Genomic DNA, 55,439 nt, shown 5'->3' on the forward strand with positions numbered 1-55,439 from the left:
CGACGGAGCCGTCGACGCGGTGGTCGGATGGACCAGCGCGGGAGTCGACCCCGCGACGGCCCTCGCCTCCCGGTTCGGTTGCGTCGACGAGCCGGCCGACAGCAGCGGCGACGGCGTCGAGATACCGCGGAATCTGTCCGGCCTGTGTGTTCCGGAACTGCAACCGACGATCGACAGGGCACTGGTGAGCGGTCTCGAGTCCTCCGTGGCCAGAAACGACGTCGAGCCGAGGCTGTGGTCGCTGGCGTCGACGCTGCCGATCATGCAGGACGCGTCCGTGGTGGCCGCCGTACCCGGCATCACCGGCGTCTCGCTGACCGGCCCGGTCGAGGTCGGGATCTTCGCCGACGCTCCGCAGTGGATGCGGACGCCCCGGTGACTCGCATCGATCGCCCCGCCGTCATCGTGTTCGACGTGAACGAGACGTTGTCCGACATGTCCACGATGCCGTCACGGTTCGCCGACGTGGGCGCTCCGCCGCACTTGTTCGCGACGTGGTTCGCGGGCCTGCTCCGGGACGGCTTCGCGTTGGCAGCAGCGGATGCTGCCCAGCCCTTCGCCGTCATCGGTTCCGGTTCGCTTCGTACGTTGCTGTTCGACACCGCCTCGAACCCGGATCTGGACGCCGCGGTGGACCACATCATGGGTGGTTTCGCGGAGCTCGACGTTCATTCCGATGTCGTCGAGGGAGTGACCGCCCTGGCAGCACTCGGCATCCGGCTGATCACTCTGAGCAACGGTTCGGTCCAGGTGGCACAGACCCTGCTGGACAAGGCCGGAGTGCGCGAGAATTTCGAGTCGTTGCTGTCGGTGGAAGCCGCCGGTCGATGGAAGCCGCACGCGGACTCCTACCGCTACGCACTCGAGCAGTGCGGCGCGAAGCCGGAGGACGCCATGCTCGTCGCGGTTCATCCCTGGGACATCGACGGCGCGCACCGTGCAGGCTTGGCGACCGCCTGGATCCATCGCGACGGCGGGCCCTACCCGGATTACCTTGCTGCGCCCGACGTGACGGCACGATCGCTGCCGCATCTGGCGCAGCTGCTCGGCCGATGACAGCAGTGATGCCGATGCCGGCAGTGATACGGACGACAGAAAGAACGGCGAGTAACCAGCGATGACAGGGCAGGCAATGACGGATCAGGCGATGACGGAGCCACAGCGGTTGCTCCTGGTGCACGCGCATCCGGACGACGAAACCATCACCACCGGCGGCACCATCGCGCATTACGTCCGCGCCGGGGCCGAGGTCACGGTGCTCACCTGCTCGCTCGGCGAGGAGGGAGAAGTGATCGGTGAGACGTGGGCCGATCTGGTGGTCGATCGCGCTGATCAGCTCGGCGGCTACCGGATCCTGGAATTGCACCGCGCGCTCGCTGCCCTGGGCTGCAACCCGCCGCGCTTTCTCGGTGGAGCCGGACGCTGGCGGGATTCCGGGATGGCGGGGACGTCGGCGGCTCGCAAACCGCGCGCGTTCGTCAACGCGGACCGTGACGAGGCCCTGGGAGCGCTCGTTTCGGTCATGCGTGAGCTCCGGCCGCAGGTCGTCGTCGGATACGACCCCGAGGGCGGGTACGGCCACCCCGATCACCAGCAGGTGCACTCGCTGGTGACCGAGGCCGTCGAGATCTGCGGAACCGAGGTCTACCCCGATGCCGGAGCGCCGTGGGAGGTGTCGAAGTTCTACTGGACCGTCACCGGACACGATCAACTGCAGTCGGGTCTCGCCGCGATCGACGAGCTTCCGGCCGGATGGAGACTGCCGGTCGACGGTGAGCTGCCCAGCGTCCCGGAAAGCACGATCACCACCAGCATCGACATTCGGGGCGTGCTCGACGCCAAGCGGGAAGCACTGCGCGCACATGCGACTCAGGTGACCGTCGCGCCGTCGGGCAACGAGTACGCACTGTCCAACGACATCGCCCAGCCGATATTGCTCGACGAGCAGTACGTGCTCGTTCGGGGCGAGCCCGGCGGCGATGCGACGGGCAGGGAGACGGACCTTTTCGCAGGCGTACTAGGCTGTGCTTCGCATCACTGAATGACCACAGGGTCGATCTCACCACAGCAGGGGCGGAACACACATGTACAACTGGGTAGTGCAGGACGCCATCGTCGCGTTCGTCGATTCTCTCAAGCCGCAGTTCGGCGCACAGGCAGATCTGTACCAGTACGTTCTGGGTCAGATCGCCATGGGCGCGAGCAATCTGCTCACCTCGCTCGGGTACCCGCCGGTTTCCTGAGTGCCGGCGCACTGAAACAACCAGGGTCAAGGCAGTATTGGGCGCATGATCTCGAAAGCTGCATCCAATACTGTCGCCCTGGTGTCCTGGGCGACGGTCGCAGTGCTGGTGTTCGACGGCTTTCTGTCCGGAATTCTGTCGGTCTTCTTTCTCCCGACCTACCTCGGTTCGGTGCAGTTCCCCGTCAGTGCACTGCTCGGCGGAGTTGCCAACGTCGCGTTGATCCTGGCGGCGCGCAAGGTCGCCGAGCGGCCGCTCTGGGTGGCGTCACCCTTGATCGGATGGTTCGCCGCGGTTCTGCTGTGCATGTTCGGCGGGCCCGGCGGCGACGTTCTCCTGCTCGCCGATTGGCGCACCATGCTGCTGATCGTTGCCGGAGCGGGCCCCGCAGGAGTGCTGCTGTTCATGTTCCGGATGAAGGCGATCACAGCAAGCGTGCATGCCGACCCGCATCCCGCAGTACGTCCTCGATCATCGTCGGAGTCAACAATCCGGTGAAGGTGTTTCGCTGGCTGACGTGATAGCTGGCGAACACGGTGATCGACCCCAGATCGAGCTTGGCTCCATGGCCGAACTTCGGTGCAGGCCTTGGTATCTCCCATCCGTTGGCCGCCAGTATGGGCAACAGGGACTGCCAGCCGAAGGCGCCGAGAACGAGCACCGACCGTAGCGTCGGGCGCAGCAACCGCAATTCGTCGTCCAGCCAGGGCCTGCATGCGTCTCGCTCGGCGGGAGTCGGCTTGTTCTGCGGCGGAGCGCAGTGCACCGGTGCCGCAATGCGAACTCCGTTGAGCGCCAACCCGTCTCCGATATGCGTCGCGGTGGGTTGGTTGGCCAAACCGACCGCATGCATCGCGCGATAGAGAACGTCCCCGCTTCGGTCTCCGGTGAACATCCGGCCGGTGCGGTTGCCACCGTGCGCTGCCGGGGCGAGCCCGACGATCAGCATGGCCGCGTCGGCGGGTCCGAAACTGGGAACCGCTCTACCCCAATATGTTTCGTTCGCAAAAGCGGCTCGCTTCTCGAGCGCGACCTGCTCGCGCCACTGCACCAGACGCGGGCAGGCGCGGCATTCCGACACTGCGAGGTCGAGCTCCTCGATGCTCTGCGGCCGCGTCATGTCAGGTTCGGTGCAGCCAGATGTCTCCGGCACCAGGGGTGACGGCGTCGATCATCGCCCACGCGTTCTCGATGGGGATGTCGATCACCTCGTAGTGACCTACGCCGGCCGGAGTAGCGGCGACGATGGTGGCCACCCCGGCGCGACGCTGGAAGAACGTCTGCCGCACCGTCCAGCCGATGATGCCTGCGGCCTCGAGGCTGTGCCGACTCCTGTCGAGCGAGCCGTGTCGGGTGATGAGCCAACCGGGCAGTACCGCGTGGCCGAGGCCACGGAAGCGATCGTGCGCGAGCCCGAAGGCGGCGACGAACAATACCCCGAGCGCGATCCAAGCGAGTATCGGGATGGGCGCGCCGAAGTACTGCGCGATTCCCAGGCCGGCCGCGATGACCAACACCGGCAGCACCGCCCGGGTGTAGCGGCGACGCCGCGCCGCGGGTCCGTGCTGCAGCAGGGGGCGGTCGGCACCGCCGTGCAAACCGGCGTCGCCGAGGACCGTGGTCATCATGCGGAGTGCTTCGGCGCGCGGGGCCTGGGGGAGCAGCAGGGACGATTCCTTCTTCTCGGCGCTGACGCCGGTCATGATGGCGTCGAGCCTGGCGCCTTTCACCGCGCGCAGCAGCAGTGGTTCGGACAGTGACGTGCCGCGCAGCCGCTTGCGATCGAGTGTCGACTGGCGGGTTCGCAGCAGTCCATGACTGACGTGGAGCGTGCGCCCCTGATCGGTGACCGTCAGATTGGCGTAGGTCAACAGGTAACGAATGCACGCGAAGATGCTCGACACGACCAGCAGCGCAATCAGAGCCACGACCACGAACAACGCGATTCCCAGTTGCTCTGCGGAATCGATGCTGTTGGAGACCACCGAAGACTCGGCCAATGTTCGCCCGAGTCCGTACTGGAACAGCACACCGACGGCCGCGGCGATGGTGACGATGCCGGTGATGGAGAACGGTGCGAACCGCACCCACGAGAACTGCCAGTGAGCGATCTCCACTTCGGGTTCCGGTGCCGCCGTTGGCATCCCGTCGGACGTCGGTATCTGTCCCGAGACCCGCTGCAGCAGATCCCCACGAAGCGCAGGCACCAGCGACGTGTCGAGTGCGTTGAGCTCGAAGGCCTCGCCGTTGCCTGCTTGTCGGCCGGTGCCGATACGCAGGATGGACAGCCCCAGCACCCGGTGCAGAACGTTGGCCTCCACATCGACCGACCGAATCCTGTTGCGCGGAATGGACAGAACTTTCTTCTGCAGCACCCCGCTGCGCAGTTGCACGTGCACCGGACCGATCCGGTAACTGGTGGTGAACCACCGCAGGATCGCGAACACCACGACGACCACGAGAATGCCGAGACTCCAGTAGTGGTTGCCGCTCTGGCTGCCGACGAAGAACGAGATCAGCAATACGGGCAGGAGCTTGATGCCCTCGTTCACCGGATGTACCAACAACATTCGCTTGTCCAGGCGCAGCCACGGCTGCTCCTCCTCGACGGCCAGCAGTTCTGCCTGATCCTGCGGGTCACCGACGGTCACGTTGCGTCTCCGACGGTACGGCCGGCGATGTCGGTGAGTCGCGCGACCGTCTTGTCCGCGACTTCCTGGTCGAGCGCCGTGATCTTCACCGCGCCGGCAGAGGACGCCGTCGTGACCGTGACCGTGGCCAACCCCAGCAGGCGATCGAGAGGTCCGCGCTCGGTGTCGACGGTCTGTACCCGCGAGATCGGTGCGATGCGTCGCTCCTGGCTCAGCCAGCCGGTGCGGGTGTAGACCGCGGTGTCGCTGATCTCCCAGCGATGCACGCGATACCGCCACTGGGGCACGATCGCGATGTGCAGCACAGCGAGCACCACCGAGGCGACGAGGACGGCCACATGCGGCCAGGTCGTCCAATTGGAGTCGACGATTGCCCACACGATCTGGGCGACGAAGATCGGTACCCACAGCAGACCGGCACTCAGAGCCCAGAGCAGACGTGCGCGCGGAGACGGTTGCCACTGTGGATCGGTCATCGTTGTCACGGTTGCAAACCTAGCCGTCTGTTCGTGCCGCGGTCGTGACGACGCGGTGCACGAACCGCAACTTCTCGTGCACGGGTTGCGCAATGGTGAATGGATAGAGGTCGCCCTTGCCCATCGACCTGTTGACCCTGTTGAACACTCCCGACAGGATCTGCCAGTCCTCGAGGATGTCGTCGATGTCCGCGTCGTGATAGCTCGTTCGAGGAGCGACATCGTCTCGCATTGCCCAGGCCGCCAGGTCGGCGCGCAACACCACTCCGGACTCGGCGGCTGTGGCCAGTGTGTCGGTGATGTGCAGGTAGTGCGCAAAGCATTCCGCGAAGTCCTCCCACGGATGCATCGTGGCGTACTCCGAGATGAAACTCTGCTGCCAGTCCTCGGGTGCACCGAACTTGTAATGACGTGCGATCGCATCCGAGTAACTTGCGCGTTCATCGCCGAACAGCACTCGACAGTCGTCGATGAGCGGGCCGTTCTCGACGAGGATGTTCTCGTAGTAGTGGCCGACCTCGTGCCGCAGATGACCCAGCATGGTCCGATACGGTTCACGAAGCCGCACCCTCAGGGCCTCGCGATGTGCGTCGAGTGACTCCGCCAGGTCGATGGTGATGACACCGTTGGCATGACCGATGGTGATCTGCTGACCGGAGGTCCGGGAAGACAGTAGGTCGAAAGCGAGCCCGCCGTCACGTTGTCGGTACGAATCGACGGGTAGGCCCAGATCCAGCAACTGGAAGAGAAGCTGACGCAGGGAAGCGGATGCGTCGGCCAGCTTTTCCAGTGCGATCGTGTCGTCGCTCTCGGGCCTGCGGCGAATGAGGCGGCCCGCCGCACACTGCCCGCTGCCGGAGTCCTCGGAAACCAGCCAGTTGCAGTGCCACGACCAATTGACGCAACGGTGCCAGCGAACTCCGTCGACGACGATCTCGTCGCCCGGGATCGCGACCAAGGTTCTGGACGGGAGATGAAGGCCGAGCAGGATCGAGCACGATGGGCAGCTTTGCGACTCGAAAGGGGCGAGTCGGCCGCAGGCCGGGCAGGCGAAAGCGCGCATGAACAGGAGCTTCCCACGATGGCGTGCGCTTTCCTGCCCGTACGAACTGGGGCATCCCGAGTCGTTACCGAATGGCGACGTTCGGATCGGCGAAGGACTACCGACCCCTGCGGTGGCACGTGCGTACCAGGAAGGCGCATGATCGACTGGTGACTTCGTTGCCTGACACCGCTCCAGCTGCTTCTGCCATGCGCCGCGTTCTGCGTCGTGCCCGGGACGGAGTCTCGTTGAACGTCGACGAGGCGACGGTTCTGCTGCACGCGCGTGGGGACGATCTGGTTGATCTGATGGCGTCGGCTGCGCGGGTTCGTGATGCGGGTCTCGAGTCGGCCGGGCGTCCGAAGACCGTGTCGTATTCGCGAAAGGTGTTCGTACCCATCACCCGGTTGTGCCGCGACAAGTGCCACTACTGCACATTCGTCACGGTCCCGGGCAAGCTCAATGCTTCCGGGCACGGGATGTTCATGGACCCCGACGAGATCATCGACGTCGCGCGCAAGGGTGCCGCGCTGGGCTGCAAGGAAGCTCTGTTCACTCTCGGTGACCGGCCGGAGGAGCGGTGGCCCGAGGCCAAGGCGTGGCTCGACTCGCGCGGCTACGACTCGACGCTGGATTACGTGCGTGCCATGTCGATCAGGGTGCTCGAGGAGACCGGTTTGCTGCCGCACCTCAATCCCGGTGTGATGTCGTGGCAGGAACTCTCGCGCCTCAAGCCGGTCGCCCCGTCGATGGGGATGATGCTCGAGACCACCTCGCGTCGGTTGTTCGAGGAGAAGGGGCAGGCGCACTACGGCAGTCCGGACAAGGATCCCGAGGTTCGCCTGCGCACGCTGACCGACGCGGGACGGCTCAACATTCCGTTCACGACGGGCATCCTGGTGGGAATCGGCGAGACGCTCCGTGATCGCGCCGAGTCGATCATGGCAATTCGCAAGGTGCACAAGTCTTTCGGGCACGTGCAGGAAATCATCGTGCAGAACTTCCTGGCCAAGTCCGATACCGCTATGCGGTCCGTACCCGACGCCGGTCTCGAAGAATTCCTGGCGACGATCGCGGTGACGCGCATGGTGGTCGGCCCTTCGATGCGAATCCAGGCTCCGCCGAACCTGGTGGCAGCGGAGGAGACCGCAGCGTTGCTGGGCGCAGGCGTCGACGATTGGGGCGGGGTCTCGCCGCTGACCCCCGATCACGTCAATCCCGAGCGCCCGTGGCCGAACCTCGACACCCTGGCGGAACTGTCCGACAAGGCGGGCTACCGCTTGGTGGAACGTGTTGCAGCGCAGCCGCAGTACGTCCTCGCCGGTGCTCCGTGGATCGATCCGCGGATCTCGGCGCACGTGCGGGCGCTGGCCGATCCGGAGACCGGCATGGCGCGCGAGAACGTGAACCCGACGGGTCTGCCGTGGCAGGAACCGGACGAGGAGTGGGAGTCCTCGGGCCGCGTCGACCTGAACACCGAGATCGACACCCAGGGACGTAACACCGAGACGCGTTCGGATCTGGCGAATGCGTTCGGCGACTGGGATTCGATCCGCGAACAGGTACGCGATCTAGCCGGCCTCGAACGGGTGGACCGGGACCTGGTCTCGGCGTTGACGGCTGCGGAGAAGGACCCGGCCGGGTTGTCCGACGAGCAGTACCTCGCACTCGCGACCGCCGAGGGCGCGGGCATGGACGCCGTCGCTGCCCTCGCCGACGATCTGCGCAAGCAGGTCAACGGAGACACCGTCACCTACGTGGTGAACCGGAACATCAACTTCACCAACATCTGCTACACCGGCTGCCGCTTCTGCGCGTTCGCTCAGCGCAAGGGCGACGCCGACGCATTCACGCTGTCCACCACCGAGGTCGCCGATCGGGCGTGGGAAGCTCACGTCGTCGGGGCCACCGAGGTGTGCATGCAGGGCGGGATCGACCCCGAACTGCCGGTGACGGGTTACGCCGATCTGGTTCGCGCGGTCAAGGCCAAGGTGCCGTCGATGCACGTGCACGCCTTCTCTCCGATGGAGATCGTCAACGGGGCATCGCGGGGCGGTCAGTCGATCCGTGAGTGGCTGACCGAGCTCCGGGCCGCCGGGCTGGACTCGATCCCGGGAACGGCCGCGGAAATTCTCGACGACGAGGTCCGCTGGGTACTCACCAAGGGCAAGCTGCCCGCGGCCGAGTGGATCGAAGTGATCACCACCGCGCACGAGGTGGGCCTGCGGTCGAGCTCGACGATGATGTACGGCCACGTCGACAATCCGTCGCACTGGGTCGGCCACCTGAACGTGCTCAAGAAGATCCAGGACAAGACCGGTGGGTTCACCGAGTTCGTGCCGCTGCCGTTCGTGCACCAGTCCTCGCCGCTGTATCTCGCCGGGGCTTCGCGACCCGGCCCGACCAACCGGGACAACCGCGCCGTGCATGCTCTGGCCCGCATCATGCTGCACGGCCGGATCGACAATATTCAGACATCATGGGTGAAATTGGGAATCACGGGTACACAGGCGATGCTGAACGGGGGCGCGAACGATCTGGGCGGGACCCTGATGGAGGAGACGATCTCACGCATGGCGGGTTCGCAGAACGGTTCGGAGAAGACCGTTGCGGAACTGCACGAGATCGCCGACGGCATCGGACGACCGGTTCGTCAGCGCACCACCACGTACGGCCCGGCTCCGGCGGTGTCCGTTGCCGGCCTGATCTGACCCTCGGGGTCACTCTCGAAATGGAGCTTGTCTGACATGGACGACCGTCGTGTCGCCGCGGTGCTGAGCAGTGCCGTCGCCATCATTCATCCCGTGCTCGACATCCTCGCGACACGCGACCCGATAGGCCTCAAGGGCAGGACGTTCCGCGAGTCCTCCGCGGATGATTCGACCCTCGACAACGTCATCGATTTCCTCGCGAAGGCCTTCGACACCACCGACTTCCCGGGCACCGCAGGGTGGGAGAAGCTCGGCAGTGACGCTCGGTCGCAGTGGTGGGTCAATCGCATCGGAGCTCTCAACACCGTTGCCGTCGCGTTTCCCGGTGTGTTCGGCATCCTGGTCAACCGCCTGCCGATCCAGGATCTGCTCGGGTTCGCCAACCAGGCGATGGTGCTCGTCGCCGTGGCCCGCGAATCAGGGGTGACCGACCGCGAGACGCATGTGGCGCTACTCGGCTCGGTGTTGTGCAAGCGCGACCTGACGTCCCTGGCCGACAGTGCTCCCGCGAAGAAGGAAGAGTCCCCCAAGTCGGGTCCGTTCGCGCTGCTGCGCGGCATGTGGCAGATCGCCAACGTGCTGCGCGACGTCGCAGGCGAGTTGGAGAAGCGTCCGCATCCTCGCGGCATCTACCGCGTGCTCGGTGCCATCCCGGTCGTCGGTGGCGTCGCCGGATACTTCGGCGAGCGTGGCGCGCTCTCTCGTGCCGCCAAGCAGGGCCGCAAGTGGCTTGCGGCCCACAAGAAGGCCTCGAACCTCGGGGTCGACTCGCCCGCGAAGCAGGTGCGGCGATAGCCGATCGAGCCAGGTGAGGTCACCCTGGTCGGTTTGCTCCAGGTTCGGACCGCGATACTAGGATGCTCAGGGCGCGCGAGCGCCCACGATCGATACAGGAGGGGAGAGCAGCAGTGACCTACTCGATTGCAGAACCGTGCGTAGATGTACTGGACAAAGCGTGCATCGAAGAGTGCCCGGTGGATTGCATCTACGAGGGTAACCGAATGCTGTACATCCACCCCGACGAATGCGTCGACTGCGGAGCCTGCGAGCCCGTGTGCCCCGTCGAGGCCATTTTTTACGAGGACGACGTGCCCGAGCAGTGGAGCGCATACGTCGGTGCCAACGTCGACTTCTTCGACGACCTGGGATCTCCCGGCGGCGCTGCGAAGCTCGGCAAGACCGACTACGACCCGCCGTTCATCAAGGCTCTGCCTCCCATGGGCGAGAACTGACGCCTTGGCACGTAGAGCGGTGGCAGCGGCGCTGCCCGATTTTCCATGGGACTCGTTGACCGCTGCCAAGGAGAAGGCGTCGGCGCACCCGGGCGGCATCGTCAACCTGTCGGTGGGTACACCGGTGGATCCGGTTGCGCAGGTGATCCGCACGGCCTTGAATTCCGTTGCGGGCGAGCCCGGTTACCCCACCACGGTCGGTACCGCCGCATTGCGCGAGGCCGCGGTGGCCGCGCTCGAGCGTCGGTATTCGATCACCGGTCTCTCGCCCGACGCGGTGCTCCCGGCCATCGGCACCAAGGAAATGATCGCCTGGCTGCCGACGCTGCTCGGCCTGGGAGCCGACGACCTGGTTGTCATCCCCGAATTGGCTTACCCCACTTACGAAGTGGGGGCACTGCTGGCGGGTGCGCGAATTCTGCGGGCCGACGGGTTGTCGCGTTTGGGCCCCGAGCGGGCGTCGCTGATCTTCGTCAATTCACCGTCCAACCCGTCCGGCAAGGTGCTCGGAGTCGAGCATCTCCGCAAAGTCGTCGACTGGGCCCGCGAGCGTGACGCCATCGTCGTCTCGGACGAGTGCTACCTGGGTCTGACCTGGGAAGCCGAAGCGGTCTCTGTGCTGGATCCACGCGTGTGCGACGGCGATCACACCAATCTGCTTGCCGTGCACTCGCTTTCGAAGACCTCGAACCTCGCGAGCTACCGCGCCGGCTTCGTCACCGGCGACGCATCCCTGGTTGCCGAGCTGCTCGAGGTACGCAAGCACGCCGGCATGATGGTGCCGCTGCCGATCCAGGCCGCCATGACCGCCGCACTCGCCGACGACGAGCACGAGAGCATTCAGCGCGAGCGGTACCGATCACGCAGGACTGTATTGAAGGAAGCCGTCGAAGCAGCCGGATTCACCGTCGACCACTCCGAGGCCGGGCTGTACCTGTGGGCTACGCGAGGCGAACCGTGCCGCGACACCGTCGACTGGCTCGCCGAACGCGGCATCCTCGCTGCCCCGGGAGAGTTCTACGGACCGAACGGTGGACAGCACGTGCGCATCGCACTCACGGCCACGGACGAACGCATCGAGGCTGCGGCGGCTCGCCTGCGCGGGTAGTCGGGTTTCTCTGGTGCGCTGAGCGTCCACTATTCGACTTCGCGAGCGGGATTCCGTCGCTGGACGTGAATTGTGGACACTCACGTCAGTTGGACCCAACTCGGACCGGGTGTTCTCATGTACCCATGACCCTCAGCCTGCTGCTCAGCTTCGCCGGTGTGTGCTTTCTGCTGGCGATTCTGCCCGGGCCCGATTCGTTTCTGGTGCTGCGGTACAGCATCGGCGGTCTCAAGCCCGGGATCGCGGCGGCGATGGGCGTCGCGATCGGTGGACTGTTCTGGGCCGTGCTGGTGGCCGTCGGGCTGGCGGCGATCGTCGAGCAATCCGCGACGGCGTATCGCGTCGTCAAGATCCTCGGTGGGCTGTATCTGCTGTACCTGGGCGTGAAGGCCTTCCGGGCGCGACGCAAGAACAAGGTGGCCGGTGAGCCGCTGGTGCCTGTCGCTGCGTCTGCGTGGTCGGCGTTCGGTGCGGGTGTTCTTTCGTGCGCGCTCAATCCCAAGGTCGGACTGTTCTACCTCGCGGTGGTGCCGCAGTTCCTGACCGTGGTCACTTTCACCGGTGCGATGACGCTCGGCTTGGTCGAGGTGGTTGTCGCCGCGCTGGTGATGGGAGTGTTCTCCGTTCTCGCCTCACGTGCGGTGGCCATGCTGAGCAGGCCCGCGGTGACCGACTGGCTGGACCGCATCAGCGCCGGATTCCTGGTTGCCCTCGGAGTCGGCACCGTCGCATCCTCGGCCTAGATCTCGCACACGCGCGCGCACTTGCCATACGCGCGCAAAATCGTGACGCGAAACCGCTCGCGTTCAGCAAACGCTCTCGCGTTTGCGAGGACTGAGGGGCCGCGCCGATCACGGCTCGAGTACCGGCTCGATCCCATCCCAGCCGCCGCGTCGGATGCGCAGGATGTAGACCAGTTCGTTGCTGCCGAAAGCCTCGACGGTGGTGAAGCGTTTGGGCTCCGTGTTGACCTCGGGATTGCGTGCGTGCGCTTCCTCGTAGAGCTGAGTGGCTCGAAGATCGGCCAGTTCGACTCTGGTCCAGAAATCGTCCGACTGCACCGAGTAGACCAGCCTGGGCGCGCCGTCGGTGACGTGCGCGATGTCGATGTCGTCATCGTCGGAATCGGAGTCCTCGAGGTCCAGGTCGAGGTCGTCCTCGGAATCGGTGTCCTGCTCGGCGTCGGTTCCGATCAGATAGACACCCGCCTGCAGGTCACCGGCGGCGACCGTCATGTACTCGGCGTAGTCGCCGGTGTCGATTCCGTCCACGTCCATGTATGTACGGTAGCCATGTGCTGCTTCGTTCACTGAACCCACTCGCCGTTGCGCGGGGAGACGATATTCCCGACGCCATCACGATCGACGGAGTCTCGCTCTCTCGTGCCGACATCCTGGGCGCGGCGACGTCCGTGGCCGAACGCATCTCGCGTGCCGACCGACTTGCGGTCTACGCGACGCCGTCGGTGAAGACGGTGCTCGCTGTTGTGGGTGCACTCATCGCCGGTGTCACCGTGGTGCCGGTTCCGCCCGATGCCGGGGTGGCCGAACGTGAGCACATCCTCCGCGACTCGGGCGCGCAGGCGTGGCTCGGTGAAGCGCCGCCGGACACCTCCGGGCTCGAGGTCCTGCCGGTGCGTCAGCATGCACGGTCGTGGCACAGCTACCCCGAACCGCAACCGTCCTCGGTCGCGTTCGTGCTCTACACCTCCGGTACCACCGGCCCGCCGAAAGGTGTGTTGATTTCTCGCAGTGCCATCGCGGCCGGGCTCGACGCGTTGGCGCAGGCCTGGGCATGGACGTCGAGAGACACTGTTGTGCAAGGACTTCCGTTGTTCCACGTGCACGGTCTCATCCTCGGCGTCCTCGGCCCCCTGCGAGTGGGCAGCCCGCTGATCCACACCGGGAAGCCGACGCCGGAGCTCTACGCGGCCGCGCGCGGATCCCTGTACTTCGGGGTACCGACCGTATGGTCGCGTGTCGCCGCGGACGAGGCGTCGGCCCGCGCCCTTGCCGGTGCCCGACTTCTGGTTTCCGGCAGTGCGCCGCTCCCGGTTCCGGTGTTCGAGAGGCTACGTGAACTCACCGGCCAGGCCCCGATCGAGCGATACGGCATGAGTGAAACCCTCATCACCATCAGCACCCGCGCCGACGGGGAGCGTCGAGCAGGCTCGGTGGGACTGCCGGTCGCAGGCGTCGAGACTCGGCTGCGCGGTGAGAAGGGCGAAATCCTGCCGCACGACGGCGAATCCATCGGAGCGTTGCAGGTCCGCTGCCCCATGCTGTTCGACGGTTACCTAAACAACCCGGACGCGACGGCGAAGACGTTCACCGAAGACGGGTGGTTCGACACCGGAGACGTCGCTCTCATCGAGCCCGACGGCTTCCACCGAATCGTGGGACGAGCCTCGACCGACCTGATCAAGTCCGGCGGCTATCGCGTCGGCGCAGGGGAGATCGAGACGGTGTTGCTGGGGCATCCGAGCGTCGACGAGGTGGCCGTGGTCGGTGTGCCCGACGACGACCTCGGCCAGCGCATCGTGGCGTACGTCGTCGGCACCGATGTGGAGGATCGGGTGCTGATAGATCTGGTGGCCACCGAGCTCTCGATTCACAAGCGGCCCCGCGAGATTCGAGTGGTCGACTCTCTCCCACGCAACGCGATGGGCAAGGTCCAGAAGAAGTTGCTCGGCTGACTAACCCTTGACGCCATAGGTTAGGCATGCCTATTATTTCCGGTCATGACCGCACCTGCGCGTGAATTGGCCGCTGCTTTCGCTCTCGGAGCACACCGATCGGAGGCAACCATCATCGAGGCGGCGACGCGTCGTGAGTTCCTCATCGGCAGCGTTGCCCTCGCTGCGTTGATCGTCGGCTGCGGTAGCGGTGAGGAGCAGGCCACGGGCGATGGGACGGCAGGGGACGGCTATCCCCGCACTATCGTCGACGATGCGGGTGAGTCCGTCGTGATCGACCGTCGACCACAGCGGGTTGCCTGTGTGGCCAACCTGTGGGATCTCGATACGGTGCTCGCGCTCGGGGTCGTCCCCGTGCAGTTCGGGGTGCGCGAGGGCTTCGCCGAGATGATCGGCGCACCGAACAGATCATGGGAGTGGCACGAGAACGCCCTCGCCGAACTCGGTGGGACGAGTGAGCGGATCTCCCTCGGTGAATCGATCGATACCGAGCGCATCGCAGCAGCCGAACCCGATCTCATCATCGGCGACGACGGGGTGGCCGATTCCCGTTCTCAGCTCGAATCGCTTGCCCCGGTGGTCCAGATCGCGTCGTTCGATTGGCGGGCCAACCTCGAGATGATCGGCGACGCACTCGACCGGCGAGATCGCGCCGACGAGCTCATCGCGGAGACCGACGCGAGGATGTCCGCCGCGCTCGAAGGGCTCGACGTCGGCGGTGCCACGGTCGGCTTGATCGCCGCCTACGACACGTCCATGTTCTACGGGCTCGGTCACGAATCGATCCCCGCCGTGGATCTGTTCCGGCGAGCCGGGTTCACGACGGTCGCCGCACTGTCCGACGGAGCGACCGCCGACGCTCCGCGTCCCGAGTTCTCCGCCGAGAACGCCGACGTCCTCGCCGACGCCGACGTGCTCGTCGTGTTCGACTTCGGCTCGGCCGGAATCGTCGAGACCGGACTGTTCACGTCGTTGCCGAGCGTCGCAGCGGGCCGGGTGGTGGTGCTCGAACAAGGTGAAGTGGCTCAGGGTTTCTCGACGTTGAGCCCGCTCAATCTCGACCTCTGCATCGACGTGGTTCGCCGTGCGGCCGAACTGCTGTGAGTACACGCCCCGGGCTACGTCGTTCGGCCGGTCGTCAGCGAGCGTTCGAGTAGGCGGTTAGCCTCGAAATCATGACCACTCTCGACGGCGCACGCATTCTCGTATTCGGTGCCAGCGGCGGTCTCGGCGGACCGATCGTCGAGCAGCTCGCGAAGGCCGGGGCTCGGTTGACTCTGAGCGGCCGGAGCATCGAGTCGGACCATCACACGGTGAACGCCGATCTGACGCTGCCCGATTCGGCCCGATCGGTGGTCGCGGAGGCCGTCGAACACCACGGCGGGTTGGACGGAATCGTCATCGCCGCAGGCGTTGTGGCGTTCGGGCCGGTGACCGAGGTGGACGACGACACCGTCGACGAATTGCTGCTGCTGAACTATCTGGCACCGCTGCGTGTGCTTCGAGAAGCATTGACCACGCTGGATCAGGGCGGGTTCGTGCTCAACATCAGTGCCGTCGTGGCCGACAAGCCGATGCCGAACATGGGCGCCTATTCGGCGAGCAAGGCAGCGGTGAGCGCGCTGCTGAAAAGTGTTCGTACAGAAGCGCGGAAGTCGAAGATCAGGATCGTCGACGTGCGTCCGCCGCACACCGAGACGGGGCTTGCGACGCGGCCGATCGCCGGGCAGGCACCGAAACTACCGCAGGGTCTGACGCCGGATGCGGTGGCAGCACGTATCGTCGCGGCGATCACCGACGACGAGACCGATGTCGGCGCGGATCAGTTCTCGTAAGCTATTGTCGGCATCGTGACCGAGACACACGTGACCGACGCAGCCAGAAGGCTCGTGCGTCGTCGCACCATCGACTTCGGTCTCGTCTGCACTTCTTCCTGTTCGTAGCTGTCGATCGAACCCATCCCCGACGAGCATTTCGCGCTCCTCGGGTCGTTCCGGCAACCCTCGAACCGAACAGGAATTTTCCATGACCACTTCTGTGTCCCACATCGGCGGCGTCATCGCTGCCACCGACGATGCCGTGCAGGCCGACGCGAAGAACGCCCACGCGGTGTTCCGTGCCTCCGCCACCGCGCACGACGCCGTCGCCAGCACCGTCACCCTCGGCAAGTTCAGCGTCGAGGTCGACGAGCCGCCCGCCCTCGGCGGTGAGAACAAGGCCGCCAACCCGGTCGAGTACTACCTGGCTTCGCTGCTGTCCTGCCAGGTGGTCACCTACCGCGTCTGGGCCGAGAAGCTCGGTATCGTCGTCGACGACATCAAGGCCAAGGCCGAGGGTGACCTCGACGTTCGCGGATTCTTCGGTTTCGACGACAACGTTCGTCCCGGATTCGGTGAGGTGCGCGTCGTCGTGACCGTCACCGGTCCGGAGAGCCGGGAGCGGTACGAGGAGCTGCAGAAGGCCGTCGACGATCACTGCCCCGTGCTGGATCTGACGCGCAATCCCACCCCGATTCACACCGTTCTCGAAACGGCCTGATGTCATGAGCGAACGGACATTCGGCCTGCGTACCAGAGCAATTCACGCCGGAGCGAGACCAGATCCTTCCACCGGTTCGCGTGCTGTGCCCATCTATCAGACGGCCAGCTACGTGTTCGAGAATTCCGCGGACGCAGGCGATCTGTTCGCTCTGCAGAAGTACGGCAACGTCTACAGCCGTATCGGCAACCCCACGGTCGCCGCCTTCGAGGAGCGCATCGCGAGCCTCGAAGGCGGCATCGGGGCGGTGGCGTTCGCCAGTGGGTTGGCGGCCGAGTTCGCAGTGTTCGCTGCGCTTGCCGGCACCGGCGACCACATCGTTGCCGCGGCCGGGCTCTACGGCGGCACGGTGACCCAGCTCGACGTCACGCTACGTCGCTTCGGCGTCGAGACCACGTTCGTTCCCGGTACCGATCCTGCGGATTACGCAGCAGCGGTGACGGATTCGACCAAGCTGATCTACGCGGAGATCATCGGCAATCCGTCGGGGGAGATCGCCGACCTCGAGGGTCTTGCCGCCGTAGCGCACGATCACGGAATTCCGTTGGTGATCGACGCGACGATGGCGACGCCGTGGCTGAGCCGGCCCATCGAATTCGGTGCCGACATCGTGATCCACTCGGCCACCAAGTTCCTCGGCGGTCACGGATCGACGCTCGGGGGAGTGGTGGTCGAATCCGGGCGATTCGATTGGGGCTCGGGCAAATTCCCGCAGATGACGGCCCCGGTGGATTCGTACGGCGGTCTGTCGTGGTGGGGAAATTTCGGCGAGTACGGATTTCTGACCAAGCTGCGCAGCGAGCAGTTGCGCGACATCGGCGGCGCACTGGCACCGCAATCGGCATTCACGTTGATCCAGGGAGTGGAGACGCTGCCGCAACGCATGGACGCGCACGTCGCCAATGCTCGGGTGGTCGCCGAGTGGCTCGAGGCAGATCCCCGGATCGAGTACGTGAGATGGGCCGGGCTGCACAGTCACCCACACCACGACCGAGCAGCGAAGTACCTCCCCACCGGTCCCGGTGCGGTGTTCGCTTTCGGAATCGACGGTGGCCGCGAGACCGGACAGGCGTTCGTCGAAAGCGTCCAGGTCGCCAGCCACGTCGCCAACATCGGTGACGTGCGCACCCTCGTGATCCACCCGGGCAGCACCACGCACCGACAACTGACCGACGAGCAACTCCGCGGAGCAGGTGTTGATCCGGAGTTGATTCGGATCAGCGTCGGCCTCGAAGATGTCGAGGACATTCTGTGGGACCTGGATCAGGCCCTGACACTGGCAACAGGAAGGGCGCGGTCATGAGCGAACGCACCTGGCAGGGCCCGTCCGCCCAGGAACGGCAGCGCATTCTGCGGGAGACCAAGACGGTGGCGATCGTCGGAGCGTCCAAGAATCCCTCGCGGGCAAGCTACTTCGTCAACCGATACCTCTCGTCGACGAGCAACTACGAGATCTTTCTGGTGAACCCGACGGTCACCGACATCGAAGGAACGACGGTCTACCCCACACTCGCCGACCTACCGAAGCCGCCGGATCTGGTCGACGTGTTCCGCAAGTACGACGACCTTCCTGAAGTGCTTTCGGAAACCATTGCAGCGCAGGCGAAGACGATCTGGCTTCAATTGGGGCTGTGGCACGAGCAGGTGGCCCATGACGGCGAGGCAGCGGGATTGAACGTCGTCATGGATCGGTGCCTGAAGATCGAACACGCCCGATTCCACGGGGGATTGCACCTGGCCGGATTCGATACGGGAGTGATCGATTCGCGTCGTACCCGCGGTTAGAGGTTCACGCCTTCAGTAGGCGACCACTGATCACGGTGGCCAGTGCACGTGGAGCCAAACGGACACTGCCGGCGCTGATCTTGTTGGACAGGCCGGACACGATGCTGGCGGGGGTGCGGCGAGAGTCCAACGCGCGCAGAGCCGTCGCGACCACTTGCTCGGAGGTCTGGAAGTTGCCCACCGCGGCGTCCTCGGATCCGACGACGTCGAAGAACTCGGTGCGGGTAGGGCCGGGGGAGAGCGCGAGAATCTTCAGCGGCGAGGCGCGGTGCTCGAAGGCAAGCGCTTCGGTGAAGTTCAGGACGAATGCCTTTGTTGCGCCGTAGACGGCCATGTTGGGTGTGGGTTGGTACGCGGCGGTACTCGCGACGTTGATCAGTGCGCCGGTGAGGCCCGGCAGAAAGGCGAGCGTCAGATCGACCAGGGCGCTTACGTTCAGTGCGATCTCGGCGGCGACGCGTGCGGGGTCCTCGTCGGCGAACTTCCCGTGCGTGCCGAAGCCTGCGTTGTTGATCAGGGTGGTGGGGGTGATTCCCTTGTCCGCCAATGTGGTTCGAAGGGTTTCGCCGATGCCGGGGACGCCCAGATCCATGGCTACGACGGTGGCCGTCACCCCGTGATCGGTTTCGATGCGCCGCGCCAGGGTGTTCAACCGATCTGCGCGTCGCGCCACGAGGACGACGTTCTCGCCGCGTGCGGCGAAGCGGGTGGCGAATTCCTCGCCGAGGCCCGAACTTGCTCCGGTGATGAGCGTTGTGGAAGTCACGGCTGCCAATGTAGGCAGTGTCAGCATTGTTGTCAACGCCAACATCGCCTAGGGTGAGGTCATGGCAACGCAGCGCTACCACCATGGCGACCTGCGTGCGGTGTTGCTCGACGAGGCCGAACGGAGCATCGCGCACGGCGGGGTCGACGCGTTGTCGCTTCGGCAGCTGGCCAGAGACGTCGGAGTCAGTCACGGTGCCCCGGCGCGCCACTTCCGTGACAAGCAAGCGTTGCTGGATGCATTGGCGCTGCACGGTTTCGAGGAATTGAACCGCCGGATGGTCGCAGCGGCAACGGGACCCGGTGAGCTGATGGCCAGGTTCCGTGGCGTCGCCCGTGCCTACCTCGGATTCGCCGTCGAACACCCGGAGTTGCTGGATGTCATGTACAGCACCAAGCATCACCCCGACGCCAGTGAGAAGCTGAAAAGCGTTGCGCACGAAAGTATGACCGCCACCGAGACATTGCTCAGCGAGGCCATCGCAGCCGGTGTGATCACCGAGGCTCCACCCGAGATACTCGCGCGCGTCGCGTTCGCGAGCGTGCACGGGCTCGCGATGCTGGCCACCGGCGACCTGCTCGACGGCGTCCCGACCGAGGATCTGCTCGACGCCACCGTGGACACGCTGCTGCGCGGGTTCACCTAAGTTGAACGACATGACCGAATACGACCTGCAGCGCTTCGTCGATGCTCAGGACCCCGTCTGGACCGCGGTGACGAAGGAACTGAAAGCCGGACGAAAGCAGACGCACTGGATGTGGTTCGTGTTCCCACAGTTGGCAGGACTGGGGCGCAGTGCGACCGCCCAACACTTCGGCATCGCCGATCTGACCGAGGCGGAGCTGTACCTGTCCCACGAAGTACTGGGTCCTCGCCTGAAGAAGGCGGCCCGGCTTGTGGTGGCTGTCGAGGGGCGGACGGTCGACGAGATCTTCGGTTATCCCGACAACCTGAAGCTGCATTCGTCCATGACGCTTTTCGCCGAAGCTACCAAGGGTCCGTCCGTATTCGGCGAAGTGTTGCAGAAGTATTTCGCCGGTGAATTCGATGGCCCGACACTCGACTTGCTCGACGAGCGATACCGCTAGCATCGCACCCATGACCACTCCACTCGCCGGATCCATTGCCTTCGTCCACGCCAGCTGGCACCTGGACATCGTCGATCGTGCGCGAGTGGGATTCGCCGCCGAACTGGAGAAGCTCGGACAGGCCGAGACGACGCTCGACGTGTTCGAGGTGCCAGGGGCCTTCGAGATCCCACTGCATGCACAGCGGTTGGCCAAGACGGGCAAGTACGTCGCAATCGTCGCCGCTGCGCTGGTGGTCGACGGCGGAATCTACCGACACGATTTCGTCGAAACAGCGGTCATCGACGGCCTGATGCGAGTGCAGTTGGACACCGACGTGCCGGTGTTCTCGGTGGTGCTGACGCCACACCACTTCCACGAACACGCCGACCACACAGCCTTCTTCACCGCGCACCTGGAGAAGAAGGGTGCCGAGGCTGCACGCGCAGTGGTGAAGACTCTGGCGTCGCTGGGGACCATCGGCTGACGCTGGTCCGAGCCTCCGATATCGATCGCGACGGAAGGCCGGTTCGACGCCGACTGGGAGGCCAGCGGGTTCGAGTTACGGGAAGTTGCACCCGAGACCTTCCTGCTGACGTACACCCTGCTGCTCGACGACCGGCTCACCCGCAGGGTCACGGTGTGGCAGCGAAGTAACGATGCTTGGAAGATTCTCTACCACCAAGGAACTGTGGTGTTCGACCGCGAATCGTGAAGAATGAGTCGGCTCCTATCACACGCCACCGGCAATTTTGATTCTCGAATCCTTATGCAGGGCAATAGTTTTCGATTGCACTATGGTTGTACATAGAACACCTGTTCGATACACTTGCTTTCATGACCACGGAGATCTGGCAACTGAGCGAGAGTGAACTCCTCGCCGACGCCGCCGCGGTCTCCCACCGAATCCAGTTGCTCGAGGCCAGGCGGATCGCTCTCGTCGCCGAGATCGACACCCGCGTCTCACGGGAGAAACTGGGCTTCCCCGGACCCGCCGGATGGCTGACCTCCACCACCCTGCTCTCACCGTCCAAGGCCACCAAGATCGTCGCCCTCGCCCGCGGCATGGCTGCGTTTCCCGACATCGCCGACGCCGTGAACACCGGTGTCATGTCCGTCGATCACGCCGCCCTGATCCTCACCTTCGCCGAAACCCCACCGAAGGATCTCCCGGAAGAGGGTCGCAATATGGCCCGCGCCGCCTTGATCAAATCTGCGACAGGACCCGACGCACGCACCGGCCGGATCCGAGCAGCGATCACCAGACTCGAAGACAGCTTCGGCACCAAGAAACCACCCGCCGAGAACACCGACCGCAACGAACTCTTCGCCTCCACAACCCTCAACGGGCGGCTGGTGCTCAAAGGAGACTTCGATGCTGTCACCGGCGAGAAACTGCTCACTGCCCTCTCCCCGTTGACCGAACCCCACCCCGCCGCCGACGGCACCGGGACACTCAAAATCACAGACGACCGCAGCCCCGCCAAGCGCAGAGCCGACGCCTTCGGACACATCCTCGACCACTACCTCGCCTCGAGCGATCGGCCCATCGAAGGCGGAGAGCGCCCGCACCTGAACCTGCACATCCGGTTACAGGACCTCACCGACCTCCAGAACTGCGGAGGCGAAGACGACATCACCGACGACGAAACCTCACGCGCAGCAACAGAATCCGACACCGACACAGCCGATCCCGTCGACATCAACACCGGTGGCCCCATCGACACTGACGCAGCCACCGAACCGGACAACGAAAACGGCAATGGCGGTCGCGGTGAAGGCGGAGTCGCAGCTGATCGTGGCGCGTATCGGGACTTGTTCGGCGACGGCACCTCGGTGGGGTGGCTGCCGTGGATGGGGCCGCTCTCCCGCAACACCTCCCGCCAGTTGGCGTGTGATTGTGTCCTGACCGCGATCGTGATGGACGAGAACGGCAACCCGTTGAACCTCGCCCGCACCGCCCGTACCGTCACCGCGAAACAACGCAGAGCTCTCACCGCCCGCGATCACGGCTGCGCCTTCCCCGGCTGCGGAAAACCCGCCGCCTGGACCGAAGGACACCACATCTGGCACTGGGGCGACGGCGGCCCCACCGACATGAACAACCTGGTTCTGCTGTGCGGGTTCCACCACCGCCTCATGCACCACTCCGATTGGGAAGTGTTCATCGGCACCGACAACCACCCCTGGTTCGTACCGCCGGCAACCGTCGACCCCTACCGGCAACCCAGGCCATCCCACGCCCGAGCAGGCCCCCACATCGCGTGAGCGTCAGGAAAGACTCCAGCCCCGCACCGAGAACACGGTGCGGGGCTGGATGAGATTGTTCGACAGGCCGATTCGAGTGGAGCGGCTAGTCGTTGGCGTGCAATGCCGCGTTCAGTTCGACACCGGTGCCCTTCCACGGCACCACCTCGACAGCACCCGACAGTGAGTTGCGACGGAACAGCAGGTTCGACTTGCCGGACAACGTGGCAGCCTTCACCACTGTCCCATCCGGACCGCTCACTTTCGTGCCGGCGGTGATGTAGAGCCCGGCCTCGACGACGCAGTCGTCACCGAGCGAGATGCCGAGCCCGGAGTTTGCGCCCAACAGGCAGCTGTTACCGACGGAGATGACGTTCTTGCCGCCACCGGAGAGTGTGCCCATGATCGACGCACCGCCACCCACGTCGGAGCCGTCGCCCACCACGACACCCGCGGAGATGCGTCCCTCGACCATCGAGTTGCCGAGCGTGCCGGCGTTGAAGTTGACGAAGCCCTCGTGCATGACCGTCGTCCCGCTGGCCAGGTGCGCGCCGAGACGAACGCGGTCGGCGTCGGCGATACGAACTCCGGTGGGAACGACGTAATCGACCAGGCGTGGGAACTTGTCGACTCCGTACACGGTCACCGGACCGCGGGCGCGCAGCTTTGCGCGCACCGTCTCGAAACCGTCCACGGCAGCAGGCCCGAAGTTGGTCCACACCACGTTGGCCAGCAGACCGAACACTCCGTCGAGGTTCTGCCCGTGCGGCTGAATCAACCGGTGCGAGAGCAGATGCAGTCGAAGATACGCATCGTGGGCGTCGATCGGGGCGTCGTCGAGCGAGGCGATGCTGGTGCGCACTGCGACTACCTCGACGCCGCGCGCCTCGTCCGGTCCGACGAGAGCGGCCAGCTCCTCGGGGACGTCCGAACCCTCGAGCCGGGTGGTGCCGGTCTCGAAGCCCGACCCGAGCTCCGGGCTCGGAAACCAGGTGTCGAGAACAACGCCCGATGTCGTGATGTTGGCGATTCCTACTGCTGATGCTCCATGTGCGCTCACGGGACGAAGAATACGCGGTGGGCCGAATGCGGTGGGCTCGGCAACCGGCTCCGGTCGGCGACTGTTCTGCACACGGTCTCGGGCGTGCAGATTGCGGGAACACCTCGATTCGGGTGCTGCGTCGGTTCGTTATCGGTTCGACTGCCGAGCGTGATCGCATCGGGATGCATGCCGACGAATCGGCCGCGGGGGAGCTGACAGAGTGTGTCCGGTGATCACTCGTACCGCCTCCCGTAGCCGTGGCGCGACCTCGGTGATGGCGGGCAGTGTGTCCTTCACCGGGTTGGTGACAACCCTGGCGACGACGATCGTGCTCGGAGTCGCACTGGGTTTGGTTGTCACAGGCGCGTGGTAGACATCGTCATCGGCTGACAGGGGGTCGCCGAGGCTGGGGGAGAGTCATGAATTCGAGCAAGTCCGCGCGCGTACGTTCGATCGTCACGGCTATTGCTGCCGCTGTGGTGGTGTCGGGCGGCGTCGCCCTAGGCTCCGGCACCGCAGCCGCAGATCCCGATTGCGCCGGAGCAGGCGGGCCGTCGGCAGTGGTCGCACGAATCCCGGGGTCAGCTCTGGAAGGACTGGCAGTCGACGCGTCGGGCCGCGCCTACGTCACCGACATCGTCTCCGGCCGGGTGTACCGCATCGACGCGCCAGGACAGGCCGCGTATCCCATCGCGACGGTCCCCAGCGGTGGCGGCGGCGCTCTGGCCTGGATGCCCGACGGCACCCTGCTGGTCGGCTACGGAGCCGATCCTCGCGTCTTCGTCGGAGACATCGTCAGGGCCGCGGGGATCGTTCGACTCGACGTCGACACTCTCACCGTCACTCCGTTCGCGACCGGTCTGAGCGCGGCCAACGGCCTTGCCGTTGCCGCCGACGGAACGGTGTACGCCACCAACGACTTCGGCTCGCTGATCGGCCGGATCGGCCCCGACGGTTCGGTCGACCCGGCGTGGGCGAGCTTCCCCAGTGCCAACGGCGCGGTACTCGACGCCGCCGATCGGTACCTGTACGTCTCGCGGACTTTCGTGAACCCGGGCGTCAGCAGGATCCCGATCGCCGACCCCTCGGCACCGGAAAGTGTTCTCGACCTGTCGGGGCTCGACAGTTTCGCGGCTCCGGACGGGCTCACCCTCGACGATGCCGGACGCCCGGCGGTGCCGCTCAACGCAGGCGGCTCCGTCGTCCGCATCGATGCGCCGGGGGCGACATGTGTCATCGGCACCGGTACGCGGTTGACGAGCGTCGTGGCCTACGGGCGTTCCGACCAGGGCTTCTCGAGCGGAAGATTGTTCGGTGCCGGCTTCGACGGCGTGGTCCGCGAGATTCCGGGATCCACGGCCTAGAGTTTTCTCCCGTGACGCTCGAACTGCATGCCGACCCGATAGACCTCACCGCGGCGCTGGTGGACATCCCCAGTGTCAGTGAGGACGAATCGCGCATCGCAGACGAGGTGGAGCAAGCGCTTCGCGAGCAGACGACGGGCTTCGAGATCATCCGCAGCGGCAACGCCGTGCTCGCCCGAACCAACCGCGGACTGGCATCGAGGGTGATGCTCGCGGGTCATCTCGACACGGTTCCCATCGCGGACAACGTGCCGTCGCGACGCGAGCACGACAGCGCCGAGGGCGACATTCTGCACGGGTGCGGAACCGTCGACATGAAGTCGGGTGACGCGGTGTTCCTGCACCTCGCCGCCACGATCGACAACCCTGCGCACGATCTGACCCTGGTTTTCTACGACTGCGAGGAGATCGCGGCCGCGCGGAACGGACTGGGCCGGATCGAGCGCGAACTCCCCGAATGGCTCGCTGCCGACGTCGCCATCCTCGGCGAACCGTCCGGCGGATTCATCGAGGCCGGTTGTCAAGGGACACTGCGGGTTCGGCTGACGGCGTCGGGAACGCGGGCCCACAGTGCCCGGTCCTGGTTGGGCGACAACGCAATTCACAAGTTCGGTGCGGTTCTCAACCGTCTCGCCGCGTATCGCGCACGCACCGTCGATATCGACGGCTGTGTGTATCGCGAAGGGCTGCAAGCAGTCCGGATCTCCGGTGGGGTCGCGGGCAATGTCGTTCCCGACGCAGCCGAACTCGACGTCAACTTTCGCTTTGCACCGGATCGCAACGTCGACGACGCCGTCGAACACGTTCGTGAGGTGGTCGAGGGACTGGATCTCGGCTTCGAGGTCACCGACTCGTCGCCCGGAGCGCTTCCCGGTTTGAACCGACCCGCAGCGGCCGCTCTCATCGAGGCCGCGGGCGGACAGTTCCGGGCCAAGTACGGCTGGACGGACGTCTCGCGCTTCTCGGCGCTCGGGATCCCGGCGGTCAACTACGGACCCGGCGACCCCAACCTGGCCCACAAGCGTGACGAACGCGTACCCGTCGAGCAGATCACCCATGTCACACAGGTGCTCCGGAGCTACCTCTCTGCCGGATAGCCTGAACGCCATGAACAGCGACCAGGGCCCAAGCGGTTTCGAGGAACACGGCGGTTTCGAGGACCACGACAGTTCCGAGGGGCACAGCAGCGAGAAGCTCGCCAAGCACAAGGGATCCGTCGTACTTCGGCGTGGCCGGAACACCGAGACGTCCACCTCGGATCAGCGCCTGCTCGACGAGCGTGGGCCAGGAAACTGGATTCACTCCGACACCTGGCGAGTGCTGCGCATCCAGAGCGAATTCGTCGAGGGATTCGGTGCCCTGGCCGAGGTCCCCAAGGCCGTAACCGTGTTCGGTTCGGCGCGCACCCCCGTCGACCATCCCGAGTACGAGCGCGCCCGGCAACTCGGAGCCGCTCTTGCGAAGGAGGGCTTCGCCGTCATCACCGGCGGCGGTCCCGGGGCGATGGAAGGGGCCAACCGCGGTGCGAGCGAGGCCGACGGCTACTCGATCGGGCTCGGCATCGAGCTGCCGTTCGAGCAGGGGCTCAACGAGTGGGTCGATCTGGGCGTCAATTTTCGCTACTTCTTCGTGCGCAAGACCATGTTCGTGAAGTACTCCCAGGCGTTCGTGTGCCTCCCCGGCGGTTTCGGTACTCTCGACGAACTCTTCGAGGCGCTGACCCTGGTGCAGACCGCCAAGGTCACGAAATTCCCGATCGTGTTGCTGGGCAAGGACTTCTGGTCGGGACTGCTCGATTGGCTCGAGACGACGCTCGTGAAAGAAGGCAAGGTGTCCGAGAAGGACCTCGACCTCATCCACTGCACCGACAGCGTCGACGAGGCTGTCCGGATCGTCCGCGAGGCCCAGCAGTGAGCGAGCGAGCATCGACCGAACGCGCGCTCAGCGTCTGCGTCTACTGCGCGTCGGGTCCCGTCGACTCTTCGTTCATCGACCTGGCCGGTGAGGTCGGCACCGAGATCGGTCGACGAGGCTGGCAGCTCGTCTCGGGCGGCGGCAACGTCTCGATGATGGGCGCGGTCGCCGCGGCGACGCGAGCAGCGGGCGGCAACACGGTCGGCGTGATTCCGAAAGCGCTCGTGCACCGTGAGGTCGCCGATGTCGACGCCGACGAGCTGATCGTCACCGACACGATGCGTGAGCGGAAGAAGATCATGGAGGACCGCGCCGACGCGTTCATCACCTTGCCCGGTGGGATCGGGACGTTGGAGGAGCTGTTCGAGACATGGACGGCGGGCTACCTGGGCATGCACAGCAAGCCGATGGTGATGCTCGACCCATTCGGACATTTCGACGGCATGATGCAGTGGATAGAAGGTTTGCGAGAGACCGGATTCGTCCAGCAACGCGCCCTGGACGCCCTGGTCAGAACGTCGACTGTCGATGCAGCACTGGATGCCTGCGCAACGTTGTGACAGGTCACCAAGCGCGGCCACGAAGTGAGATGCTCAAAGTTGTTACTCTCAAGTAGGGTAAGAAATCTCACATCGTCTTCAAAGGGGAGTTCATGGCTGTCGATGCCCGTCAGAAAATTGGAGTGACCGACCTCGCGGTCGCGTTGCCGAAAATGGTGACGGAGGTGCCTAGTCTGCTCAAGGGCCTGGCGGGATTCACCCGCAAGCCCGACCACAAAGCGTCGATCGGTCAGGTCTTCCAGGACGCCGCCGCGAAGAACAGCGATCGCCCGTTCGTGCGGTTCGAGGGCGAATCGATCACCTATCGGGACGCGAACGAACTCGTCAACCAGTACGCCGCGGTGTTCGCGGACCACGGGGTGAAACGCGGCGACGTCGTCGGCATTCTCAGCAAGAACAGGCCGGAGGCACTGTTCGCCGCGCTCGCTACCGTCAAGCTCGGTGCCACGGCGGGAATGCTGAACTACAACCAGCGCGGTGACGTGCTCGAGCACAGCCTCGGCATTCTCGACGCGAAGGTCCTCGTGCTGGATGAAAGCGCGCAGGAAGCCCTCGATTCGCTCGACGGGGAGCCGAAGGTCGGAGCAGTACTGCCGCTGAAGAAGCTGGCCGAGCTCGCGGCGACGGCGTCGACGGCCAATCCGAAGGTCACCGCCGAGATCCAGGCCAAGGAGAAGGCGTTCTACATCTTCACCTCGGGCACCACCGGCATGCCGAAGGCCAGCCTGATGAGCCACTTCCGCTGGCTCAAGTCGATGTCCGGTCTGGGCAACATGGGTGTGCGGCTGCGCAGCAACGACGTCATCTACTGCTGCCTGCCGCTCTACCACAACAATGCACTGACGGTGACGCTGTCCTCGGTGCTCGCAGGCGGCGCGACGATGGCCATCGGCAGGCAATTCTCGGTGAGCAACTTCTGGGACGACGTCCGGCTCAACAAGGCCACCGCGTTCACCTACATCGGTGAGCTGTGCCGCTACCTGCTGACACAGCCGGAGAAGCCGTCCGATCGGGACAACTCGGTCAAGCTGATCGTCGGCAACGGACTGCGCCCGGAGATCTGGGAAGAGTTCACCCAGCGATTCGGCATCTCCCGCGTTGCCGAGTTCTACGGTGCCAGCGAGTGCAACATCGCGTTCATCAACGCCCTGAACATGAAGAAGACCGCAGGCGTCTGCCCGCTGCCGTACGCCGTCGTCCAGTACGACGAGGAGTCCGGCAAGGCCAAGCGCGGCCAGGACGGCAAGCTCCGCAAGGTCGGCAACGGCGAGGTCGGACTGCTGCTGTCCAAGGTCACCGACCGAGCTCCGTTCGACGGCTACTCCGACGACAAGGCCACCGAGAAGAAGCTGGTGCGCGACGGATTCAAGGACGGCGACGCATGGTTCGACACCGGCGACCTGGTCCGCAAGCAGGGCTTCATGCACGTCGCGTTCGTCGACCGCCTCGGTGACACCTTCCGCTGGAAGGGCGAGAACGTCGCGACCACACAGGTCGAGGGAGCCCTGGGTGGCCACTCGTCGATCGACGGTGCCGTCGTGTACGGCGTCGACATCGAGGGAACCGACGGCAAAGCAGGCATGGCTGCGGTGACGCTGCGCGAAGGCGAGACCTTCGACGGCAAGACGATGGCCGAGCACCTCTACGACAAGCTCCCGACGTACGCGGTGCCGCTGTTCGTCAGGGTCGTCGAGAGCCTCGAGCAGACGTCGACGTTCAAGAGTCAGAAGGTGGCCCTGCGCAAGCTCGGCTACGAGGAGGACAGCGACAGCGACCTGTACGTGCTGCGTGGCAAGTCCGGTGGCTACGAGAAGGCGTACGACGGTTACGTGGCCGAGGTCGCCGCAGGCAAGGCGCCCAAGGGCTGAGCACTCGAAAGATGCTCACGTGCCACTATTGATTTCATGAGCACTCTCTGCGGCAAACCGGTCGCCGACGATCGCGCATTGGTCATGGCGATCGTCAATCGCACCCCCGATTCGTTCTACGACGGGGGTGCGAACTTTTCCGACGACGCCGCGATGGCGTCGGTGCACCGGGCCGTCGCGGAGGGTGCCGACATGATCGACATCGGCGGTGTGAAGGCCGGCCCCGGCGCCATCGTCGACGCCGAGGAGGAGATTCGCCGTGTCGTTCCGTTCGTCGAGGCCATCCGGGACGCGTATCCGGAGCTGCTGATCAGTGTGGACACCTGGCGCAGTGAGGTCGCTCGACTGGCCTGTGGCGTCGGCGCGGATCTGATCAACGACACGTGGGCCGGGGCCGACCCGGAGCTGGTGCGCGTCGCTGCCGCCGAAGGTGTCGGCATCGTCTGCTCGCACACCGGCGGGGCGGTGCCCCGTACGCGCCCGCATCGTGTTCGGTACACCGATGTGGTGGCCGACGTGATCGCCGAAGTCACCGCTGCCGCGGAGAACGCCGTCGCGGAGGGGGTGAAAAAGGATTCGATTCTTATCGATCCGACGCACGATTTCGGGAAAAACACCTATCACGGGCTCGAGTTGTTGCGTCGCGTGGACGATCTTGTAAACACCGGGTGGCCTGTGCTCATGGCGCTGAGCAACAAGGACTTCGTAGGCGAGACTCTAGGGGTAGAGCTCGCCGACCGGTTGGAGGGAACATTGGCAGCGACAGCATTGGCCGCAGCAGGCGGAGCCCGAATGTTCCGGGTTCACGAAGTTGCGTCGACCAGAAGAGTCGTCGACATGGTGGCAGCGATCCAGGGTCTGAGAACCCCGGCGCGGACGGTCAGGGGTCTGGCATGACACTCGCAGATCGAACGGACGTCACCAGGGCGTGGTCCGAGACCAACAGCTGGGACACCCCGCAATGGACCGTCGCCGAACTCGAGGCCGCCAAAGCAGGCCGAACGGTGTCGGTGGTACTCCCGGCGCTCAACGAGGAACAGACGGTCGCCGCCGTCATCGACACGATCCACCCGTTGCTCGGCGGACTCGTCGACGAGCTGATCGTGTTGGACTCCGGTTCCACCGACGAAACGGCTGTGCGCGCGACGGCGGCCGGTGCACGGGTCATCAGCAGAGAAGAAGCGGTACCCGGGGTCGACCCGGTACCCGGCAAGGGCGAGGTGCTGTGGCGATCGGTGGCTGCGTCGACCGGTGACCTCATCGCGTTCGTCGACTCCGACCTGATCAACCCCGATCCGGCGTTCGTACCCAAGTTGCTCGGCCCCCTGCTGATGGGCGACGGCATCCACCTCGTCAAGGGCTACTACCGCCGTCCGTTGCGGACCAGCGGAACCGAGGACGCCAACGGCGGTGGACGCGTCACCGAGCTGGTCGCACGGCCGTTGCTCGCTGCCTTGCGACCCGAGCTGACCGGGGTCATTCAACCCCTCGGCGGCGAGTACGCCGGTACGCGCGAGCTTCTGTCCGCGGTGCCGTTCGCGCCCGGCTACGGAGTGGAGATCGGGCTGTTGCTCGATACCTACGACAGGCTCGGGCTGGGAGCGATCGGCCAGGTGAATCTGGGAGTGCGCAAGCACCGCAACCGCCCGCTGGTCGAACTCGGCGCGATGAGCCGACAGATCGTCGGGACGATGCTCAACCGCTGCGGGATGGTCGATTCCGGTGCCGGTCTTCTGCAGTTCCGCGTCGACGGTGACTCGTTCGAGCCGTTCTCGACCGAGGTGTCGTTGTTGGATCGACCGGCGATGAACTCGCTGAAATAGTCGTGTCGGGCGGTCGTGACAAGATCGAGGCATGTTGACGCTGCTGATCTACGTCGTCGTCATTGCCGTCGTCGCTGCTGCACTGTTCTTCGTGGCGTCGGCGGTGTTCGGTCGCGGTGAGGAACTGGGCCCGTTGCCCGAGGGAACCACCGCGACCGTTCTGCCCGCGGAGGGCGTCACCGGTGCCGACGTGCGCGCGCTGAAGTTCCAGCAGAGCCTGCGGGGTTACAAGCCAAGTGAAGTCGACTGGGCACTGGAGAGACTCGGCGGCGAGATCGACATGCTTCGTTCGCGATTGTCGGCCGCGCAGTCCTCGGGTGCCCCACAGTCGGCCGCATCCGAGCCGGACGGGCAATGAGTGCTGTCGCCGGACCGGACGGCAAGCTCCGCTGTCCGTGGGGTGCCACCGACGACTCTGTGTATCGGGATTACCACGATACCGAGTGGGGTCAGCCGCTCCACGGACGCAACGAGCTCTACGAGCGACTGTGTCTCGAAGCGTTCCAATCGGGTCTGGCGTGGATCACGATCCTGCGCAAGCGCGAGAGTTTCCGCACCGCATTCGCCGGTTTCGATCCGGAGCAGGTGGCCCGCTTCGACGAGGCCGATGTCGATCGGTTGATGAACGACGCGTCCATCGTGCGCAATCGGCTCAAGATCGAGGCAGCGGTGAACAACGCGCGCGCCGTCGTCGATCTCCACGACACCGACCTCGACACTCTGCTGTGGTCCTTCGCACCGGAACCCAGGCCGGCGCGCCTGATCGAGTTCTCCGAGGTGCCCGCCTCGACTCCCGAGTCCACAGCCATGGCCAAGGAGCTCAAGCGTCGGGGTCTGCGGTTCGTCGGTCCGACAACCGCCTACGCCCTGATGCAAGCCACCGGAATGGTCGACGATCACCTGTCGGAGTGCTGGGTGCAGGTCACGAATACCGACTCCGTTTCCCGGTATCGAGGTCGATAGGGAAGAATAGGAGTCAACACCCGTCGCCCCGCGACGAATTTATCTTTTAGGCCGAGGCGCCGAGTTGGTGGGCGCAGATCTGGAGGGAGCAGAGGATGGCGGCGATGAAGCCCCGGACCGGGGACGGTCCCCTCGAAGCAACCAAAGAGGGACGAGGAATCGTCATGCGTGTCCCGCTCGAGGGGGGCGGCCGCCTGGTCGTCGAATTGACCCCCGACGAGGCCGCGGCACTCGGTGACGAACTGAAGGGTGTCACCGGCTGATCGCCCTGTCGATCGATCATCGCTCAGCCCCGCTGGCCGTACCGGCAAGCGGGGCTTTGTGTTGTTTCCAAGGGTGTGCGCGCCGGTGTGAAAGAGGTGCTCGATGCTGACCGACGTCGTGGACGTGCTGCTGTGTCCGCAGTGCCGAGTGCGTGAGGTCGACTCCGGCCTCGGTGTAGGCGACACGGATCGGACTTTGTGGTGCGATCGAGGGCATTCTTTCGACGTGGCCCGGCAGGGTTACGTCAGTCTGCTCACCGGTGACGGCGGCAAGTTCGCCGGCGACTCGGCCGAGATGATCGCGGCACGCGACGTGTTCCTGGAGAAGGGGCATTTCGACCCGATCGCCGCAGCGGTCTCGGCGGGTGTCCCAGTGGACAGCGAGGTGGTGCTCGACGTCGGAGTCGGAACCGGCCACTACCTCGCGGCTGTTCTCGACGCCCGCCCCGACGCCCGGGGGATAGGCGTCGACGTGTCGAAGTTCGCGGCCAGGCGCGCCGCACGATCCCATCCCAGGCTGGGGTCCGTGGTCGCGGACATCTGGAGTGGACTTCCGGTGCGGTCGGGTGCCCTGTCTGCGGTGACGTGCGTGTTCGCCCCGCGCAACGCCGGTGAGCTGAACCGAGTCCTCGTCGACGACGGAGTGTTGGTCGTCGTCACGCCCACGATGCGACATCAGCGTGAGCTGCGGGGGCCACTGGGACTCATCGGCGTCGCCGAGGACAAGACCCGCCGGCTCGGCGAATCGTTGTCCGGCCTGTTCGAGCCGGTGGCGGAGTCTGCGCTCGAGTATTCGATGATGCTCTCGCACAACGACATCGAGGCGCTGATCGGCATGGGTCCGTCGTCGCGCCACGGTGACCCCGCCGCTCGGTCCGCTGCCCTGGGGGAGCTACCGGACGTCACCGAGGTCACCGCGTCGGTGACGGTCTCGACCTATCGCAGGGCGAATCGCTGAGTCGTCCCGATCAGCGGCGCCGCGCCAGCGCGTCGTTGTAGACGGCGAGAGTCTGCTTCGCGATAGAGGCCCAGGAGAACTCGGCGACAGCGCGCTCGCGGCCGGCCTTGCCCATCGTCGTTGCGAGCGTGGGGTCGAGGGCGACCTCGTTGACGGTGTCGGCGAGGGTTCGCTCGAAAGCGTCGGGTTCGTAGGAGTTGTAGTGCACCAGGCGTCCGGTGCGGCCCTCGTCGACGACCTCGGGGATGCCGCCGACATCCGAAGCCACCACAGCGGTTTCGCAGGCCATCGCCTCGAGGTTGACGATGCCGAGTGGCTCGTACACCGAGGGGCAGACGAACACTGCTGCTGCCGTGAGAATCTCGCGAATCTTGTCGGTGGGCAGCATGTCCTTGACCCAGAACACGCCGCTGCGCTGCTCGGCGAGCAACGCCACCGCGCGCTCGGTCTCCGCGGCGATCTCCGGTGTATCGGGCGCGCCTGCACACAGCACGAGCTGGATCGACGGGTCGAAGTGGTGGGCCGCTGCGATGAGGTGCCCGACGCCCTTCTGCCGGGTGATGCGTCCGACGAACGCGACGATCGGCTTGCTTCGATCGACGCCGATCTCGTCCAGGGTCGAGGTGCCGTGGTCGGCGAACCACCGCTGGGTGTCGATTCCGTTGCGCACCACATGAACCCGGCTCGGATCGAGGCGCGGATAGGCGTCGAGCACATCTTTGGCCATGCCCTCGCTGACGGCGATGACCGCGTCGGCGTACTCCACGGCATTGCGTTCCGACCACGACGAGATGCGGTAGCCGCCGCCGAGTTGCTCGGCCTTCCACGGCCGGCGCGGCTCGAGGGAGTGCGCGGTGAGGATGTGGGGGACGTCGTACAACTCTGCTGCCAGATGACCGGCGAGGCCGGTGTACCAGGTGTGCGAATGCACCACGTCCGCGCCGGCGGCGGCATTCGCCATCCGCAGCTCGGCCGACAACGTCGTCAACGCAGCGTTTGCTCCGGCGAGCGCGGGATCCGGGTCGTGCACCTGCGCAGTGTCGCGGGGCGCGCCCATACAGTGGATGTCCACGTCGCACAGCGACTTCAGCTGAGCGGATAGCTCGGTGACATGAACTCCTGCGCCACCGTAGATCTCCGGGGGATATTCCTTGGTCATCATTGCTACGCGCACGTGAACGAACCTACATTCCCCAGCAGTTGTGCGTGTACTGCTCGCAAGGTTCTCTCGGTGCGGATAGGTTGAGTGGGTGAGGACACAACCGCACGTACTAGGGATCGTGCTTGCCGGCGGCGAGGGTAAGCGTCTTTACCCGATGACCGCGGACCGAGCCAAGCCGGCAGTTCCCTTCGGGGGCGCCTACCGACTCATCGACTTCGTGCTGAGCAATCTCGTCAACGCCGGTTACCTCCGGCTCTGCGTGCTCACCCAGTACAAGTCCCATTCACTGGACCGCCACATCTCGCAGACGTGGCGGCTGTCCGGATTCGCCGGGGAGTACATCACTCCGGTTCCGGCTCAGCAGCGTCTCGGGCCCCGGTGGTACACCGGCAGCGCCGACGCCATCTTCCAGTCACTGAACCTGGTCTACGACGAGGACCCCGAATACATCATGGTGTTCGGTGCCGACCACATTTATCGGATGGACCCGGAGCAGATGGTGCAGCAGCACATCGACTCCGGTGCAGGCGTCACCGTTGCCGGCATCCGGGTTCCGCGCAGCGAGGCATTCGCCTTCGGGTGCATCGACTCGGACGAGAACGGCAAGATCACCCAGTTCCTAGAGAAGCCGGCTCAACCGCCCGGCACCCCCGACGACCCCGACGTCACCTACGCCTCGATGGGCAACTACGTCTTCACCACCAAGGTGCTCGTGGACGCCATCAAGGCCGACTCCGAGAACGTCGACTCCGACCACGACATGGGCGGCGACATCATTCCGGCACTCGTCGAAGCGGGCGTCGCCTCGGTGTACGACTTCAACGACAACGTCGTGCCCGGTGCCACCGAACGCGATCGCGGCTACTGGCGAGACGTGGGCACCATCGACGCCTTCTACGACGCCCACATGGACCTCGTGTCGGTGCACCCCATCTTCAACCTGTACAACCGCCGCTGGCCCATCCGCGGATCGGCCGAGAACCTGCCGCCCGCCAAGTTCGTCCAGGGCGGTTTGGCTCAGGAGTCGGTCGTCGGTGCCGGGTGCATCCTGTCCGCCGCCACCGTGCGCAACTCGGTGCTCAGCTCCAACGTCATGATCGACAGCGGCGCGACGGTCGAGGGCAGCGTCCTGATGCCCGGCGTCAAGATCGGTAAGGGTGCCGTCGTGCGGCACGCGATCCTGGACAAGAACGTCGTGGTGGGCGACGGCGAGATCATCGGCGTCGACCACGAACGTGATCGCGAACGCTTCAACGTCAGTGCCGGGGGAGTCGTCTCCGTCGGCAAGGGCGTCTGGATCTAGAGCCTGCGGCAGTGGTGCGGCTCAGATCTCTGGTCGCTCCGCAGGCTCCGCTCCTGTGTGCCGCAGAGGGCACATAACCGCACCACTGCGCGGAGCGCACTCACGCTCTCGATGCGCAAATCAGCCCATCGCCCAGGGGCAGCAGCACCGTCGTCAGACGGTCGTCCTCGGCGATGGCCCTGGCAGCGGATCGGACGGCCACTGCGGTCGCGTCGCGCTGAGTGGGATCGGCGACCCGTCCGCCGAGCAACGCGTTGTGCAGCACCAGAACTCCGCCGGGGCGCAGCAGTCGAACGCTTTCGGCTACGAAGTGCGGATGGTCGGCCGGACTGGCATCGATGAACACCAAGTCGTAGGTGTCGTCGGCCAACCGGGGGAGCACGTCCAACGCCCATCCGTTGATCAGCCGGGTACGTGAGGGCGCAATTCCCCCCGCGCGGAACGCTTCTCGGGCCGCACGCTGGTGCTCCGGCTCGGTATCGATCGTGGTGAGGACGCCGTCCGCGCGCATCCCGTCGAGCAGCCACAGTCCGCTGATGCCTGCGCCGGTTCCGATTTCGACGACGGTCTTCGCGCCGAGCATCTGGGTGAAGATGGACAGAATCGCTCCGACCGACGGCGGTACCGGGGCGGCACCCAGGTCGACGGCTCGCTCTCTGGCTGCGATCAGAACCTCGTCCTCCTGAGCGGAGTCTTCGGCGTAGGCGAGCATCTTCTCGGCGTTGGTCGGCACGCCCCGAGGCTATCGTGCCCAGGGCACATTCTCACGCACACATTCTCAGGTGCGCCTCAGCTGATTCATACCGGACCCACACGCGGGTCCGTCAGGCTATGGAGGAATCGAAGGTCCATCTCGATTGCGAAGTGTGAGCTGGAACATCCGAGGGTAGTCGTCGGTTGAATCAGAAGGACGTACGCAGTCCTGAGCAGGAGGATCCAACTATTTACAAGATCAACGGCGATCGCGACACCGCGCGTCTACCCGAGTCCGTACCCGCGCCCGAAGACCTCAGCGGCACCGCAGTGTTCGATGCGACCGGCGAGGACTCCACCATGCCGTCCTGGGACGAACTGGTTCGCGAACACGGCGACCGCGTCTACCGACTGGCCTACCGTCTGTCCGGTAACGCCCAGGACGCCGAGGATCTGACGCAGGACACCTTCATTCGAGTGTTCCGCTCCCTGTCGAACTACCAGCCGGGCACCTTCGAGGGGTGGCTGCACCGCATCACCACCAACCTGTTCCTGGACATGGTTCGTCGTCGCAGCCGCATCCGTATGGAAGCGCTCCCCGAGGATTACGACCGCGTCCCCTCCGACCGACCCAACCCCGAGCAGATCTACCACGATGCCCGCCTCGATCCCGATCTGCAGTCCGCGCTCGACTCGCTGGCACCCGAGTTCCGCGCCGCAATCGTGCTGTGCGACATCGAAGGACTGTCCTACGAAGAGATCGGTGCGACACTGGGCGTCAAGCTCGGAACGGTTCGCAGTCGCATTCACCGTGGACGCCAGGCGCTACGCGAGTACCTTCGAGTGCACGGGAAGGTCGACTCCGGTCACGCAAGTGTCCACTAGCTACGAGGAGGGTTGGATGACGCAGGCGCGCAAGCCGAAGCAATTCAGCTCCACCGAACATCTGGCCAGTGAGGCCGTCGCGGCGTACGTCGACGGCGAGTTGCGAATGCCCGCTTATCTCCGTGCAGCCGACCATCTGTCCGAATGCCCCGAGTGCGCCGCCGAGGTCGAGGCCCAGCAGCAGGCGCGCAAGGCCCTGCGCGGAGCAGGGGAGATGTCGATGCCCCATTCTCTGCTCGGTCTGCTCAGCCAGATACCGTCCTGCGCGGGCGAGGATCGGCCGTCCCACACCAAGCGAACCTTCATGTCCGCCGTAGCCGACGTCCGCCGTCGACGACGCTGACGGTGCCCGACTCTTCTCACCTGCATCGAGCCGCGCCGACCGCTCGAGTGATACTGAACTCTCACACCGACGTATGCGAGGGGTAACCGGACGCGTGACATCGAATTCGACCAGCACCGAGACCGCGGGCACCGATCCGGCAGATTCCGAGGCCGCAGGGACCGGTCCGGAAGGTCCTCGGTTGCCACCGCGTCCGCTCTATCGGCCCTCCGTCGATCCGGTGTCGGCCTCGGTGTTCGGACGTCCCGACGACGTGGACGGATCGTTCTCTCCTCGTAGGCCCGGCGACGAACTTCCCTCGCGCGTATCGGTGCGCCCACCCGATCCTGTCCTCGCCGAGGCGTTCGGTCGCCCGAACGATTCCCATGAATCACTGCAACGAGACCCGAACGCCGAGGACGAGAGCGACACCGCCCCGTCGGCTCCGGCCGATCCGTGGCGCGACCCCACCTCTCGGGTCTCCCTCGGCAGCGCGGCGCTCGATTCCCCGCCCCCTCCCGTTCTTCCACCGGGCACCAAACTCGGTGTGCGAGACGTGCTGTTCGGTCGGTCGGTGTCCGTCCGGGCTCTCGTCGTACTCGGTGTTCTCGCACTCGTCATCGGATTGGTAGGCGGGCTGTTCGGTCGCCTCACCGCCGAGGTGACGGGCGCGTTGACCAGCCAGAAAGTGACGCTGACCCAGTCCAGCGGAGACGACATCCCGCGCGGCCAGATCAGCAACGTCGCCGACGCCGTCCTGCCGTCCGTCGTCTCGATCCAGGTGACGCTCGGCGAGACCGGCGGCACCGGCTCGGGCGTCGTCATCGACGGTGCCGGCTACATCGTGACGAACAACCACGTGATCTCCCTGGCCGCATCCGACCCGGAGAACTCGACCCTGGAAGTGACGTTCTCCGACGGCACCAAGGTGCCCGCCGACATCGTCGGCCGCGACACCAAGACCGACCTCGCCGTCCTCAAGACCGACGTCGGCAACCTCACCGTCGCCGAACTCGGTCGTTCCGACGACGTTCGCGTCGGGCAGGACGTGATCGCGGTCGGCTCGCCGCTGGGATTGAACAAAACCGTCACCTCCGGCATCGTCAGCGCGCTCGATCGGCCCGTGGCGCTGTCGGGTGAAGGCACCGATACCAACGCCGTCATCGATGCCGTGCAGACCGACGCCGCCATCAACCCCGGCAACTCCGGCGGTCCGCTCATCGACTTCGAGGGCCGCGTGATCGGCATCAACTCGGCCATCCGCAGCGAGAGCGGCGGATCGGTCGGCCTCGGCTTCGCGATTCCCGTCGACGAGGTCACCGAGGTGACGCAGAGTCTCATCCGGGACGGCGTCATGCGTCATCCCGACTTCGGCGTCAACGCCCGATCGGTCATCAACGACACCTCCGCCGGGGCGGAAGTGGCCAACGTGCGCTCGGGCGGGCCTGCTCAGGAAGCGGGCATCGTCGAGGGAGACGTCATCACGAAGGTCGGCGACCGCACCGTGGGTAACGCCGACGAACTGGTCGTCGCCGTGCAGGCCACGACGATCGGGGAGTCGGTTCCGGTGCAACTCGTCCGGTCGGGACGGCTGGTGGACCTCTCCGTCACGCCGGTTTCGGACTGACGACGTAGGCTGGCAGGCGTGTTCGGCAACATCGGTTGGGGAGAGCTCGTCATTCTCCTCGTAGCAGCTCTCGTGATCCTCGGCCCCGATCGCCTCCCCGGCGCCATCAGCTGGGTGTCCAAGTCGATCCGGCAGGTCAAGGACTACGCCAACGGCGCGAGCCAGCAGCTCAAGGACGAGCTCGGCACCGACTTCGAGGACCTTCGCAAGCCGCTCGCCGATCTCAACCAGCTCCGGGGCATGACCCCGCGCGCGGTGATCACCAAACACCTGCTCGACGGTGACGACTCGGTCTTCAAGAACCCACTCGACGACACCTTCAAGGGCAAGCCCTTCGAGACCAAGCCGAAGAACGTCGGCGGACCGACTCCACAGACCGGATCCGCTCGCAGTGGGGTGTCGATGAGCAAGAACGAGCCGAAACTGTCTGCAGGCGATACCCCGCCGATCGACGCCGACGCCACGTAAGCCTGAATCCTTCGTCGTACGGTCTCACCCGTCTGCGTCAATGGACCACTGCACACGTCTGAGCGCGGCAATGGTTCATTCACGCAGAACCTGCTGCTGCGTGAATGGTCCATTGCATGCGTCTCGGAGGTGCAAGGGTCCATTGACGCGGCGGGGAAGCAGACGCGGCGGGGAGAGCAGGTTGGTCCGCTAGAGCTTGCGGGCCGAGTCGATTCCGAGTGACATGCCGACCAGTCCGCGTTCGCGGACTGCCAATTTCGCTGCCACTGCCTCCAGTGCCTGGGCAGCCGGCGATTCCGGGTTGCTCAGCACGATCGGAGTTCCGGCGTCTCCGCCCTCCCGGACGGCGGTGTCGAGGGGGATCTGACCCAGCAGAGGCACGCTGGCACCGACGGCTTTGGTCAGTCTGTCGGATACGTCCTGTCCGCCACCGGATCCGAAGATGTCCATCCGGGTACCGTCGGGCAGTTCGAGCCACGACATGTTCTCCACGACGCCTGCCACGCGCTGACGCGTCTGCAATGCAATTGCGCCCGCTCGTTCGGCCACCTCGGCCGCGGCCTGCTGCGGGGTCGTGACGACGAGGATCTCGGCACTCGGAATGAGTTGGGCGACAGAAATCGCCACGTCACCGGTGCCGGGCGGGAGATCGAGCAGCAGTACGTCCAGATCGCCCCAGAAGACATCGGCGAGGAACTGCTGCAGTGCGCGGTGCAGCATCGGGCCGCGCCAGACGACGGGGGTGTTGCCCTGGGTGAACTGCGCGATCGAGATGAACTTCACTCCGTGCGCCTGTGGCGGCATGATCATCTTCTCGACCTGCGTCGGCCGCGCGTCGTTTCCGAGCATCCGGGGCACGGAGTGACCGTAGATGTCGGCGTCGAGCACGCCGACCGACAGCCCACGGGCGGTCAGTGATGCGGCGAGATTGACCGTCACGCTGGACTTGCCCACGCCGCCCTTGCCCGACGCCACCGCGTACACGCGGGTCAGGGATCCGGGTTGCGCGAAGGGAATGATCGGCTCCGCGGAATCGCCGCGCAGAGACTTGCGTAGTTCGGTGCGCTGCTCGTCGTTCATGACGTCGAGTTCGACCGTCACGGTGCCCACGCCGGCGACGTCGGCGACGGCGTTCTTCACGCGATCGCTGATTTCGGTCTTCATCGGGCAGCCGGAGGTGGTCAGATAGATGCCGACGCCGACCGCGCCGTCGTCGGAGATGTCGATGCTCTTGACCATCCCGAGGTCGGTGATGGGTTTGCGGATCTCGGGGTCGATCACCTTCGTGAGCGCGGTCCGAACGTCGGATTCGGTCAGTACAGCCATTGCCTCATGCTAGGCGGTGGGTTGTGCGCCGATGGACAGCAGGGCAGGCGCGGACGCAATGTCAGTGAATGCGGGGCAGCTGGTCCGAGGACGGGACGATGCCGGTGGCGTAACCCGCCGACCACGCGAGCACGTTCGCTACGTAGGCCATCGAATTGTTGTAGCGCAGGATCGCTTTGGTGGTCGATCCCAGATCGCGCATGTCGGTGCCGTTGTCGCACAGGTACATACCGGTGGCCAGGGCTGCGTCGAACAGGTTCTGTGGGTCGGAGACACCGTCGCCGTTGCCGTCGGCGTGATAGAGGTTCCACGTCGAGGGCAGGAACTGCATGGGTCCCACTGCGCGGTCGTATTCGGCATCGCCGTCGAGCGCCCCGCCGTCGGTGTCACGAATCACCTGGTTGCCGGCGAGGGTTCCGTTCAGCCGGGGGCCGAGGATGGGTTCGTGCAGCTCGCCCGAGTCGTCGACCTTGCCGTTGTTGGCGTGGGTGGATTCGACGCGGCCGATGCCGGCGATGACGGTCCAGCTGATACCGCAACCGGGTTGCTGCTGGGCCAGGATCCGCTCGGCGTTCTTGTACGCCGAGACGTTGACGACCGGGATGGCGATGGGGCTGACGGCGAGGTTGGTGGGTAGCTCGGGTGTGGGCGGGATCTCGGGAACCGGCGCGGGTGCGGGGACCGCGGCGGGCACCGGCTGCTCGGCCTGAGCCACCGGCTGCGCCTGCTGGTCCTGGGCAATCGGCTGCGGAGTCTCCACCACGGAGTTCGATTCCTGGGCGGCCGGGGTGGTCTTGGCCGAGACGAACGGAATGTATTCCGTGGCTCCGGCGCTGGTGGCGGCGGTGACGAGTCCTGCGGGGACGAGACCTGCCAGAGCAATCACCGAATTCCGTCGGACCTTGGAAGTCGATGCTTTTCTGTGACGACCCACGCGTGCTGTACCTCCTGATTTCCCCGGATGACAACCGGGGCCCGACCGATGACCGGGATCGAGGGTACCTGATTCGAGACTGTTCCGTTATCGGGCCGTTACAGAGCGGGCCGCTACGTATCGAGGTCCGGGACCTCCGGGGTGCTCGCGTCGTCCTGCACCCTGGCGGCGGCCTTCTTCCGTGCTTTCTTCGGAGTCGCTGTGGGCTGGCCCGTCGCCTGCTCGAGGAGCGCCTTGATCTCGTCGAGTTCGCGGCGCAGGTAGTCGCGGGTGGCGACCTCGCCGACCGCGATCCGCAGCGATGCCAACTCGCGAGCGAGGAACTCGGTGTCGGCCTTCGTCTGTTGTGCGCGAGAACGGTCCTCCTCGAGCGAGACGCGGTCTCGGTCGTCCTGCCGATTCTGGGCCAGCAGAATCAGCGGAGCCGCGTACGCGGCCTGGGTCGAGAACGCGAGGTTGAGAAGAATGAAGGGATACGGGTCCCACCTGAGATTGACCGCCACGACGTTGAGGAAGATCCAGACGATCACGATGCCCGTCTGGATCGCCAGGTAGCGGCCGGTACCGAGGAACCTCGCGGCCTTCTCGCCCGACCTGCCGAGGTCGAAATCGACGTTGACGTTGAACATCCGCGATCCGCGCGGAGTGTCCATTCTCTGGCGTGCTGTTTCTTTCACTGTCCGGCCACTTCCTGATCTCGCCAGTCCTCGGGCAGCAGGTGATCGAGGACGTCGTCCACGGTCACGGCCCCGACCAGGTGGTCCTCGTCGTCGACCACCGGGCCGCAGACGAGGTTGTACGTCGCGAAGTATCGCGTGACGGCGGTGAGGCTGTCCTCGGGCGACAAGCGCGGCAGCGCGCTGTCCACCACGCCGCCGACCAGACTCGCCGGGGGTTCTCGAAGTAACTGCTGCAGATGTACGCAGCCCAGGTACGGCCCGGTGGGAGTGGCGGTGGGCGGCCGCACCACGAACACCAGTGAGGCGAGCGCGGGCGTCAGGTCGGGGTTGCGTACCCGGGCGAGCGCTTCGGCCACCGTCGTCGACGCGGTGAGTACGACGGGTTCGGGGGTCATCAGACCTCCGGCGGTGTCGGGGGAGTGCTCGAGCAGCCGTCGGACGGGTGCGGAGTCCTCCGGATCCATCAGTCGCAGAAGCGATTCCGCTTCGGTCTCGGGCAGCTCTCCGAGGAGGTCGGCGGCGTCGTCGGGGTCCATGGCCTCGAGCACGTCGGCACCGCGGTCGACGCCGAGGTAGTGCATCAGCTCCACCTGATCGTCGTCGGGCAGTTCCTGGACGACGTCGGCGAGCCGCTCGTCGTCGAGGGCCCGCGCCACCTCCATGCGCCGCTTGACGGGGAGCTCACGCATCGCGTTGGCGACGTCGGCCGCTCGCAGGTCCTCGAACTGCATGAGCAGCTGTGCCACACCCTGATCGGGCATCGACAGTTCGTTCTGCGTGAGTCCCTGCACGTGCAGCCAGTCCACGACATGGATGGCACCGCGGCGCGCCAGGCGCTGACGTTGCTTGCGTACCGCTACTCGCGCGACGACCCAGTCCCGCGTTCGGGTGAGCTCGATACCCAGATCGACGACGATGGAATCGGCGTCGTGCAGCTCGTCGAGCTCGGGGTCGTCGACGCGCACCTTGGAGTCGAGGATCTGGGCGAACACCAGGATCTCGTTCGCGCGCTGGGTGAATCGCCGCAGACTGACGTTGCCGGTCGTGAGTTGAACCGAGTTGGGCTCGATACTGGTGACTCTGAGCATCGGTACGAAAATTCTTCGGCGCGTTGCCAATTCGACCACGAGGCCGAGGACTCTGGGTTGCGCTCTGCCGACCCGCATCGAGATGACCACGTCGCGAACTCGGCCGATGGATTCGCCGTCGGGGCCCAGGACACCCAGGCCGGCGAGCCTGGCCGCGAATACCTTGCTCAGTGCTGCCATGATGGCAAGGTTAGAGGTTGGGCGATACAGACGATGAATCAGACAGGGGTTGTGCTGCGGTGAATGCGTCGGGCCTACGGAGATCGGTACTGGCCGTTCCGGGCAGTTCGGACAAGATGATCGCCAAGGCCAAGGGACTGCCTGCCGACGCGATCTTCCTCGATCTCGAAGACGCCGTCGCGCCCATCGCGAAAGTCGAGGCCCGCGCACGCATCGTCGATGCTCTGAACTCCGATGGCTGGGGCGATCAGATCAAGGTGGTACGCGTCAACGACTGGACGACGCAGTGGACGTACGGGGACGTCATCGACGTCGTGTCCGGTGCCGGACGCAATCTCGACTCCATCCTGCTGCCGAAGGTGGAGTGCGCCGCGCACGTGCAGGCGTTGGATCTGCTGCTCACCCAGCTCGAGAAAGAGCACGGACTCGACGTCGGAGCCATCGGAATCGAGCCGCAGATCGAGAGCGCCCGCAGTCTGCGCAACATCGACGAGATCGCGACCGCGAGCCCGCGGGTGCAAACCCTGGTGTTCGGTCCCGCAGACCTGATGGCCAGCGTCAACATGCGCACCCTGGTCGTCGGCGAGCAGCCGGTCGGTTACGACACGGGCGACGCCTACCACCACATTCTGATGACCATCCTGCTCGCCGCCCGAACACACGGTCTGCAGGCGATCGACGGTCCGTATCTGCAGATTCGCGATCTCGACGCCTTTCGCCGGGCGGCGGGCCGGACTGCAGGCCTCGGTTTCGACGGCAAGTGGGTGCTGCACCCGACGCAGATCGAGGCCGCCAACGAGATCTTCGCGCCGCGTCAGGCCGACTACGACAAGGCCGAGATGATTCTCGACGCGTACGAGTTCCACACCTCCGCGGCGGGCGGCGGTCGCGGCGCAGTCATGTTGGGCGACGAGATGATCGACGAGGCGAGCCGCAAGATGGCGCTCGTCGTCTCGGCGAAGGGACGTGCGGCAGGAATGACGCGTACGACCGCCTTCGTGCCGCCCACGTCCTGACCGACCGTCAACCTGCTGTGAACCGCTACAACGGGTGTGTCGGTTGTCCGTTTCGGGGCACAATGGAGCCATGACCAATCCCCTCTCGCAGCCCGGTCGCCCAGGGCAGGGCCTGCCGACTCCGCCCTCCGGCTGGCCTATCGGTTCCTACCCCACCTACGCCGAGGCGCAGCGCGCCGTCGACTACCTCTCCGACGAAGAGTTCTCGGTGCAGGACGTGACGATCGTCGGTGTCGACCTGATGCAGGTCGAACGCGTGCTCGGCCGCCTCACCTGGCCCAAAGTCATTGGTGGAGGCATTGTTTCGGGTGCCTGGCTGGGAGTCTTCCTCGGCCTGGTCCTCGGCATCTTCAGTGAGAACATCTTCGGAGCGCTGCTCATCGGCGTCGGCGGTGGCATCATCTTCGGCCTGATCTCGGCGTCCATTCCGTACGCGGCCACCAAGGGACAGCGAGATTTCGCGTCGAGCATGCAGTTGGTCGCGGGCCGATACGACGTCATCTGCGAGCCGCGAACCGCGGAGAAAGCACGCGACCTGCTCGCCAAGCTGTCGATCTGATCACACCTGGTGGACGACCAGGCAACCGACAGGTAACGGAATAGCCCCAAATCGCCCTCTATGCCAGTGAGTTCGGTTACGTTTCTTTCGTGCACGGCAGTCCCACACAATGTGCTGCGCGAGTAACTGAACGTACGGAGGCGGAAAGTGCCGAGACATCGTGGTCGTAGGCGTGGAAAAGCAACGAGGATAGGGGTGTTGGCGGCAGCGGCTCTGGTCACGAGTCCGTTGCTCGCAGCGTGTGGTTCGTCCGACAGTTCGGTTCCGGTTCTGAGTTTCTACACTGCCGCAGACGGCGCAGAGCAGTACGCCGCTGCGGCACAGGTGTGTTCCGACGCCTCCAACGGCCGCTACCGAGTGGAACAACGGACTCTGCCCAAGAGCGCCAACGATCAGCGGCTCCAGCTCGCGCGGCGCCTCGCCGGCAACGACAGGACGCTGGATCTGATGACACTCGACGTCGTCTGGACGGCCGAGTTCGCCGAGGCCGGATGGGCATTGCCCGTCCCTGAGGACCTGTCCGAGAAGCTGCGCGACGGTGCCACGCTCGAGGGCCCACTCGCCACGGCAGAGTGGCAGGATCAGCTGTACGCGGTGCCGCTCAACTCCAACACCCAGTTGCTCTGGTACCGCCCGGACGAGGTGCCCGACGGAGTGCCGCCGCAGACGTGGGATCAGCTGATCGACGTGGCCGAGGCCAATGCGGCGGCGGGCAAGCCCGCACAGATCGGCGTTCAGGCAAAGCAGTACGAGGGCTTCATGGTCTGGTTCAACTCGCTGCTCGAGAGCGCTGGTGGTTCGGTCGTCGCCGAGGACGGAACGACGGTGACGCTGAACGACACTCCCGAGCATCGCGCCGCCACCGAGAAAGCCCTCGAGATCATCAAGCGAGTGGCCACGGCCGACGGCCGCGATCCCTCGGTCTCGCAGAGCGACGAGGCAACTGCCCGCCTCGGCATGGAATCGGGACGGATGGCATTCCAGGTCAACTACCCGTTCGTACTGCCCGGGTTGAAGGAGAACGCCGTTGCCGGTGCCGTCTCGTTCCTCGACCTGTCGACGGTGCCCGAGGATCAGCAGGACGCACGCATCGCCGAGGTCTTCCGTAGCGCGCCGTATCCGGAGGTGAACCCGGGCGAGCCCGCGAAGGTCACCATCGGTGGCTTCAACATCGGCGTCGCGAAGACCACTCAGCACGAGGATCTCGCGTGGGAGGCCGTCGAGTGCCTCACCAACGAGGAGAACCAGCGCAACAACGCCGTCAACGGTGGTGTGCCGCCGGTGCTGAAGTCGCTGTACTCCGATCCCGAGTTCCAGGCCGTCTATCCCGCGTGGGAAGGGGTTCTCGGTTCCATCGAATCTGCGGCTGTGCGACCCGTTTCGCCTGCCTACCAGAGCATTTCGATTCTGCTGACCGATGCGCTCAATCCGCCGCAGAACATCGATCCGGTGGCCGACGTGGACAAGCTCGCAGATCTGGTCTCCAAGGCCGTCAATTCCGAAGGGTTGATTCCATGAGCGCCACCACCGAGTCACAGCCCGCATCGCAGCCTGTCGACAAGCAGGCGGCTCTGAAGAACGTCTCCGACGGCAAGAAGGCCGAACGTCGCCTGGGGCTGATGCTCATTGCACCCGCCGCCCTGCTGATGATCGCGGTCACCGGGTATCCGATCATCTACGCGTTCTGGCTCAGTCTGCAGAAGTACAACCTCGCATTCCCCGAGGATCGTGAATTCGTCGGTATCTCCAACTACGTGACCGTGCTGTCCGACGGCTACTGGTGGACGGCGTTCAGTGTGACGGCAGGCATCACGATCATCTCGGTGATCATCGAGTTCATCCTCGGCCTGGCCGTGGCTCTGGTCATGCACCGCACCATCTTCGGTCGCGGACTCGTACGCACCGTGGTGCTCATCCCGTACGGCATCGTGACCGTCGCCGCCGCGTACAGCTGGTACTACGCGTGGACCCCCGGCACGGGCTATCTCGCCAATCTGCTGCCCGACGGTAGTGCTCCGCTCACCGAGCAGTTCCCGTCACTGGCGATCGTCGTACTGGCCGAGGTCTGGAAGACGACGCCGTTCATGGCGCTGCTTCTTCTGGCAGGCCTGGCGCTGGTGCCCGACGATCTGCTCAAGGCGGCGGAGGTCGACGGAGCAGGTGCGTGGACCAGGCTGATGCGCATCACGATTCCGTTGATGAAGCCGGCGATTCTCGTCGCGGTGCTCTTCCGCACCCTCGACGCGTTCCGCATCTTCGACAACATCTACGTCCTCACCCGCGGTAGCAACGAAACCGGATCGGTCTCGATTCTCGGTTACAACAACCTGTTCGGTGCGTTCAACCTCGGGCTCGGATCGGCGATCAGCATTCTGATCTTCTTCTGCGTCGCGATCATCGCGTTCGTGTTCATCAAGTTGTTCGGTGCATCGGCACCGGGATCCGACGACGGAGGCCGCAAGTAATGACCACTGTTACGCCTCGCAAGAAGGTCGGTTGGACGGTCGTCAACGTCCTCGTCCTGCTCTACGCACTCGTTCCACTGCTGTGGATCATCAGCCTCTCGTTCAAGTCGACGGCCACCATCGCCGACGGCAACTTCATTCCTCGTTCGATCACTTTCGACAACTACAAGGGCATCTTCTCGACCAATCAGTTCACCTCGGCGTTGGTCAACTCGATCGGTATCGGACTGATCACCACCGTGATCGCCGTGGTGATCGGCACGATGGCCGCGTATGCCGTTGCGCGTCTGGACTTTCCGGGAAAGAAGGCTCTGGTCGGTGCAGCGCTGCTCATTGCGATGTTCCCCCAGATCTCCCTGGTGACACCGCTGTTCGACATCTCCCGCTCGCTGGGACTGTTCGACACCTGGCCGGGGCTGATCATTCCGTACATCACCTTCGCGTTGCCGTTGGCGATCTACACCCTGTCGGCGTTCTTCCGCGAGATTCCGTGGGAGCTCGAAAAGGCAGCGAAGATGGACGGCGCGACGCCGGCACAGGCGTTCCGCAAGGTCATCGCCCCGCTGGCCGCACCCGGCATCGTCACCGCCGCCATTCTGGTGTTCATCTTCGCCTGGAACGACCTCCTGCTCGCCATCTCGTTGACGGCGACAGAACGTTCGGTCACCGTCCCGGCGGCCATCTCGCAGTTCACCGGTAGCTCTCAGTTCGAGGAGCCAACGGGATCGATCGCAGCGGCAGCAGTCGTCATCACGATCCCGATCATCATTTTCGTGCTCTTCTTCCAACGACGTATCGTGGCGGGCTTGACGTCCGGCGCAGTGAAGGGATAACCGTCATGGCCGAAATCGTTCTCGACAAAGTCACCAAGCTCTACCCCGACGGCGCGGCTGCCGTCAGCGACGTCGACATCACCATCGCCGACGGCGAATTCATCATCCTCGTCGGCCCGTCCGGTTGCGGAAAATCCACGACGCTCAACATGATCGCCGGTCTGGAGGACATCTCGTCCGGCGAGCTGCGCATCGCGGGGGAGCGCGTCAACGAGAAGGCACCGAAGGATCGCGACATCGCGATGGTGTTCCAGTCGTACGCGCTGTATCCGCACATGACGGTGCGGCAGAACATTGCCTTCCCTCTCACGCTCGCGAAGCTCTCGAAGTCGGAGATCAACAGCAAGGTCGAAGAGGCAGCCAAGATCCTCGACCTCAGTCAGCACCTCGACCGCAAGCCGGCGAACCTCTCCGGCGGTCAGCGTCAGCGAGTTGCCATGGGCCGCGCCATCGTTCGTACCCCCAGTGCGTTCCTGATGGACGAGCCGCTGTCCAACCTCGACGCGAAGCTGCGCGTGCAGACTCGCGCCGAGATCTCACGTCTGCAGAAGCGGCTCGGCACCACCACCGTGTACGTCACGCACGACCAGACCGAGGCCATGACCCTCGGCGATCGCGTCGTGGTGCTGCGCGGCGGATTGGTGCAGCAGATCGGTTCTCCACAGGAGCTCTACGACAAGCCGCGAAACCTGTTCGTGGGCGGCTTCATCGGATCGCCCTCGATGAACTTCGTTCCCGGACAGCTCACCGCGAACGGTGTCTCGACCGCGCTCGGTGAGATCGACATCCCGCTCGAGCGGATGGACGCGATCAAGGCCAAGAACCCGGGTCGCGAGGTGGTCGTCGGCATCCGCCCCGAGCACTTCGAGGACGCAGCCCTGATCGACGGCTACCAGAAGATGAGCGGTGCCACCTTCACCGCCACCGTCGACGTGCTCGAGTCGATGGGTAGCGACAAGTACGTCTACTTCACGCTCAAGGGTGCCCGGGTCGAATCCAGCGAGCTGCAGGAGCTCGCAGCCGACGCTGGTATCGCCGATCTCGGTGGCGCACAGGTGGTTGCCCGCCTCGCCGCCGAGTCCAAGGCCGCCGAGGGTGGTCAGGTGGAACTGTGGTTCGACCCGGCGAAGATCTCGGTGTTCGACCAGGCCTCGGGTGCGAACCTGACGCTGTAGAGCGCTGCGCGCATGTGCGCGGAAACTCGTAGTGGGCTACGAAGTTCCGCGCACATGCCGCAGGCTCAGAACGCAGAGCCGGTGCTCGGCAGCTGGTAGCCCTGGAAGAAGTTGTACGGCACCACGTTCGGTGCCGGGTTCTGCAGCTGCGGTGCCGGTGCCTGGGGGAACAGCTCGGGGAGCTCGAACTGGTTCGGCCCGTCGTTTCGGTTGTCGTCGTATCGGGTGTGATTGTCGCCCCGATCCGTCCACAGTGGATCGGCCGACGCGGTGCCTGCCATCGCCACCAGAGGAATGGCCACCAGAGCCCCGGTCACTGCTGCACGGGTGAGGATCTTTCGGGTGTTCATGTGTTCCCTTTCGTCGGTGTTCGTACTTCTCCGACGTTAGGTCGACACGGTGGGCCCGCGACAGGGAAAACTGCTACCTCCCAGCATATTACGAGCTTTCTGCCAAGGAGCGTCGCGCGTGATTTCGTTCGTCTTCCCTGGTCGCGGCACGGGCAGTGGTCAGGTCGTCGGCGCAGACCTGGCAGTACTGCCAGCCGGAACGGCCGGTTCGCTGCGGCCGCCGACCACCGATTCGCCGGTGGTCGGAGTGCTCTTGATGGCCAGGGCCGCCAGTCCGACGACGAGACAGGCCACCGCACCGGCGGCGAAGGCCGCGGTGTAGACGATTTCACGGGCGACCCCGGTCCCGTCGATGGCGAACATGGCCAGTGCGGTGGACAGTGTTGCGCTTGCGATCGACGTGCCGACGGTTCTGACGATCGAGTTGACGCTGTTGGCCACTCCGGTGTCCGCCGCATCGACCTCGGCCATGAGCAGGTTGGGCAGGGCAGCGAACGCGAGACTGACGAACACGTTGATGACCACACCGGCAGTGATCAGTTGCCAGGTGTGATCGTGAGCCAGCGCGACGAACACGAAGCCGACCAGGCCGATCACCGCACCTGCGATCAGAACTCGGCGCGGCCCGAAGGACCGGATGAGACGACCGCTGAGGACGGCGGCAACCACACCGACCGCCGCACCGGGTAGCAGGTACACGACGCTGGCCTCGAGAACGTTGGCGGTGAAGCCGTAGCCCGCCACAGCTCGTGGTGTCTGTACGAAGTACGAGCAGGCGAGGAAGTTGACGAACATCCCGATACCGACGAACACGGTGGCGACGTTGGTGGCGAGCAGCGGACCGTGGGTGAGCATTCGGGGCGCGACCAACGGTTCGGCGGTGCGCTTCTCGAGCAGCCACCAGAGCGTTCCCGTCAGTACACCGGCAAGGGCGCAGCCGATGGTGGCCACCGAACCCCAGCCCCAGGTGCGGCCTTGTGTCAACGCGAGGAACAGGAGCAGGAGGGTCACGGCGAGTCCTGCGGCACCCCACCAGTCGACGGTGCCACCGCTGGTCTTCGGTCGCGCGGGCACGCCGAACCAGGCGATCGCGAGGGCCAGCACGACGAACACGACAGTGAGCCAGAACACGCGGTGGTAGTCGGCTCCGTTGGCGGTGAGCAACCCGGTCAGTACCAGTCCGAAGCCGCCGCCGACGCCCAGTGTCCCGGACAGGACGGCCATCGAGCCGACGAGCTTTCGTGGGGGCATCTCGTCGCGCAGTACGGCCAGCGCAATGGGGAACAGGGCATAGGACACTCCCTGCAGGACGCGACCGACGATCAACCAGAGCAGCGAGTGCGTCAGGGCTGCGAGCAAGGACCCGGCGAGGACGACGGTGAGTACACCGATGAGAACCGGCCGCTTGCCGTGCAGGTCGGCGAGTCGTCCGATGACGGGGGTGGCAATGACCGCTGCGAGGAGGTTGCCCGTCAGTACCCAACCGGCGGCCGTGGTGCTGACGCCGAGTTGGGTGCCGATGGTTCCGACGATGGGGACGACCATCGTCTGCAGAACGGCGAGAGTCATGACAATGAAACAGAGTCCGGGCAGCAGTATGCGGCGGGTGGACATGGAAGAACTACCTCGTTACCTGTCGAAAATGCACTAGAACCGACGCAAATAAATTGTTGAATGCATCTAAGTGATTATCAGATATTGCCGAACGAGGGAAGCGGGCCCCGACGACGGCACCGTGTCACTGCGGGCGAGTGGGCTTGCCCAGCGCCTTCTGTCGCAGTTCGCTGACGATCTCGTCGTTCCACACGTGCTCGCGCACCAGGCGGTAACGCTCCCGGCTCATCCAGAGGTAAGCCTCGGCGTCGGTGCGGTCCTCGAGGATCTCTGCTGCGCGCACCATGCGCACCACCGGGAGGTATTCCTCTCCGAACCAGCGCCGCGCGACGGTACCGCGGTCGACGAATTCACCGACCTCCTGCATCAACCGGAAGCCCCATGCCTCCACCGATTCGCTCAGCTGGGCGTAATCGAACGGATCGGTCACCTGAACGGCCTCGCGTGCCTTGCCCACCAACGGGACACGACTGAGGAAGATGCGCCGGTGATCCTTGATGAGCAGATCGCCACGTCGGGTGATGCCTTCGGGGGAGATGCGCGTGATGATCTCGGTGACCACGGCGTCGATCGACGTCCGGTGCATCGCGAAGGCGATGGAGACTCGATGGTGCCCGTCGACGACGAAGTGCATGCCACCGATGCGGTACACCTGGATGGGCGGCATCGCCTCGCCGCGGCGCTGAGCAGCCGCGAGTCGCTGCCAGCGTTCGCGGATGCGCGCCGACGTCGGCCGAAAGAATCGATCGAAATCGCGCGTGCGATCGACACTGCCGACGATGGTCTCGACGCGGATGACCTGCAGGCCGAGGTGACGCTCGCCCACCTTGCCGAGGGCGGCGACCACCTCGTCGAACGGCAGGATGGTGTTGACGTCGTCGGGTTGACGACGCAGCCACCCGACCAGACGTGCGACGTCGGCGCGGCGGCGTTGGCGGGTGAAGTCGTTCTCCGCATCGGCGGCCGGAAATCCGGTGTCACGTGCCATGTCTGCGCCTCACGATCTTGGGTGTCTCGAAATCCGGTCTCTCGCCGCCCGGTTCGATCTCGAGGAGGGTGTATCCGACGGTGTTGATCACCGCCGCGCCGTGCAGGGTCAGATCGTCCGGGGTGTGACCGTGCGGATGAATGTGGCCGTGCAACAACAACTGTGGGGAGAGTCGACGCGTCACCTCGTCCAGACAGTCGAAACCGATGTGCGCCGGGTCGGTGTCGTCGCCGACGCCGAGCGGAGGACTGTGGGTGAGCAGAATGTCGACGGGCCGGAGGTCCTTGCGCACGTTGCGATGCCACGCGAACGTCCGGGTCAGGGTTCGTGATCGACGTCGCTGCTGCCGTTGGGTCCACTGATTGGGCCCACCGTTGTAGCGGATGGACCCGCCGAGACCGGCGATCCGCAGGCCTGCCGCCGACACGATGCGACGATCGACGTTGACGGCACCGACCGGTCCCGGCCAGGTGGCGGGCAGCCCGGCACGCATCCACCCGGCGCGCCCGGCCGAGTATCCGGTGAGGTCCGCGTCGTGATTGCCCGGCACGAACACACACGGTGCGTTCAGCGCGTCGGTGAGGTACTCGAGGTAATCGAACGGGAGGTCGCCCGCGCCGAGAATCAGGTCGACTCCGAGCGACTTCACCTGCGGACTCCACAGGGATTCGATCGTTTCGTCGGCAACTGCGAGAACGGAGACCACGGGTACGACGGTACCCACCTCCGGTGCGGTGGTACCTCCGAACGGACTTCTCGGGCATCGGTGGTGTTGGATGGGTCAGGTGAGCGACAGTGTCATCGAAGCGGTACGCGCACATCTGGTGACCGAGATCGGCGACGAGAATCCGTCGTCGGCGTCGGTGACGTTCCTCGGCCTCGAGTCACTGGACGTGCTGAGATTCGGCGCGGATTCCGACGTGGTCCGGTACGTCAGTCTCGGCTGTTCTCGTCACCCCATGGCCGACCCCAACGAACTCGTCGCCGATCCCTCGCGCGGCCCCCGAGCCGAACTGGTGCTGACTCTGCGCGGTGGGGCAGGCGTGGCGTCGGGCGTGCACAAGTCCCTGGCCGTGCTCGCTGCCTCTCCCGCGGTGGAGGGCGTCGTGCTCGTCGAGGACGCGCTGCTCGACCTGGGCGAGCCGCTGTGGACCAACGCGCCGTTCACCGCGGTGCTGCTGGGCGAGAGCGATATCGCCGATCTGACGCTGCCCGAGCCCTACGACCCGGTTCGCTTTCTGGCCGCCGTACCGTTGACCGGCACCGAGGCCGCGTGGGTGCGGCTCCGCGGTGCCGCGGCTCTGCGGGAGGCCTGGACCGAGGCAGGGATCGACGTGCGCGATCCGAATCGATCTGCGGCCAGTCTCTGACGAGAAGTCATCGCGCGTAGGACGCCAATTCCGGTTCGGCAGTGACGGAATCGAAGATGAGGTGCAGAGGCACCTCGACCAGGTACTTCAGTCCGGTGATCGCGGCATCCGCGTCGTAACGCAGGTTCGGCATCGTGGTGGTGAAACACAGGTCGTCCGAAATGCGTTCGCGCACAGCAGGTCCGTCGTGTTCGAGCGCGTCGAGGACGAGATTGAAGGCGACGTTGTCGCCGATGATGTTGAAGTGTTCGACGGGCCGGAGCGGGCAGATGTCCTGGACGGCGATGTTCGCGGCCCCGGCGAGGGTGCTGGCGTGTGGTTGCGGATAGATCAATTGGTCGAATGTCGTGTAGATCGAGGTGTAACTGGGCCCCGCGGGCAACGGACGCGCCGCCAGCGCGGTGAGGAACTTCGATCCGGTGGCGATCTGCCAGTTCGCCGGCGGGCACTCCTGCGAGTCGTCGCATCCCGAGCGCGCCGAGTCGGTGCCGTTGTACGGGGTGGCGAGCGAGATGAAATCCGATACCAGCGCAGGCAGATCCGGCCAGAATTTCAATGCCCACAGCTCGTCGAGTGGACCGTGCTGGTGACCCATCAGGACGACCTGGCGACCGCTGTCGGCTGCCATGGTGCGGACCGCGTACACCACGTACTGGGCGGCGACCTGCAGGTCTCCGTAGCCCTCGTCGGGAAGCGAGAGGCTGCACACCGGTATCCCAGCGGCGGGCAGTGACTGCAGATAGTTCCAACCGAACGATTGCTGATCGGTGGCGAAGGCCGGGGTGAGCAGGACCGGATCGCGGGTGGCGTCGTGCAGATCGGTGGTGCACGTGAGGGCCTGGTCGAGGGCGGCCGGAGCGACGGTGAGCACGGGACCGAGATCGGGGTTCGACCCGGCATGAGCTGTACCCGGCGCGCAGACGGTCATGATCGCGACGGCCAATACCAGTGAACGGATTCTCATCGATCCCTTCCGGACGAGGATGCAGGGCTTCTGCAGTCTCATCCGGTCAGGACCGACGGGATCGTGACCCGGAAGGGGTCGGGGTAATCACCAACGACCGGCGGACTCTGTTGGACGTTGT

General features: G+C 65.2%; 62 protein-coding genes (1 of these 62 only partly in view). 44 read left to right on the forward strand and 18 right to left on the reverse strand.

What is annotated here, in order from left to right; genetic code table 11:
• From R3P95_RS12550 to R3P95_RS12570, 5 genes are all read left to right on the forward strand, one after another.
• Window positions 1-379: the final stretch of an ABC transporter family substrate-binding protein gene (locus tag R3P95_RS12550; protein ID WP_300518204.1), read on the forward strand. Its footprint begins 1,403 nt before the window's first position; the window shows 379 of its 1,782 coding nt (coding positions 1,404-1,782); its start codon lies off the left edge, out of view; the stop codon is at window positions 377-379.
• A complete protein-coding gene (locus tag R3P95_RS12555) occupies window positions 376-1,056 on the forward strand; it encodes a haloacid dehalogenase type II (protein ID WP_300518107.1) in 681 nt (226 codons plus the stop codon). The genes R3P95_RS12550 and R3P95_RS12555 overlap by 4 nt, the downstream gene beginning before the upstream one ends.
• A 91-nt stretch (window positions 1,057-1,147) precedes the next feature.
• The gene (gene mshB / locus R3P95_RS12560) at window positions 1,148-2,041 is read left to right on the forward strand and encodes an N-acetyl-1-D-myo-inositol-2-amino-2-deoxy-alpha-D-glucopyranoside deacetylase (protein WP_300518111.1); all 894 of its coding nucleotides are present in this window, start codon (window positions 1,148-1,150) and stop codon (window positions 2,039-2,041) included.
• A gap of 43 nt (window positions 2,042-2,084) precedes the next feature.
• Window positions 2,085-2,243, forward strand: a complete 159-nt coding sequence (locus R3P95_RS12565; RefSeq protein ID WP_008714214.1) for a hypothetical protein — start codon at window positions 2,085-2,087, stop codon at window positions 2,241-2,243.
• Window positions 2,244-2,288: 45 nt separating this feature from the next.
• Entirely contained in the window at window positions 2,289-2,741 is a 453-nt protein-coding gene (locus tag R3P95_RS12570; RefSeq protein ID WP_149407585.1) for a hypothetical protein, read from the forward strand.
• On the opposite strand, the gene R3P95_RS12575 is transcribed toward R3P95_RS12570, so the two are convergent.
• The 4 genes from R3P95_RS12575 to R3P95_RS12590 form a co-directional block, all read right to left on the reverse strand.
• A complete protein-coding gene (locus R3P95_RS12575) occupies window positions 2,668-3,363 on the reverse strand; it encodes a uracil-DNA glycosylase (protein ID WP_068052983.1) in 696 nt (231 codons plus the stop codon). The genes R3P95_RS12570 and R3P95_RS12575 overlap by 74 nt on opposite strands.
• Window position 3,364: 1 nt before the next feature.
• Complete coding sequence (locus R3P95_RS12580) at window positions 3,365-4,813, reverse strand: PH domain-containing protein (protein WP_300518207.1); 1,449 nt, start codon at window positions 4,811-4,813, stop codon at window positions 3,365-3,367.
• 77 nt (window positions 4,814-4,890) lie between these two features.
• Complete coding sequence (locus tag R3P95_RS12585) at window positions 4,891-5,370, reverse strand: PH domain-containing protein (RefSeq protein ID WP_068052988.1); 480 nt, start codon at window positions 5,368-5,370, stop codon at window positions 4,891-4,893.
• Window positions 5,371-5,389: 19 nt separating this feature from the next.
• The gene (locus R3P95_RS12590; RefSeq protein WP_300518120.1) at window positions 5,390-6,433 is read right to left on the reverse strand and encodes a zinc-binding metallopeptidase family protein; all 1,044 of its coding nucleotides are present in this window, start codon (window positions 6,431-6,433) and stop codon (window positions 5,390-5,392) included.
• A gap of 71 nt (window positions 6,434-6,504) precedes the next feature.
• Here R3P95_RS12590 and R3P95_RS12595 point away from each other — a divergent pair, with 71 nt between their 5' ends.
• The 5 genes from R3P95_RS12595 (at window position 6,505) to R3P95_RS12615 (ending at window position 12,206) form a co-directional block, all read left to right on the forward strand.
• On the forward strand, window positions 6,505-9,123 hold the full coding sequence (locus tag R3P95_RS12595) for a bifunctional FO biosynthesis protein CofGH (RefSeq protein WP_394855305.1): 2,619 nt from the start codon (window positions 6,505-6,507) through the stop codon (window positions 9,121-9,123).
• Between the two features lie 36 nt (window positions 9,124-9,159).
• On the forward strand, window positions 9,160-9,918 hold the full coding sequence (locus R3P95_RS12600) for a hypothetical protein (protein ID WP_300518126.1): 759 nt from the start codon (window positions 9,160-9,162) through the stop codon (window positions 9,916-9,918).
• Window positions 9,919-10,031: 113 nt separating this feature from the next.
• Entirely contained in the window at window positions 10,032-10,355 is a 324-nt protein-coding gene (gene fdxA / locus R3P95_RS12605) for a ferredoxin (protein ID WP_008714223.1), read from the forward strand.
• 4 nt (window positions 10,356-10,359) lie between these two features.
• Entirely contained in the window at window positions 10,360-11,463 is a 1,104-nt protein-coding gene (gene dapC, locus R3P95_RS12610; protein WP_300518133.1) for a succinyldiaminopimelate transaminase, read from the forward strand.
• Window positions 11,464-11,588: 125 nt separating this feature from the next.
• Window positions 11,589-12,206, forward strand: a complete 618-nt coding sequence (locus R3P95_RS12615; protein WP_300518136.1) for a LysE family translocator — start codon at window positions 11,589-11,591, stop codon at window positions 12,204-12,206.
• A gap of 108 nt (window positions 12,207-12,314) precedes the next feature.
• On the opposite strand, the gene R3P95_RS12620 is transcribed toward R3P95_RS12615, so the two are convergent.
• On the reverse strand, window positions 12,315-12,740 hold the full coding sequence (locus R3P95_RS12620) for a hypothetical protein (protein ID WP_149407913.1): 426 nt from the start codon (window positions 12,738-12,740) through the stop codon (window positions 12,315-12,317).
• A gap of 2 nt (window positions 12,741-12,742) precedes the next feature.
• On the opposite strand from R3P95_RS12620, the gene R3P95_RS12625 reads away from it, so the two are divergent.
• From R3P95_RS12625 to R3P95_RS12650, 6 genes are all read left to right on the forward strand, one after another.
• Window positions 12,743-14,158: an acyl-CoA synthetase gene (locus tag R3P95_RS12625; protein WP_317548487.1), complete on the forward strand. Its 1,416-nt coding sequence runs from the start codon at window positions 12,743-12,745 to the stop codon at window positions 14,156-14,158.
• Window positions 14,159-14,203: 45 nt separating this feature from the next.
• A complete protein-coding gene (locus R3P95_RS12630) occupies window positions 14,204-15,262 on the forward strand; it encodes an ABC transporter substrate-binding protein (RefSeq protein WP_317548488.1) in 1,059 nt (352 codons plus the stop codon).
• Between the two features lie 71 nt (window positions 15,263-15,333).
• On the forward strand, window positions 15,334-15,993 hold the full coding sequence (locus R3P95_RS12635) for an SDR family NAD(P)-dependent oxidoreductase (protein ID WP_094641253.1): 660 nt from the start codon (window positions 15,334-15,336) through the stop codon (window positions 15,991-15,993).
• A gap of 190 nt (window positions 15,994-16,183) precedes the next feature.
• Entirely contained in the window at window positions 16,184-16,696 is a 513-nt protein-coding gene (locus R3P95_RS12640; protein ID WP_094641255.1) for an OsmC family protein, read from the forward strand.
• Between the two features lie 4 nt (window positions 16,697-16,700).
• Window positions 16,701-17,999 (forward strand): O-acetylhomoserine aminocarboxypropyltransferase/cysteine synthase family protein, encoded by a 1,299-nt coding sequence (locus R3P95_RS12645; protein ID WP_317548489.1) that lies wholly within the window; start codon window positions 16,701-16,703, stop codon window positions 17,997-17,999.
• Window positions 17,996-18,481: a CoA-binding protein gene (locus R3P95_RS12650; protein ID WP_317548490.1), complete on the forward strand. Its 486-nt coding sequence runs from the start codon at window positions 17,996-17,998 to the stop codon at window positions 18,479-18,481. The genes R3P95_RS12645 and R3P95_RS12650 overlap by 4 nt, the downstream gene beginning before the upstream one ends.
• A 4-nt stretch (window positions 18,482-18,485) precedes the next feature.
• Here the strand turns inward: R3P95_RS12650 and R3P95_RS12655 are convergent, their stop codons facing one another.
• Complete coding sequence (locus R3P95_RS12655) at window positions 18,486-19,292, reverse strand: SDR family NAD(P)-dependent oxidoreductase (protein WP_317548491.1); 807 nt, start codon at window positions 19,290-19,292, stop codon at window positions 18,486-18,488.
• A 16-nt stretch (window positions 19,293-19,308) separates the two neighbouring features.
• Between R3P95_RS12655 and R3P95_RS12660 the strand changes: the two genes are divergently transcribed.
• From R3P95_RS12660 to R3P95_RS12675, 4 genes are all read left to right on the forward strand, one after another.
• Window positions 19,309-19,893, forward strand: a complete 585-nt coding sequence (locus tag R3P95_RS12660) for a TetR/AcrR family transcriptional regulator (RefSeq protein ID WP_317548492.1) — start codon at window positions 19,309-19,311, stop codon at window positions 19,891-19,893.
• A gap of 10 nt (window positions 19,894-19,903) precedes the next feature.
• On the forward strand, window positions 19,904-20,335 hold the full coding sequence (locus R3P95_RS12665) for a DUF1810 domain-containing protein (RefSeq protein ID WP_094688111.1): 432 nt from the start codon (window positions 19,904-19,906) through the stop codon (window positions 20,333-20,335).
• 10 nt (window positions 20,336-20,345) lie between these two features.
• Window positions 20,346-20,801 carry a 6,7-dimethyl-8-ribityllumazine synthase gene (locus tag R3P95_RS12670; protein WP_317548494.1) on the forward strand — a complete coding sequence of 152 codons (456 nt, stop codon included), beginning with the start codon at window positions 20,346-20,348 and terminating at the stop codon, window positions 20,799-20,801.
• Between the two features lie 350 nt (window positions 20,802-21,151).
• Window positions 21,152-22,582 carry an HNH endonuclease signature motif containing protein gene (locus R3P95_RS12675; RefSeq protein WP_317548495.1) on the forward strand — a complete coding sequence of 477 codons (1,431 nt, stop codon included), beginning with the start codon at window positions 21,152-21,154 and terminating at the stop codon, window positions 22,580-22,582.
• Between the two features lie 85 nt (window positions 22,583-22,667).
• Here the strand turns inward: R3P95_RS12675 and dapD are convergent, their stop codons facing one another.
• On the reverse strand, window positions 22,668-23,621 hold the full coding sequence (dapD, locus tag R3P95_RS12680) for a 2,3,4,5-tetrahydropyridine-2,6-dicarboxylate N-succinyltransferase (protein WP_300518785.1): 954 nt from the start codon (window positions 23,619-23,621) through the stop codon (window positions 22,668-22,670).
• A gap of 211 nt (window positions 23,622-23,832) precedes the next feature.
• Between dapD and R3P95_RS12685 the strand changes: the two genes are divergently transcribed.
• From R3P95_RS12685 to R3P95_RS12740, 12 genes are all read left to right on the forward strand, one after another.
• Window positions 23,833-23,976 (forward strand): hypothetical protein, encoded by a 144-nt coding sequence (locus tag R3P95_RS12685; protein ID WP_156516329.1) that lies wholly within the window; start codon window positions 23,833-23,835, stop codon window positions 23,974-23,976.
• Between the two features lie 46 nt (window positions 23,977-24,022).
• Complete coding sequence (locus R3P95_RS12690) at window positions 24,023-24,967, forward strand: SMP-30/gluconolactonase/LRE family protein (RefSeq protein ID WP_317548496.1); 945 nt, start codon at window positions 24,023-24,025, stop codon at window positions 24,965-24,967.
• 11 nt (window positions 24,968-24,978) lie between these two features.
• Window positions 24,979-26,064, forward strand: a complete 1,086-nt coding sequence (dapE, locus tag R3P95_RS12695) for a succinyl-diaminopimelate desuccinylase (RefSeq protein ID WP_300518793.1) — start codon at window positions 24,979-24,981, stop codon at window positions 26,062-26,064.
• A gap of 10 nt (window positions 26,065-26,074) precedes the next feature.
• Window positions 26,075-26,881, forward strand: a complete 807-nt coding sequence (locus tag R3P95_RS12700; protein ID WP_149407926.1) for an LOG family protein — start codon at window positions 26,075-26,077, stop codon at window positions 26,879-26,881.
• The gene (locus R3P95_RS12705; RefSeq protein WP_094641277.1) at window positions 26,878-27,441 is read left to right on the forward strand and encodes an LOG family protein; all 564 of its coding nucleotides are present in this window, start codon (window positions 26,878-26,880) and stop codon (window positions 27,439-27,441) included. The genes R3P95_RS12700 and R3P95_RS12705 overlap by 4 nt, the downstream gene beginning before the upstream one ends.
• 92 nt (window positions 27,442-27,533) lie before the next feature.
• Entirely contained in the window at window positions 27,534-29,309 is a 1,776-nt protein-coding gene (locus tag R3P95_RS12710; RefSeq protein ID WP_300518801.1) for a long-chain-acyl-CoA synthetase, read from the forward strand.
• A gap of 36 nt (window positions 29,310-29,345) precedes the next feature.
• Window positions 29,346-30,206, forward strand: coding sequence for a dihydropteroate synthase (folP, locus tag R3P95_RS12715; protein WP_094641281.1), 861 nt, complete (start codon window positions 29,346-29,348; stop codon window positions 30,204-30,206).
• On the forward strand, window positions 30,203-31,132 hold the full coding sequence (locus tag R3P95_RS12720) for a glucosyl-3-phosphoglycerate synthase (RefSeq protein ID WP_068053080.1): 930 nt from the start codon (window positions 30,203-30,205) through the stop codon (window positions 31,130-31,132). The genes folP and R3P95_RS12720 overlap by 4 nt, the downstream gene beginning before the upstream one ends.
• A 31-nt stretch (window positions 31,133-31,163) precedes the next feature.
• Window positions 31,164-31,490, forward strand: coding sequence for a DivIVA domain-containing protein (locus R3P95_RS12725; protein WP_317548497.1), 327 nt, complete (start codon window positions 31,164-31,166; stop codon window positions 31,488-31,490).
• A complete protein-coding gene (locus R3P95_RS12730) occupies window positions 31,487-32,095 on the forward strand; it encodes a DNA-3-methyladenine glycosylase I (protein WP_317548498.1) in 609 nt (202 codons plus the stop codon). The genes R3P95_RS12725 and R3P95_RS12730 overlap by 4 nt, the downstream gene beginning before the upstream one ends.
• Before the next feature lie 95 nt (window positions 32,096-32,190).
• Window positions 32,191-32,358 (forward strand): DUF3117 domain-containing protein, encoded by a 168-nt coding sequence (locus tag R3P95_RS12735; RefSeq protein ID WP_008714277.1) that lies wholly within the window; start codon window positions 32,191-32,193, stop codon window positions 32,356-32,358.
• 103 nt (window positions 32,359-32,461) lie between these two features.
• Complete coding sequence (locus tag R3P95_RS12740) at window positions 32,462-33,316, forward strand: methyltransferase domain-containing protein (RefSeq protein WP_317548499.1); 855 nt, start codon at window positions 32,462-32,464, stop codon at window positions 33,314-33,316.
• 10 nt (window positions 33,317-33,326) lie between these two features.
• Here R3P95_RS12740 and glgA read toward each other — a convergent pair whose 3' ends face one another.
• Complete coding sequence (glgA, locus tag R3P95_RS12745) at window positions 33,327-34,490, reverse strand: glycogen synthase (protein ID WP_149407930.1); 1,164 nt, start codon at window positions 34,488-34,490, stop codon at window positions 33,327-33,329.
• A gap of 76 nt (window positions 34,491-34,566) precedes the next feature.
• Between glgA and glgC the strand changes: the two genes are divergently transcribed.
• Window positions 34,567-35,781 carry a glucose-1-phosphate adenylyltransferase gene (gene glgC, locus R3P95_RS12750; RefSeq protein WP_037191552.1) on the forward strand — a complete coding sequence of 405 codons (1,215 nt, stop codon included), beginning with the start codon at window positions 34,567-34,569 and terminating at the stop codon, window positions 35,779-35,781.
• Between the two features lie 100 nt (window positions 35,782-35,881).
• Here glgC and R3P95_RS12755 read toward each other — a convergent pair whose 3' ends face one another.
• A complete protein-coding gene (locus R3P95_RS12755; protein WP_068053115.1) occupies window positions 35,882-36,493 on the reverse strand; it encodes an O-methyltransferase in 612 nt (203 codons plus the stop codon).
• Window positions 36,494-36,732: 239 nt separating this feature from the next.
• Here R3P95_RS12755 and sigE point away from each other — a divergent pair, with 239 nt between their 5' ends.
• From sigE to tatB, 4 genes are all read left to right on the forward strand, one after another.
• Window positions 36,733-37,359 carry an RNA polymerase sigma factor SigE gene (gene sigE, locus R3P95_RS12760; RefSeq protein WP_052058682.1) on the forward strand — a complete coding sequence of 209 codons (627 nt, stop codon included), beginning with the start codon at window positions 36,733-36,735 and terminating at the stop codon, window positions 37,357-37,359.
• Between the two features lie 16 nt (window positions 37,360-37,375).
• Complete coding sequence (locus tag R3P95_RS12765) at window positions 37,376-37,702, forward strand: anti-sigma factor family protein (RefSeq protein WP_068053118.1); 327 nt, start codon at window positions 37,376-37,378, stop codon at window positions 37,700-37,702.
• Window positions 37,703-37,775: 73 nt separating this feature from the next.
• Window positions 37,776-39,308: a S1C family serine protease gene (locus tag R3P95_RS12770; protein WP_394855413.1), complete on the forward strand. Its 1,533-nt coding sequence runs from the start codon at window positions 37,776-37,778 to the stop codon at window positions 39,306-39,308.
• Between the two features lie 18 nt (window positions 39,309-39,326).
• On the forward strand, window positions 39,327-39,776 hold the full coding sequence (tatB, locus tag R3P95_RS12775) for a Sec-independent protein translocase protein TatB (protein ID WP_300518834.1): 450 nt from the start codon (window positions 39,327-39,329) through the stop codon (window positions 39,774-39,776).
• Window positions 39,777-39,965: 189 nt separating this feature from the next.
• Here tatB and R3P95_RS12780 read toward each other — a convergent pair whose 3' ends face one another.
• The 4 genes from R3P95_RS12780 to R3P95_RS12795 all read right to left on the reverse strand — a co-directional run bounded on the left by R3P95_RS12780 (window position 39,966) and on the right by R3P95_RS12795 (window position 43,984).
• Window positions 39,966-41,102, reverse strand: coding sequence for an Mrp/NBP35 family ATP-binding protein (locus R3P95_RS12780; protein WP_068053099.1), 1,137 nt, complete (start codon window positions 41,100-41,102; stop codon window positions 39,966-39,968).
• A gap of 61 nt (window positions 41,103-41,163) precedes the next feature.
• Window positions 41,164-42,036, reverse strand: coding sequence for a lytic transglycosylase domain-containing protein (locus R3P95_RS12785; protein WP_188078850.1), 873 nt, complete (start codon window positions 42,034-42,036; stop codon window positions 41,164-41,166).
• A gap of 113 nt (window positions 42,037-42,149) precedes the next feature.
• Complete coding sequence (locus R3P95_RS12790; RefSeq protein ID WP_300518879.1) at window positions 42,150-42,689, reverse strand: DUF1003 domain-containing protein; 540 nt, start codon at window positions 42,687-42,689, stop codon at window positions 42,150-42,152.
• A gap of 20 nt (window positions 42,690-42,709) precedes the next feature.
• Window positions 42,710-43,984 (reverse strand): magnesium transporter MgtE N-terminal domain-containing protein, encoded by a 1,275-nt coding sequence (locus tag R3P95_RS12795; RefSeq protein WP_068053108.1) that lies wholly within the window; start codon window positions 43,982-43,984, stop codon window positions 42,710-42,712.
• A 59-nt stretch (window positions 43,985-44,043) separates the two neighbouring features.
• Between R3P95_RS12795 and R3P95_RS12800 the strand changes: the two genes are divergently transcribed.
• From R3P95_RS12800 to R3P95_RS12825, 6 genes are all read left to right on the forward strand, one after another.
• Window positions 44,044-45,000: an HpcH/HpaI aldolase/citrate lyase family protein gene (locus R3P95_RS12800; RefSeq protein WP_317548500.1), complete on the forward strand. Its 957-nt coding sequence runs from the start codon at window positions 44,044-44,046 to the stop codon at window positions 44,998-45,000.
• 70 nt (window positions 45,001-45,070) lie between these two features.
• Complete coding sequence (locus R3P95_RS12805; RefSeq protein WP_057475533.1) at window positions 45,071-45,559, forward strand: general stress protein; 489 nt, start codon at window positions 45,071-45,073, stop codon at window positions 45,557-45,559.
• Window positions 45,560-45,754: 195 nt separating this feature from the next.
• Complete coding sequence (locus R3P95_RS12810) at window positions 45,755-47,077, forward strand: ABC transporter substrate-binding protein (RefSeq protein WP_094688034.1); 1,323 nt, start codon at window positions 45,755-45,757, stop codon at window positions 47,075-47,077.
• A complete protein-coding gene (locus tag R3P95_RS12815) occupies window positions 47,074-48,024 on the forward strand; it encodes a carbohydrate ABC transporter permease (RefSeq protein WP_094670643.1) in 951 nt (316 codons plus the stop codon). Before R3P95_RS12810 ends, R3P95_RS12815 begins: the two co-directional genes overlap by 4 nt.
• A complete protein-coding gene (locus R3P95_RS12820) occupies window positions 48,024-48,857 on the forward strand; it encodes a carbohydrate ABC transporter permease (protein WP_032375916.1) in 834 nt (277 codons plus the stop codon). Before R3P95_RS12815 ends, R3P95_RS12820 begins: the two co-directional genes overlap by 1 nt.
• 5 nt (window positions 48,858-48,862) lie before the next feature.
• Window positions 48,863-50,032 (forward strand): ABC transporter ATP-binding protein, encoded by a 1,170-nt coding sequence (locus tag R3P95_RS12825; RefSeq protein WP_094641297.1) that lies wholly within the window; start codon window positions 48,863-48,865, stop codon window positions 50,030-50,032.
• A 65-nt stretch (window positions 50,033-50,097) separates the two neighbouring features.
• On the opposite strand, the gene R3P95_RS12830 is transcribed toward R3P95_RS12825, so the two are convergent.
• The 4 genes from R3P95_RS12830 to R3P95_RS12845 form a co-directional block, all read right to left on the reverse strand.
• Window positions 50,098-50,382, reverse strand: a complete 285-nt coding sequence (locus R3P95_RS12830) for a hypothetical protein (protein WP_149407936.1) — start codon at window positions 50,380-50,382, stop codon at window positions 50,098-50,100.
• A 159-nt stretch (window positions 50,383-50,541) separates the two neighbouring features.
• On the reverse strand, window positions 50,542-51,996 hold the full coding sequence (locus R3P95_RS12835; protein ID WP_317548501.1) for an MFS transporter: 1,455 nt from the start codon (window positions 51,994-51,996) through the stop codon (window positions 50,542-50,544).
• Window positions 51,997-52,120: 124 nt separating this feature from the next.
• Window positions 52,121-52,984 (reverse strand): chromosome partitioning protein ParB, encoded by an 864-nt coding sequence (locus tag R3P95_RS12840; RefSeq protein ID WP_094641301.1) that lies wholly within the window; start codon window positions 52,982-52,984, stop codon window positions 52,121-52,123.
• Complete coding sequence (locus tag R3P95_RS12845; RefSeq protein ID WP_149407938.1) at window positions 52,974-53,690, reverse strand: metallophosphoesterase family protein; 717 nt, start codon at window positions 53,688-53,690, stop codon at window positions 52,974-52,976. The genes R3P95_RS12840 and R3P95_RS12845 overlap by 11 nt, the downstream gene beginning before the upstream one ends.
• 70 nt (window positions 53,691-53,760) lie before the next feature.
• On the opposite strand from R3P95_RS12845, the gene R3P95_RS12850 reads away from it, so the two are divergent.
• Window positions 53,761-54,354: a suppressor of fused domain protein gene (locus R3P95_RS12850; RefSeq protein ID WP_094641303.1), complete on the forward strand. Its 594-nt coding sequence runs from the start codon at window positions 53,761-53,763 to the stop codon at window positions 54,352-54,354.
• A 7-nt stretch (window positions 54,355-54,361) separates the two neighbouring features.
• Here R3P95_RS12850 and R3P95_RS12855 read toward each other — a convergent pair whose 3' ends face one another.
• Window positions 54,362-55,318: a lipase gene (locus R3P95_RS12855; protein WP_300518865.1), complete on the reverse strand. Its 957-nt coding sequence runs from the start codon at window positions 55,316-55,318 to the stop codon at window positions 54,362-54,364.
• Window positions 55,319-55,439 lie beyond the last annotated feature (121 nt).

Source organism: Rhodococcus cercidiphylli (assembly GCF_033042225.1).
In the GTDB taxonomy this organism is placed as follows: domain Bacteria; phylum Actinomycetota; class Actinomycetes; order Mycobacteriales; family Mycobacteriaceae; genus Rhodococcoides.

Coding starts and splice junctions, on each gene's coding strand:
- R3P95_RS12755 (WP_068053115.1), bottom strand. CDS start 36,493: ATGCTCGCCTACGCCGAAGACTCCGCTCAGGAGGACGAGGTTCTGATC.
- R3P95_RS12580 (WP_300518207.1), bottom strand. CDS start 4,813: ATGTTGTTGGTACATCCGGTGAACGAGGGCATCAAGCTCCTGCCCGTA.
- R3P95_RS12820 (WP_032375916.1), top strand. CDS start 48,024: ATGACCACTGTTACGCCTCGCAAGAAGGTCGGTTGGACGGTCGTCAAC.
- R3P95_RS12805 (WP_057475533.1), top strand. CDS start 45,071: ATGACCAATCCCCTCTCGCAGCCCGGTCGCCCAGGGCAGGGCCTGCCG.
- R3P95_RS12830 (WP_149407936.1), bottom strand. CDS start 50,382: ATGAACACCCGAAAGATCCTCACCCGTGCAGCAGTGACCGGGGCTCTG.
- R3P95_RS12650 (WP_317548490.1), top strand. CDS start 17,996: ATGAGCGAACGCACCTGGCAGGGCCCGTCCGCCCAGGAACGGCAGCGC.
- R3P95_RS12770 (WP_394855413.1), top strand. CDS start 37,776: ATGCGAGGGGTAACCGGACGCGTGACATCGAATTCGACCAGCACCGAG.
- R3P95_RS12835 (WP_317548501.1), bottom strand. CDS start 51,996: ATGTCCACCCGCCGCATACTGCTGCCCGGACTCTGTTTCATTGTCATG.
- R3P95_RS12765 (WP_068053118.1), top strand. CDS start 37,376: ATGACGCAGGCGCGCAAGCCGAAGCAATTCAGCTCCACCGAACATCTG.
- R3P95_RS12565 (WP_008714214.1), top strand. CDS start 2,085: ATGTACAACTGGGTAGTGCAGGACGCCATCGTCGCGTTCGTCGATTCT.
- R3P95_RS12660 (WP_317548492.1), top strand. CDS start 19,309: ATGGCAACGCAGCGCTACCACCATGGCGACCTGCGTGCGGTGTTGCTC.
- R3P95_RS12825 (WP_094641297.1), top strand. CDS start 48,863: ATGGCCGAAATCGTTCTCGACAAAGTCACCAAGCTCTACCCCGACGGC.
- R3P95_RS12780 (WP_068053099.1), bottom strand. CDS start 41,102: ATGGCTGTACTGACCGAATCCGACGTTCGGACCGCGCTCACGAAGGTG.
- R3P95_RS12850 (WP_094641303.1), top strand. CDS start 53,761: ATGGGTCAGGTGAGCGACAGTGTCATCGAAGCGGTACGCGCACATCTG.
- R3P95_RS12590 (WP_300518120.1), bottom strand. CDS start 6,433: ATGCGCGCTTTCGCCTGCCCGGCCTGCGGCCGACTCGCCCCTTTCGAG.
- R3P95_RS12585 (WP_068052988.1), bottom strand. CDS start 5,370: ATGACCGATCCACAGTGGCAACCGTCTCCGCGCGCACGTCTGCTCTGG.
- R3P95_RS12645 (WP_317548489.1), top strand. CDS start 16,701: ATGAGCGAACGGACATTCGGCCTGCGTACCAGAGCAATTCACGCCGGA.
- R3P95_RS12840 (WP_094641301.1), bottom strand. CDS start 52,984: ATGGCACGTGACACCGGATTTCCGGCCGCCGATGCGGAGAACGACTTC.
- mshB (WP_300518111.1), top strand. CDS start 1,148: ATGACGGAGCCACAGCGGTTGCTCCTGGTGCACGCGCATCCGGACGAC.
- R3P95_RS12855 (WP_300518865.1), bottom strand. CDS start 55,318: ATGAGAATCCGTTCACTGGTATTGGCCGTCGCGATCATGACCGTCTGC.
- R3P95_RS12675 (WP_317548495.1), top strand. CDS start 21,152: ATGACCACGGAGATCTGGCAACTGAGCGAGAGTGAACTCCTCGCCGAC.
- R3P95_RS12795 (WP_068053108.1), bottom strand. CDS start 43,984: ATGGCAGCACTGAGCAAGGTATTCGCGGCCAGGCTCGCCGGCCTGGGT.
- R3P95_RS12600 (WP_300518126.1), top strand. CDS start 9,160: ATGGACGACCGTCGTGTCGCCGCGGTGCTGAGCAGTGCCGTCGCCATC.
- R3P95_RS12670 (WP_317548494.1), top strand. CDS start 20,346: ATGACCACTCCACTCGCCGGATCCATTGCCTTCGTCCACGCCAGCTGG.
- R3P95_RS12710 (WP_300518801.1), top strand. CDS start 27,534: ATGGCTGTCGATGCCCGTCAGAAAATTGGAGTGACCGACCTCGCGGTC.
- R3P95_RS12730 (WP_317548498.1), top strand. CDS start 31,487: ATGAGTGCTGTCGCCGGACCGGACGGCAAGCTCCGCTGTCCGTGGGGT.
- R3P95_RS12735 (WP_008714277.1), top strand. CDS start 32,191: ATGGCGGCGATGAAGCCCCGGACCGGGGACGGTCCCCTCGAAGCAACC.
- R3P95_RS12615 (WP_300518136.1), top strand. CDS start 11,589: ATGACCCTCAGCCTGCTGCTCAGCTTCGCCGGTGTGTGCTTTCTGCTG.
- R3P95_RS12625 (WP_317548487.1), top strand. CDS start 12,743: ATGTACGGTAGCCATGTGCTGCTTCGTTCACTGAACCCACTCGCCGTT.
- R3P95_RS12595 (WP_394855305.1), top strand. CDS start 6,505: ATGGCGACGTTCGGATCGGCGAAGGACTACCGACCCCTGCGGTGGCAC.
- R3P95_RS12635 (WP_094641253.1), top strand. CDS start 15,334: ATGACCACTCTCGACGGCGCACGCATTCTCGTATTCGGTGCCAGCGGC.
- R3P95_RS12620 (WP_149407913.1), bottom strand. CDS start 12,740: ATGGACGTGGACGGAATCGACACCGGCGACTACGCCGAGTACATGACG.
- R3P95_RS12815 (WP_094670643.1), top strand. CDS start 47,074: ATGAGCGCCACCACCGAGTCACAGCCCGCATCGCAGCCTGTCGACAAG.
- folP (WP_094641281.1), top strand. CDS start 29,346: ATGAGCACTCTCTGCGGCAAACCGGTCGCCGACGATCGCGCATTGGTC.
- R3P95_RS12790 (WP_300518879.1), bottom strand. CDS start 42,689: ATGGACACTCCGCGCGGATCGCGGATGTTCAACGTCAACGTCGATTTC.
- R3P95_RS12700 (WP_149407926.1), top strand. CDS start 26,075: ATGAACAGCGACCAGGGCCCAAGCGGTTTCGAGGAACACGGCGGTTTC.
- R3P95_RS12570 (WP_149407585.1), top strand. CDS start 2,289: ATGATCTCGAAAGCTGCATCCAATACTGTCGCCCTGGTGTCCTGGGCG.
- R3P95_RS12720 (WP_068053080.1), top strand. CDS start 30,203: ATGACACTCGCAGATCGAACGGACGTCACCAGGGCGTGGTCCGAGACC.
- R3P95_RS12640 (WP_094641255.1), top strand. CDS start 16,184: ATGACCACTTCTGTGTCCCACATCGGCGGCGTCATCGCTGCCACCGAC.
- R3P95_RS12575 (WP_068052983.1), bottom strand. CDS start 3,363: ATGACGCGGCCGCAGAGCATCGAGGAGCTCGACCTCGCAGTGTCGGAA.
- R3P95_RS12690 (WP_317548496.1), top strand. CDS start 24,023: ATGAATTCGAGCAAGTCCGCGCGCGTACGTTCGATCGTCACGGCTATT.
- R3P95_RS12740 (WP_317548499.1), top strand. CDS start 32,462: ATGCTGACCGACGTCGTGGACGTGCTGCTGTGTCCGCAGTGCCGAGTG.
- R3P95_RS12655 (WP_317548491.1), bottom strand. CDS start 19,292: ATGTTGGCGTTGACAACAATGCTGACACTGCCTACATTGGCAGCCGTG.
- R3P95_RS12630 (WP_317548488.1), top strand. CDS start 14,204: ATGACCGCACCTGCGCGTGAATTGGCCGCTGCTTTCGCTCTCGGAGCA.
- R3P95_RS12725 (WP_317548497.1), top strand. CDS start 31,164: ATGTTGACGCTGCTGATCTACGTCGTCGTCATTGCCGTCGTCGCTGCT.
- R3P95_RS12665 (WP_094688111.1), top strand. CDS start 19,904: ATGACCGAATACGACCTGCAGCGCTTCGTCGATGCTCAGGACCCCGTC.